At 72.1% G+C, this 57,671-nt stretch carries 48 protein-coding genes and 3 tRNA genes (2 of these 51 only partly in view); 22 read left to right on the forward strand and 29 right to left on the reverse strand.

The window, feature by feature from the left end; all coding sequences use genetic code 11:
* The 3 genes from AB0C22_RS11165 to AB0C22_RS11175 all read left to right on the forward strand — a co-directional run.
* Window positions 1-509 carry the end of a RiPP maturation radical SAM C-methyltransferase gene (locus AB0C22_RS11165; protein WP_357534880.1) on the forward strand. 1,426 nt of this gene lie to the left of the window's left edge, so the window shows 509 of its 1,935 coding nt (coding positions 1,427-1,935); its start codon lies beyond the left edge, outside the window; it ends in the stop codon at window positions 507-509.
* A gap of 11 nt (window positions 510-520) precedes the next feature.
* Window positions 521-1,204: a DUF5825 family protein gene (locus tag AB0C22_RS11170; RefSeq protein ID WP_219467941.1), complete on the forward strand. Its 684-nt coding sequence runs from the start codon at window positions 521-523 to the stop codon at window positions 1,202-1,204.
* Between the two features lie 481 nt (window positions 1,205-1,685).
* Window positions 1,686-2,723 (forward strand): glycoside hydrolase family 11 protein, encoded by a 1,038-nt coding sequence (locus AB0C22_RS11175; protein ID WP_219467937.1) that lies wholly within the window; start codon window positions 1,686-1,688, stop codon window positions 2,721-2,723.
* A gap of 84 nt (window positions 2,724-2,807) precedes the next feature.
* Here the strand turns inward: AB0C22_RS11175 and AB0C22_RS11180 are convergent, their stop codons facing one another.
* The 8 genes from AB0C22_RS11180 to AB0C22_RS11215 form a co-directional block, all read right to left on the reverse strand.
* Window positions 2,808-5,249: a ricin-type beta-trefoil lectin domain protein gene (locus tag AB0C22_RS11180; RefSeq protein WP_219467934.1), complete on the reverse strand. Its 2,442-nt coding sequence runs from the start codon at window positions 5,247-5,249 to the stop codon at window positions 2,808-2,810.
* Between the two features lie 328 nt (window positions 5,250-5,577).
* The gene (locus tag AB0C22_RS11185) at window positions 5,578-6,798 is read right to left on the reverse strand and encodes a hypothetical protein (RefSeq protein ID WP_357534712.1); all 1,221 of its coding nucleotides are present in this window, start codon (window positions 6,796-6,798) and stop codon (window positions 5,578-5,580) included.
* Window positions 6,799-6,974: 176 nt separating this feature from the next.
* A complete protein-coding gene (locus AB0C22_RS11190; RefSeq protein ID WP_219467931.1) occupies window positions 6,975-8,345 on the reverse strand; it encodes a ricin-type beta-trefoil lectin domain protein in 1,371 nt (456 codons plus the stop codon).
* Window positions 8,346-8,812: 467 nt separating this feature from the next.
* Window positions 8,813-11,506 (reverse strand): RICIN domain-containing protein, encoded by a 2,694-nt coding sequence (locus tag AB0C22_RS11195; protein WP_219467928.1) that lies wholly within the window; start codon window positions 11,504-11,506, stop codon window positions 8,813-8,815.
* 485 nt (window positions 11,507-11,991) lie between these two features.
* Window positions 11,992-13,254, reverse strand: coding sequence for a DUF6357 family protein (locus AB0C22_RS11200; protein ID WP_357534715.1), 1,263 nt, complete (start codon window positions 13,252-13,254; stop codon window positions 11,992-11,994).
* 84 nt (window positions 13,255-13,338) lie between these two features.
* The gene (locus AB0C22_RS11205) at window positions 13,339-13,992 is read right to left on the reverse strand and encodes a hypothetical protein (RefSeq protein WP_219467923.1); all 654 of its coding nucleotides are present in this window, start codon (window positions 13,990-13,992) and stop codon (window positions 13,339-13,341) included.
* A 140-nt stretch (window positions 13,993-14,132) separates the two neighbouring features.
* Entirely contained in the window at window positions 14,133-15,740 is a 1,608-nt protein-coding gene (locus AB0C22_RS11210; protein ID WP_308291039.1) for a glycoside hydrolase family 44 protein, read from the reverse strand.
* 283 nt (window positions 15,741-16,023) lie between these two features.
* Complete coding sequence (locus AB0C22_RS11215) at window positions 16,024-19,473, reverse strand: ATP-binding protein (protein WP_255599066.1); 3,450 nt, start codon at window positions 19,471-19,473, stop codon at window positions 16,024-16,026.
* 336 nt (window positions 19,474-19,809) lie between these two features.
* Here AB0C22_RS11215 and AB0C22_RS11220 point away from each other — a divergent pair, with 336 nt between their 5' ends.
* Complete coding sequence (locus tag AB0C22_RS11220; RefSeq protein ID WP_357534717.1) at window positions 19,810-20,562, forward strand: hypothetical protein; 753 nt, start codon at window positions 19,810-19,812, stop codon at window positions 20,560-20,562.
* Window positions 20,562-22,616 carry a hypothetical protein gene (locus tag AB0C22_RS11225; RefSeq protein WP_357534719.1) on the forward strand — a complete coding sequence of 685 codons (2,055 nt, stop codon included), beginning with the start codon at window positions 20,562-20,564 and terminating at the stop codon, window positions 22,614-22,616. Before AB0C22_RS11220 ends, AB0C22_RS11225 begins: the two co-directional genes overlap by 1 nt.
* 196 nt (window positions 22,617-22,812) lie before the next feature.
* Here the strand turns inward: AB0C22_RS11225 and AB0C22_RS11230 are convergent.
* Window positions 22,813-22,888: transfer RNA gene (locus AB0C22_RS11230), tRNA-Lys, on the reverse strand.
* Between the two features lie 187 nt (window positions 22,889-23,075).
* Here AB0C22_RS11230 and AB0C22_RS11235 point away from each other — a divergent pair.
* Both AB0C22_RS11235 and AB0C22_RS11240 read left to right on the forward strand, forming a co-directional pair.
* On the forward strand, window positions 23,076-24,350 hold the full coding sequence (locus tag AB0C22_RS11235) for an Ig-like domain-containing protein (protein ID WP_219467756.1): 1,275 nt from the start codon (window positions 23,076-23,078) through the stop codon (window positions 24,348-24,350).
* 172 nt (window positions 24,351-24,522) lie between these two features.
* On the forward strand, window positions 24,523-25,818 hold the full coding sequence (locus AB0C22_RS11240; RefSeq protein ID WP_219467753.1) for an Ig-like domain-containing protein: 1,296 nt from the start codon (window positions 24,523-24,525) through the stop codon (window positions 25,816-25,818).
* 196 nt (window positions 25,819-26,014) lie between these two features.
* Here the strand turns inward: AB0C22_RS11240 and AB0C22_RS11245 are convergent.
* Both AB0C22_RS11245 and orn read right to left on the reverse strand, forming a co-directional pair.
* A tRNA-His gene (locus AB0C22_RS11245) sits at window positions 26,015-26,087 on the reverse strand.
* 99 nt (window positions 26,088-26,186) lie between these two features.
* The gene (gene orn / locus AB0C22_RS11250) at window positions 26,187-26,777 is read right to left on the reverse strand and encodes an oligoribonuclease (protein ID WP_091251653.1); all 591 of its coding nucleotides are present in this window, start codon (window positions 26,775-26,777) and stop codon (window positions 26,187-26,189) included.
* 73 nt (window positions 26,778-26,850) lie between these two features.
* Between orn and AB0C22_RS11255 the strand changes: the two genes are divergently transcribed.
* On the forward strand, window positions 26,851-28,110 hold the full coding sequence (locus tag AB0C22_RS11255; protein ID WP_208567410.1) for a glycosyltransferase family 87 protein: 1,260 nt from the start codon (window positions 26,851-26,853) through the stop codon (window positions 28,108-28,110).
* Window positions 28,111-28,365: 255 nt separating this feature from the next.
* Here AB0C22_RS11255 and AB0C22_RS11260 read toward each other — a convergent pair whose 3' ends face one another.
* Together AB0C22_RS11260 and AB0C22_RS11265 are read right to left on the reverse strand one after the other, a co-directional pair.
* Window positions 28,366-29,097, reverse strand: coding sequence for a YcnI family protein (locus AB0C22_RS11260; RefSeq protein WP_357534722.1), 732 nt, complete (start codon window positions 29,095-29,097; stop codon window positions 28,366-28,368).
* A gap of 17 nt (window positions 29,098-29,114) precedes the next feature.
* Window positions 29,115-30,770 (reverse strand): copper resistance protein CopC, encoded by a 1,656-nt coding sequence (locus AB0C22_RS11265; RefSeq protein ID WP_357015899.1) that lies wholly within the window; start codon window positions 30,768-30,770, stop codon window positions 29,115-29,117.
* A gap of 337 nt (window positions 30,771-31,107) precedes the next feature.
* Here AB0C22_RS11265 and AB0C22_RS11270 point away from each other — a divergent pair, with 337 nt between their 5' ends.
* From AB0C22_RS11270 to AB0C22_RS11280, 3 genes are read left to right on the forward strand one after another with little or no spacing between them, the layout of a single operon-like run.
* On the forward strand, window positions 31,108-31,635 hold the full coding sequence (locus AB0C22_RS11270) for a MauE/DoxX family redox-associated membrane protein (RefSeq protein WP_219467745.1): 528 nt from the start codon (window positions 31,108-31,110) through the stop codon (window positions 31,633-31,635).
* Window positions 31,628-32,344, forward strand: a complete 717-nt coding sequence (locus AB0C22_RS11275) for a thioredoxin domain-containing protein (RefSeq protein WP_357534725.1) — start codon at window positions 31,628-31,630, stop codon at window positions 32,342-32,344. Before AB0C22_RS11270 ends, AB0C22_RS11275 begins: the two co-directional genes overlap by 8 nt.
* Complete coding sequence (locus AB0C22_RS11280; RefSeq protein WP_357534727.1) at window positions 32,341-33,435, forward strand: hypothetical protein; 1,095 nt, start codon at window positions 32,341-32,343, stop codon at window positions 33,433-33,435. Before AB0C22_RS11275 ends, AB0C22_RS11280 begins: the two co-directional genes overlap by 4 nt.
* 122 nt (window positions 33,436-33,557) lie before the next feature.
* Here AB0C22_RS11280 and AB0C22_RS11285 read toward each other — a convergent pair whose 3' ends face one another.
* From AB0C22_RS11285 to AB0C22_RS11300, 4 genes are read right to left on the reverse strand one after another with little or no spacing between them, the layout of a single operon-like run.
* Complete coding sequence (locus AB0C22_RS11285; RefSeq protein ID WP_357534729.1) at window positions 33,558-34,322, reverse strand: ATP-binding cassette domain-containing protein; 765 nt, start codon at window positions 34,320-34,322, stop codon at window positions 33,558-33,560.
* Complete coding sequence (gene cbiQ, locus AB0C22_RS11290; protein ID WP_219467737.1) at window positions 34,319-35,089, reverse strand: cobalt ECF transporter T component CbiQ; 771 nt, start codon at window positions 35,087-35,089, stop codon at window positions 34,319-34,321. Before cbiQ ends, AB0C22_RS11285 begins: the two co-directional genes overlap by 4 nt.
* 14 nt (window positions 35,090-35,103) lie before the next feature.
* The gene (locus tag AB0C22_RS11295) at window positions 35,104-35,517 is read right to left on the reverse strand and encodes a PDGLE domain-containing protein (RefSeq protein WP_208567418.1); all 414 of its coding nucleotides are present in this window, start codon (window positions 35,515-35,517) and stop codon (window positions 35,104-35,106) included.
* Window positions 35,514-36,233 carry an energy-coupling factor ABC transporter permease gene (locus AB0C22_RS11300; protein WP_219467734.1) on the reverse strand — a complete coding sequence of 240 codons (720 nt, stop codon included), beginning with the start codon at window positions 36,231-36,233 and terminating at the stop codon, window positions 35,514-35,516. Before AB0C22_RS11300 ends, AB0C22_RS11295 begins: the two co-directional genes overlap by 4 nt.
* Before the next feature lie 303 nt (window positions 36,234-36,536).
* On the opposite strand from AB0C22_RS11300, the gene bcp reads away from it, so the two are divergent.
* From bcp to AB0C22_RS11320, 4 genes are all read left to right on the forward strand, one after another.
* Window positions 36,537-37,013 (forward strand): thioredoxin-dependent thiol peroxidase, encoded by a 477-nt coding sequence (gene bcp / locus AB0C22_RS11305; RefSeq protein ID WP_219467731.1) that lies wholly within the window; start codon window positions 36,537-36,539, stop codon window positions 37,011-37,013.
* 31 nt (window positions 37,014-37,044) lie between these two features.
* Window positions 37,045-37,947 (forward strand): helix-turn-helix domain-containing protein, encoded by a 903-nt coding sequence (locus AB0C22_RS11310; RefSeq protein ID WP_219467729.1) that lies wholly within the window; start codon window positions 37,045-37,047, stop codon window positions 37,945-37,947.
* 5 nt (window positions 37,948-37,952) lie between these two features.
* Window positions 37,953-38,038: transfer RNA gene (locus tag AB0C22_RS11315), tRNA-Leu, on the forward strand.
* 65 nt (window positions 38,039-38,103) lie between these two features.
* Window positions 38,104-38,631: a GNAT family N-acetyltransferase gene (locus tag AB0C22_RS11320; RefSeq protein WP_219467728.1), complete on the forward strand. Its 528-nt coding sequence runs from the start codon at window positions 38,104-38,106 to the stop codon at window positions 38,629-38,631.
* A gap of 153 nt (window positions 38,632-38,784) precedes the next feature.
* On the opposite strand, the gene AB0C22_RS11325 is transcribed toward AB0C22_RS11320, so the two are convergent.
* The 3 genes from AB0C22_RS11325 to AB0C22_RS11335 all read right to left on the reverse strand — a co-directional run bounded on the left by AB0C22_RS11325 (window position 38,785) and on the right by AB0C22_RS11335 (window position 41,247).
* Window positions 38,785-39,864 (reverse strand): expansin EXLX1 family cellulose-binding protein, encoded by a 1,080-nt coding sequence (locus AB0C22_RS11325; RefSeq protein ID WP_357534732.1) that lies wholly within the window; start codon window positions 39,862-39,864, stop codon window positions 38,785-38,787.
* A 63-nt stretch (window positions 39,865-39,927) separates the two neighbouring features.
* Window positions 39,928-40,245, reverse strand: coding sequence for a hypothetical protein (locus AB0C22_RS11330; protein ID WP_219467725.1), 318 nt, complete (start codon window positions 40,243-40,245; stop codon window positions 39,928-39,930).
* A 168-nt stretch (window positions 40,246-40,413) separates the two neighbouring features.
* Window positions 40,414-41,247: a class I SAM-dependent methyltransferase gene (locus tag AB0C22_RS11335; RefSeq protein WP_357534735.1), complete on the reverse strand. Its 834-nt coding sequence runs from the start codon at window positions 41,245-41,247 to the stop codon at window positions 40,414-40,416.
* A 126-nt stretch (window positions 41,248-41,373) separates the two neighbouring features.
* Here AB0C22_RS11335 and AB0C22_RS11340 point away from each other — a divergent pair, with 126 nt between their 5' ends.
* The 7 genes from AB0C22_RS11340 (at window position 41,374) to hutH (ending at window position 50,561) form a co-directional block, all read left to right on the forward strand.
* Entirely contained in the window at window positions 41,374-42,414 is a 1,041-nt protein-coding gene (locus AB0C22_RS11340; protein ID WP_357534737.1) for an LCP family protein, read from the forward strand.
* Window positions 42,415-42,582: 168 nt separating this feature from the next.
* Window positions 42,583-43,434, forward strand: a complete 852-nt coding sequence (locus AB0C22_RS11345; protein WP_208567425.1) for a MurR/RpiR family transcriptional regulator — start codon at window positions 42,583-42,585, stop codon at window positions 43,432-43,434.
* A gap of 12 nt (window positions 43,435-43,446) precedes the next feature.
* Complete coding sequence (gene hutU / locus AB0C22_RS11350; protein WP_357534739.1) at window positions 43,447-45,099, forward strand: urocanate hydratase; 1,653 nt, start codon at window positions 43,447-43,449, stop codon at window positions 45,097-45,099.
* Window positions 45,100-45,154: 55 nt separating this feature from the next.
* Window positions 45,155-46,414, forward strand: coding sequence for an allantoate amidohydrolase (locus AB0C22_RS11355; protein WP_357534741.1), 1,260 nt, complete (start codon window positions 45,155-45,157; stop codon window positions 46,412-46,414).
* Window positions 46,411-47,766 carry a formimidoylglutamate deiminase gene (locus AB0C22_RS11360; RefSeq protein ID WP_219470720.1) on the forward strand — a complete coding sequence of 452 codons (1,356 nt, stop codon included), beginning with the start codon at window positions 46,411-46,413 and terminating at the stop codon, window positions 47,764-47,766. The genes AB0C22_RS11355 and AB0C22_RS11360 overlap by 4 nt, the downstream gene beginning before the upstream one ends.
* A gap of 75 nt (window positions 47,767-47,841) precedes the next feature.
* The gene (hutI, locus tag AB0C22_RS11365; RefSeq protein ID WP_357534743.1) at window positions 47,842-49,035 is read left to right on the forward strand and encodes an imidazolonepropionase; all 1,194 of its coding nucleotides are present in this window, start codon (window positions 47,842-47,844) and stop codon (window positions 49,033-49,035) included.
* Window positions 49,023-50,561: a histidine ammonia-lyase gene (hutH, locus tag AB0C22_RS11370; protein WP_219467710.1), complete on the forward strand. Its 1,539-nt coding sequence runs from the start codon at window positions 49,023-49,025 to the stop codon at window positions 50,559-50,561. Before hutI ends, hutH begins: the two co-directional genes overlap by 13 nt.
* Window positions 50,562-51,307: 746 nt before the next feature.
* Here hutH and rdgB read toward each other — a convergent pair.
* The 9 genes from rdgB to AB0C22_RS11415 all read right to left on the reverse strand — a co-directional run.
* The gene (rdgB, locus tag AB0C22_RS11375) at window positions 51,308-51,922 is read right to left on the reverse strand and encodes an RdgB/HAM1 family non-canonical purine NTP pyrophosphatase (RefSeq protein ID WP_208567430.1); all 615 of its coding nucleotides are present in this window, start codon (window positions 51,920-51,922) and stop codon (window positions 51,308-51,310) included.
* Window positions 51,919-52,647, reverse strand: a complete 729-nt coding sequence (rph, locus tag AB0C22_RS11380) for a ribonuclease PH (RefSeq protein ID WP_204927210.1) — start codon at window positions 52,645-52,647, stop codon at window positions 51,919-51,921. The genes rdgB and rph overlap by 4 nt, the downstream gene beginning before the upstream one ends.
* 53 nt (window positions 52,648-52,700) lie before the next feature.
* Window positions 52,701-53,447 carry an MBL fold metallo-hydrolase gene (locus tag AB0C22_RS11385; RefSeq protein WP_208567431.1) on the reverse strand — a complete coding sequence of 249 codons (747 nt, stop codon included), beginning with the start codon at window positions 53,445-53,447 and terminating at the stop codon, window positions 52,701-52,703.
* Window positions 53,448-53,641: 194 nt separating this feature from the next.
* On the reverse strand, window positions 53,642-54,607 hold the full coding sequence (locus AB0C22_RS11390; RefSeq protein WP_208567432.1) for a cysteine synthase: 966 nt from the start codon (window positions 54,605-54,607) through the stop codon (window positions 53,642-53,644).
* A gap of 11 nt (window positions 54,608-54,618) precedes the next feature.
* Complete coding sequence (locus tag AB0C22_RS11395) at window positions 54,619-54,984, reverse strand: MoaD/ThiS family protein (RefSeq protein WP_219467707.1); 366 nt, start codon at window positions 54,982-54,984, stop codon at window positions 54,619-54,621.
* 61 nt (window positions 54,985-55,045) lie between these two features.
* Entirely contained in the window at window positions 55,046-55,534 is a 489-nt protein-coding gene (locus AB0C22_RS11400) for a M67 family metallopeptidase (RefSeq protein ID WP_219467705.1), read from the reverse strand.
* Between the two features lie 55 nt (window positions 55,535-55,589).
* Window positions 55,590-56,084 (reverse strand): DUF2017 domain-containing protein, encoded by a 495-nt coding sequence (locus AB0C22_RS11405; protein WP_357534882.1) that lies wholly within the window; start codon window positions 56,082-56,084, stop codon window positions 55,590-55,592.
* A 61-nt stretch (window positions 56,085-56,145) separates the two neighbouring features.
* On the reverse strand, window positions 56,146-56,436 hold the full coding sequence (gene clpS, locus AB0C22_RS11410) for an ATP-dependent Clp protease adapter ClpS (protein ID WP_091251593.1): 291 nt from the start codon (window positions 56,434-56,436) through the stop codon (window positions 56,146-56,148).
* Window positions 56,437-56,569: 133 nt separating this feature from the next.
* A protein-coding gene (locus tag AB0C22_RS11415; RefSeq protein ID WP_219467702.1) for a hypothetical protein crosses the window boundary here: on the reverse strand, window positions 56,570-57,671 show its 3' portion. It continues 440 nt past the right edge of the window; the window shows 1,102 of its 1,542 coding nt (coding positions 441-1,542); the start codon falls outside the window, past its right edge; it ends in the stop codon at window positions 56,570-56,572.

The following is a 57,671-nucleotide window of genomic DNA, read 5'->3' on the forward strand; positions in this document are numbered from 1 at the left end:
ACCGGCTGATCTACGACCTGCCCGAGTCGGAGCTGATGGACCTGGCGTACCTGTTCGACGTACCCCCGCAGGGCATCGGCGGCGAGACGGCCGACCGGCTCGACCGGGCGGTCACGCAGTGGCAGCACGAGTACGCCCGCAGCCGGCTCACCCACCACGACCTCGGCGACGAGATCGTGCTGGTCAGCCGACGCAGGCACTTCGACTGGCACGTCCTGCGGCTGACCGACCCGGTGGAGGTGGCCGTGTTCCGGCAGCTCGACCAGCCGCACAGCGTCAGCGCGCTGGCCCGGCGGCTGTCGGTCGACGAGCCGGTCCTTACGGCGTTGCTGTGGCGCTGGCGCGGTCTCGGCCTGGTCTACGAGGACGCCGGGCAGTTCATCCAGATCGCCCCGCAGGCCATGAACCAGGATCTCCTGCGCATCGACCACCTGCACCTGGAACGCGAAGCCGCCGAGACCAGGGCCGCCGCCGAGGCGGGCGAGCCGGCCGCGCTCAGCGCGGTCTGAGGGGAGGGAACGTGTCCACCACCGACGCCGGTCTGCGGCCCATCCTGGTCGGTCTCGCCCGGGACCACGACCCGGCCGTCCTGTCCATCCCCGGCATGACCATCGGTCCGGCCGAGCTGCGTGAGCCGGCCGCCGACGCGGTCGCCCGCTGGCGTTCTGCGGGGGTCCGTCGGGTCGACCTTCCCGACGCGGTGGACCTGACGGTCACCGGGGACGACGCGACGGCCGTCGACACGGTCCGCCGGCTGGTGCTGGTCCGGGAGCTGACCAGCCACGGTATCGCCGTGGACTGGCGGCTGCGGCTGCCCGGCGTCGAGGCCGACGAGTGGCTCCCGTACAGCCACCTGCGGGCGCCGGTCGAGCTGCTCCCCGCGCCGGGGGGCGAGGGCGACCCGGTCGCACAGCTCGACGCCTGGGTAAAGGGTTTCTACTTCGACAAGTGCACCTACCGTCGGGGCCCGGGGTTCGTCCAGGTGCGGGACCGCCGCTCCGGTCGGTTGAACCTGCTGACCATCGACGATCCGGCCTACCTGACGGTGCTCGACCAGTTGCTGGACGGTGCCGCCGTCACCGGGGTCGACCTCTCCATCGCCCGGGACTTCGGCGGGGAGGGCCTGGTCACGAAGATCGGCGAGCTGCTGGTGTGGCTGCCGCACCGGCTGCGCCGCTGGCCCCTGCCGTCGATGGTGATCTGACCGCCCGGCGCCGGCCGCGTCACCGACCGCCCGTCCACCCGCCCGCGACCCCGGGCCGGGTGGGCGGGCGGTCTCGCGTTCGCCCCGGCTGGTGGTTCCCGAAAGTTTCGGGTATACAGGGGAGGTGGCCCCGTTGAGGTCGAATTAATACCTGCCCTCCGCGGGCCCATCTCGGTGACAGCCGACGTCAACCCGTCGAAATCCGCCCCGCGTCCGGCCGCCGCCCGGAACGATGTTTCGGGAAGATTTCCGAAACTTGTTGACAGGTGGAGCATCGACACCCTACCGTCGCCATCGACGGCACTCGATGCTGTCGACACCACCCACCGCGACCCGTCCCCCCCGGTTCTGCTGGACGACCGGCCCACCACCGCGTGGTGACACCCACCGCATGGCCGGCTGCCGTACCTGGCCACGGACAGTCCACCGGGTCGTACCGCGTCGCTGGCGTCCGCCAGCTGTCACGAGGAGGAACACGTACATGAGCGACACCTCGACCCGACCGCGAAGGAGCGGTCGCCTGCGGCTGCTGCTCAGCGCCGCGTGCGCCGCGGCGCTCGCCGTCACCGGCACGTTCATCGCCTCGCCCAACGCGTACGCGGAGAACGACCGGACCCTCACCTCCAACCTCACCGGCACGCACAACGGCTACTTCTTCTCGTTCTGGAAGGACAGCGGCAACGCCAGCATGACGCTGCGCGCCGACGGCCGCTACAGCAGCAGTTGGGACCGCAGCACCAACAACTGGGTCGGCGGAAAGGGCTGGGCCACCGGCACCCGGCGGACGGTCAGCTACTCGGGCAGCTACAACCCGGGCAACAACAACACCTACCTGGCCCTGTACGGCTGGACCCGCAACCCGCTCATCGAGTACTACGTGGTGGAGAACTTCGGCAGCTACAACCCGAGCAGCGGCGCCACCCGGATGGGCACGGTGACCACCGACGGCGGCACCTACGACATCCTGCGCAGCCTGCGGGTCAACGCCCCGTCGATCGACGGCAACCAGACGTTCTACCAGTACTGGAGCGTCCGGCAGCAGAAGCGCAGCAGCGGCACCATCACCACCGCCAACCACTTCGACGCCTGGGCCCGCGCCGGCCTGAACCTCGGCACCAACCACAGCTACCAGATCATGGCGACCGAGGGTTACCAGAGCCAGGGCAGCTCCGACATCACCGTCCGCGAGGGTGGCGGCAGCAACCCCACCCCCACCAGCGGGCCGACCGGCAACCCGACCACCCCGCCCGCCGGCGGCAACTGCACCGCGGTGCTCTCGGCCGCCGAGCAGTGGGGTGACCGGTTCAACCTCAACGTCGCGGTCAGCGGCACCAGCAACTGGGTGGTCAGCCTCGGGCTGAACGGCGGCCAGAGCATCCAGAACAGTTGGAACGCCTCGGTCAGCGGCACCACCGGCACCGTCACCGCCAGGCCGAACGGCAACGGCAACAACTTCGGCATCACCATCATGGCGAACGGCAACTGGACCTGGCCCACGGTCAGCTGTCGAACGGCCTGACCCCGACCAGTTCCTGAGCGCACGCGACGGCGGGCGGTCCCGGTGCCACCGGGGCCGCCCGCCTGGTGCGTCGGGTGTGGCTGGTCAGCCGCGTATCCACTGCTGGTTGGTGCCGCCGTTGCAGGTCCAGAGCTGGACGGCGGAGCCGTTGGCGGTGGCCCCGCCGTTGATGTCCAGGCACAGCCCCGAGGCGACCCCGACGATGGTGCCGTCGGCGTTGAGCCGCCACTGCTGGTTGGTGCCACCGGTGCAGCTCCAGATCCGGGCCCGGGTCCCGGATGCGGCGCTCGGCACGTCGAGGCACTTGTTGCCGTAGATGGTGAGCTGGTTGGTGGAGCTGAGCGACCAGCGCTGGTTGGCGCCGCCGTTGCAGTCCCAGATCTGCACCACCGCGCCGTCGGTCTGGCTGGCCCCGTTGACGTCCAGGCACCGGTTCGAACCCGCGCCCCGGATCTCACCCGTCGGGGTTCCGGGGCTGCCGACGGCGGTCACCGAGAGGTTGTCGAACTGGGCGGTGACGCCCTGGCCGGTGCCGTACCCGATCTGGCCGGCGACCCAGGTGGAGTCGGTGGCCGTGCCGACGGTGGTGCCGTCGATGGCGGCGGTCAGGGTGCTGCCGTTGAGCGTGAACGACAGGTTGTGCCACCGCCCGGTGCCCAGCGCCGAGGTGTTTCCGCTGGCCAGGGTGCGCCAGTTGCCGCTGGTGTTGTTGCTGCGGATCGACCAGGCCCCGCCGTCGGTGACCCGGAAGTAGTACCCGTTCATGTTCTGCGGGCCCTGGTGGTTGTAGGTGTTGCCGCGCCCGATGAGCTGCGCGTAGCCGGACTTCTCCAGCAGCACGTCGGAGGAGACCGTGTAGTTGCGCCAGGTCAGGTCGCCCAGCAGGGTGTACGGCTCGGCCTGCCCGGAGGTCCAGTAGATCGGGGCCTGCTCGGACATCTGGCGCACGCACTGCCCGGTGCGGCCGGCGGCACACCCGACGACCTCGAACGAGCCCTGCTGGTCCATCAGGTACCGCGCCTCGCGGCCGGTGGCGTACGAGTCGAAGGTGTCGGCGTACGGCAGCTTCAGGTTGCCCTGCGCCGGGCTGGTCGCGGTGCCCTTGCCCTGCCCGTTGGTGGTGGTGATGCTGTAGACGTAGCCGGGCTGGACGGTGAGCGAGAAGCGCCCGCCGTTCGGGGTGATGTCGCTGCCCCGCACGAAGTGGTCGGCGGTGTTGTTGGAGCGCACGTTCGTCGACCAGACCCGTACCGTGCCGGTGGACAGGCCGCCGGCGACGGTGAAGTCGAGGGTCTGCGCGCCACCGGCGTCCATCGTCTCGACGATGGTGCTGTAGTCGCTGTTGTTGGTGGACTTCAGCGAGACGTAGCTGCCGTTGTTGCGGTTGCCGCCGATGTACCCGCTCGACGCGTCGAGGTAGCGCCAGCCCGGTGCGGTGAACTGGGTGGTCTGCGCCATCACCCAGGCGTTCTTGCCGATCGAGTAGGCGCCGGACCAGGGCTGCTGGGCCACCGCCACGCCCGTCGTCGCCCACGGGATGTTCGGGGTGATGGCGGCGATGACCGGCCAGTTGATGTAGCCGGTCATCTTGCCGTCGAGGTAGCCCCGGTTGATGCCGCGGGCGAGCGCCTGCGCACCCGCGTTGTAGTCGTCGGAGCCGTTCTCGCTGGCCCACAGGGACTTGCCGGTGGACACGGCGTTGTTGGAGCTGGGGCAGTTGGTCTGGGCGCTGCGGTAGCCGCAGACGTAGTGGCTGCCGAAGACCTGCACGGCGTTGCCGAAGGCCGGGTCGCGCAGCGAGTCGTCGGCCGCGCCCCAGCCGAAGTCGTCCGAGGCGACGATCTTGACGCTGCTGTAGCCACGGGCGTTGAGGGTGGAGCGCAGGTTCTTGTACCAGGTGGTGTTGTAGCCCTTCTCGTTCCACCCGCCCAGGTAGTTGATGGTCAGCCCGTGGGTGCCCGCGCAGTCCAGCCAGGCCACCAGGTAGTCGATGGAGTCGGTGGACCAGAAGTTGCCGTTGCCGATCCAGCCCGGCGCACCCCAGGCCAGGCCGACCAGGGCGATGTTGGGGTTACGGGTACGAGCCTGCTCCATCAGCCACCACTCGTAGCCCCGGTTGCAGTTGATGCTGCCCCGGGTGTGCTCGTGGCTGGGCTCGGCGCCGGAGGTGGAGTTGGTGTCGCCGCCGATCTCCACCTTCATCAGCTGCATCGCCGCGCCGTAGCCCGGCTTGAACAGGTAGTCCAGGATGTCGCTGCGCTGCGGCTCGGGGTAGTCGACCAGCAGCCGGCTGTTGCCACCGCCGCCGCTGACCGCGCCGATGCCGTCCAGCGCCCGCCCGCCGGACCCGCCGTTGATCGTGATGGCGGTCGCCGCCTGTGCGGGTGCGGCGAAGCCGGTCAGCACCGCCGCCGCCGTCACCACCACTCCCAGCACCGATGCGGTCAACCGACGCGGACGCCACGCGCTGCGCCCCGGTCTGCGGCGTGGCTCGCCGTCGTGTCGACGGCTGCGTGCACTGAACATGTGACTCGCCTCCCCAGCCGGTCTCCGACCTCGAAGCGGTACGGCACACGTCGAACTGTCGCACCCCGCGCAGCACGGAAATCGGCGAACATCAATGATAAAGACGTCGTATGTTAGGCACCGCAGCGCTTACCGGTCAACGTCCTGTTCGGAGGGAAATAGTCCATACTCACCCGCACCGCACCCACCTGGGAATCCCGAATAGATCAGATGTATGGACTCTGCTGTGACGGGTGGGAAAACGGGACACGCCGCCGACCCGGACGCCACCGGATCGACGGCGGTACGGGTCGGCGGCGCGGCATCGGCGCTTCCGGTTCAGCCGGTCCTACAGGACCAGCTGCGCCGGGGTCGACCGGTGGGTGGTGGTGCCGTCACCCAACTGCCCGGACATGTTGTTGCCCCAGCACCACAGGCCACCGTCGGTGCGGACGCCGCAGCTGTGGTAGCTGACGCCCAGGTTCTGCGTCCAGGTGGTCGCGGTGCCGACCCGGACCGGGGCGGACCGGTGGGTGGTGGTGCCGTCACCCAACTGCCCGAACCCGTTGTTGCCCCAGCACCACAGGCCACCGTCGGTACGCAGCGCGCACGACGAGTCGACGCTCGCCACGACCCCGGTCCAGGTGGTGGCGGTGCCGACCTGGATCGGACTGGTCTGGACACCGGTGCCGCCACCCACCTGGCCGTACCCGTTCTCGCCCCAGCACCACAGCGTGCCACCGGACTGCACCGCGCAGGTGTGCGCGTGGCCGGCCGTCACGCCGGTCCACGTGCTCGCGGTGCCCACCTGCGCCGGGGTCGCCCGGTAACCCAGGATGCCGACACCGAGCTGCCCGTCCGTGCTGTCACCCCAGCACCACAGCGTGCCGCCGGTCTGCACGGCACAGCTGTGCGCGTAGCCGGTGGTGACGCTGGCCCAGGTGGTCCCCGTACCCACCTGCACCGGGCTGGTGGCCCGCGACGGGGAGGTGCCGACGCCCAGCTGCGCGTTGCGGTTCAGGCCCCAGCACCACAGGGTGCCGGTGGTCTGGACGGCACAGGTGTGGTTGGCACCGGCGCTGACGCCGGCCCAGGTGGTGGCGGTGCCGACCTGCACCGGGGTGCTCCGGCTCGTGGTGGTCCCGTCACCGAGCTGCCCGCTGTAGTTGCCGCCCCAGCACCACAGCGTGCCGTCGGTGCGGATCGCGCAGTTGTGGCTGGTGCCCGCGTCGACCCGCGACCAGGTGGTGGCGGTGCCGACCTGCACCGGGCCGGTCCGGTTGGTGGTGGTCCCGTCACCGAGCTTGCCACCGTAGTTGTCACCCCAGCACCAGAGCGTCCCGTCGGTACGGATCGCACAGGTGTGCAGGTCACCCGCAGTGACCTGGGCGACCGGCGCGGCGGCGAACGCCGCGTTCGTCGCGACCCCCCCGACGCCCGCGACGGCGGCACCCGCCGAGAATCCCACCGCGAGCGCGGCCACCCCGAGGGACACCGCCGCCGCGGTGACCGTGCTGCGGGCCGCTCGCCGCCATCGGGCCCACAGACGACTGTTCTGTCGTTGCTCCATGCTCTGTTCTCCCCAGAAAAACGTCGATTCGTGCACGATGAGGGCAGCGTCGCCCCGGCGGGCCTCCATCGGCCCACCGCGTACAGCAGTGACCCTATGCATTGAATGCGATCAATGCGAGATCCCACCGGGGTTACGCTCGGTCTACCGCCGCCCTCCGTCGACGTCCGCCGGGCTCAGCTCCGGCTCCACCGCTGGCCGGCGGCGCCGTTGCAGTCCCAGATCTGGGTACGCGTGCCGTTGGCCGTACCGTTGCCGACCACGTCCAGGCAGCGGCCCGAGCCGACGGCGGTGATCGTGCCGTCGGCGTTGAACCGCCAGCGCTGGTTGGCCTGGCCGTTGCAGTCCCAGATGATCACCGAGCTGCCGTTGGCGGTGGCCGCGCCGTTGACGTCCAGGCACTTGCCGCCGAAGACCCGCAGCTCCTGGGCGGCCGTCGAGGTCCAGCTCTGGTTGGCCTGCCCGTGGCAGTCCCAGATGATCGCCGCCGCGCCGTTGGTCTGCGTACCACCGTTGACGTCCAGGCAGCGCCCGGAGGACGAGTTGCGCACCGCGCCCGTGCCGGACGGCGGCGGGGTGGTCGGGTTGCCGGTCGGCGTCACCGTCGGGGTCGGCGTCGGGGTGGTGCTGTCGAACTGGGTGAAGAACCGCCACACCTCACCCTTGGTCCAGGTCCGGGCACCGCTGTCGCCGCCACCGTCGACCGGGCCGGGGGTGTGCCCGCCGTCGAACGCCGCCCACACCACCGGGTAGCCGGAGCGGCAGCCCGAGTAGGTGGTGGTGATGTGGGTCAGGCTCCCGGCGCGCGGCTCGGGCGGGCTCTGCGCCGTACACCCGTTGTTGCGCACGAAGGTGTCCCGCAGGGACCGGCCGGCCGAGACGTTGAGCACCGGGTCCCCGATGCCGTGGATGCCCATGTAGGCGATCGGCTGGCCGCCGCCGCTGCACCCGCTGAGCTGCCCGCCGGAGTAGACCGCGACGGCCCGGAAGACGTTCGCCCGGGAGCAGGCCAGCGAGTAGCTCATCCCGCCGCCGTAGCTGAAGCCCAGCGCGAACAACTGCGTCGTGTCGACGCACAGGTCGTTCTCGATCAGCCGGACCATGTCGTCGACGAAGGTGACGTCCTGGCCGCCGGGGTTGGCCCAGCCGTTGCCGTTGCCCTGGGGGGCCACGAAGATGGTGCTGTTGTTCGCCTGCTGGCGCAGCCCGTAGTAGGACCAGGCGGCCCCGTCCGACCCGCCCCCGTCGACGTCGTTGGCGGTGCCGCCGTTCCAGTGGAAGCCGAAGATCAACCGGTACTGGTGGTTGCGGTCGTAGTTGTCGGGGATCCGGAGGATGAAGCTGCGGTTCTGGCCGCTGCTCTGGATCGACCGTTGGCCGCTGGTCAGGGTGGGGGCCTTGCCGCACCCGGCGGTCGCCGCCGCCGCCGAGACGTCGGCGGCGGCGGCCGTGGTGGTGAGGCCACCGGCGAGTGCCGTCGCGCCGACGGTCACGACGAGGGCCGCCGCCGCCGCTAGGGAACCAAGGATGGGTCTGCGCCTGGTCATGATGGGGCTCCTGCCACTCAGCCTGCACTGCTTCAGGTATGTAGTCGACGGCGATCCCGACGTGTCGCGCCCGACCGATCCCGCTGACCGCACCCGCCAAGGACGGAACACCGGAAGACACTCGATGCGCTCACCGCGCCGGCTGGCTCATCGCCGCGGCTGCCAGCCGCTGGTTCCGCTGCCCAGGCAGGACCGACTGGTCGTCGAACCGATCGGTGGCCACATCGCGCCCGCCCGGACGCCACCCGGTCGACCGCCGGTGCCGGAGCACCGGGCTCGACGTCGAATCGATTCGGCAAGACCCTAGGTCGGAAAGTGAAATATGTCAATGCTGTGTCGAGCGGGTTGCCACCCGGGAACGTCCACCCGACGGCGACGAACCGCAGGCCACACGCACAGTTCCCCGACGCCCACGACGGGTCCGGTGCCCCCGGGGCCGGCGTCACCCGGCCCCGGGGAACGCCCGGTCAGTTGCGCAGGCTCCACTGCTGGTTGGTGCCGCCGTTGCACGACCAGAGGATGATCTTCGTGCCGTTGGCGGTGGCCGCGCCGTTCGCGTCGAGGCACAACCCCGACTGGCCGTTGGTCAGGGTGCCGTTGGCGTTGAGGTTCCACTGCTGGTTGGCCCCGCCGTGGCAGTCCCAGATGATGACGGCGGTGCCGTTGGACGTGCCCGCACCGCTCGCGTCCAGGCACTTGTTGCCGTACACGGTCAGCTGCCTGCCGGCGGAGTAGGTCCACTGCTGGCCGACGCCACCCGCGCAGTCCCACAACTGCACCTGCGTGCCGTTGGTGGTGCTGGCGTTGGGTACGTCCACGCAGCGGCCGGACTGGCCGCCCACCAGACGCCCACCCTGCTGGCCACTGCCGGTGCCCTGCTGCCGGACCAGCGAGCTGGACTCGGCCGACCGGTTGCCCTGCGCGTCCACCACGAACAGCCGGTACTCACCCTGGTTGGCGGGCACCGCGATGGACGTGGCGGTGCCCGTCGCCCGGGTCATCGTCGGACCGGCGGTGAAGGTGGTCGTGCCGGCAGGGGCGAGCCAGACCGTCCTGGCGGCGTCACCGGTGCTGCGGATCGGGATCGACGCCGTCGAGCTGGTGACGAAGGTGCTGGCCGGCAGGACGTGGTTCGGCAGGGAGAGGTTGCCCGCCGGGACGATGTCACGGTACGCGTCCTCCAGCCCCGAGGCGGCGGCGATGCCGTACGCCTGCGCCGGCCAGACATAGTCGGAGGAGACCAGGATGTCGCTGACCGTGCTGTTGGGCAGGTTCTTGTTGGACACCTTGTTGATCGGGCCGTAGATCTGGGTGATGCTCAGGTCGTGCTTGCGCCCGAAGTCGTCTGAGTTGATCATCCAGGTGATGTTCTTGTCCACGCTCAGCACGTTGTCGCGGAAGGTGATGTACGCCGAACCCTCGTCCGGGTGCAGGCCGTACTTGTGCCCGGACGGCACACCCTGGAGATAGTTGTTGGTGATCGTCGTCCCCGGCTGCGCGCCCAACGTGTAGATGGGTGCGGTGTCGCTGAGCCGCTGCACCGTGTCGATGATGTGGTTGTAGCTGATGGTGTTGTTCCGGGCCGTCGTGGTGGGCCGGTTCGGCGCGATCGAGCCCGATGACCCGTCGAAGTTCCACCAGCCCCAGCCGAGCGTGATACCCGACCACGGCGACTTCTCGATCCGGTTGCGCTGGATCGTCAGGGTGTCCACGAAGTACGCCGAGATGGGGCTGTGCCCGTTGAACAGCACCGCGCTGTCGTACAGGTAGTTGTTCTTGATGTCGATGTTCTTCGGCAGCCCCTCGACCTGCGGCAGCCACTTCTCCCGGTTGGTCGACGTCCCGTCGCCGATGTAGACGTGCTGGGGATGTCCGACGGTGATCGCGGAACCCGCGATGTCGTTGGTGAAGTTCCCGGTCAACTGGGTGCCCTGCACGTCGTTGACCATGTTGACGCCGTCCGCGCCGCTGTGCTGGATGCGGTTACGGTTGAGCAGGATGCCGTCGGCGTTCTCCACCTGGATCATGCCCGGGGTGACGTCGACGTTGCGGTAGTAGTAGTCGTGGAAGTTCCGCTTCGCGTACGCCTGCGCGCCGAGGTTGCCCTGCTGCGCCTGCTTGTACGACGAGCCGGCGACGGTGAACAGGTTCCAGTCGGAGTGCTGCACGGTGAGCCCGGCGAACGTGAGGTTGCGGGCGTGGTTGCTCGTCGACGTGCCGGCGACCCGCAGCAGGGTGGTCACATTGTTCGGCGCGAACACCGACGCGGTCGTCATGTTCTCGGCGCTGCTCTTGTAGTAGTAGAGGGTCCTGCTGCCCTTGTCGAAGAAGAACTCACCCGGCGCGTCCAGGAACTCGTAGGCGTTCATCAGTTTGTGGCTGCCGCCGGCCTGGGCGTTGCCGTTGAACGCGCCCTGGGCGATGGCGGCACCCGGCTGCTGGAACAGCGCCACCCGGTTCGCCCCGTCGGAGGTGACCTGGCGTACCCCGACGATGGCGGTGGTCCAGGTGGTCGCCGTCTCGATCTCGATGTCGTCGGCGTTGCGGGCGACGGCCGGAAAGTCGTTGAGGTTGTACTTCGCGCCGTCGCACTGCGAGCCCGACTCCCAGGCCCACGCCGCCTGCCCGGCCGTGATGTTGTAAGTCCCGTAGCAGCCCGCCGAGCCGACCGTCTTCGACGCCATGAACGCCCGCTTGTCGTTGACGTAGAGCGCGCGCAGCTTGTTGGCCCGGTCCAGCGGGGCCTTCCAGATGTTCCCGCTGTGCTGGGTCCACCCGGTCACCGGCACACCGCCGTCGAGCACCGGGGTCTCGCCGGGGTAGGCGGAATAGCTGACCCGGTAGCCGTTGCTGCCGGAGTCGGCCGCGCCGAACTCGATGGTGCTGGTCACCGGATACCGGCCACCCCGCAGGTAGACCTGGATGTCGCCGGTCATGTTCGCGTTCACTGTCCGCACGACGTCCCGGGCGCGTTGCATCGTCCGGAACGGCGACTGCATCGTGCCGGGATTGGCATCGCTGCCGTCCGGCGCGACGTAGTAGGTCTCCTGGACTGCCGCCGACGCCGGCAGTTGATTCGCGATCACGGCCGGGAACGCGGCGGCGACGAGCAACACGCCCGCCAGCAGCGACCTTCGGGCGGTGGAGAGGGCTGGTTTCACGTACCGTTCCTTTCGCAGGCCACCGACAGACATGTCCGCTGGACAGTCGTCCTGGGGGTGCGACAGTGAACCCGCCATGCGAACATGGGCCGCCGCGCCGGGAGACGGGGGCGCTCCGGGCGGGCTCGGCCGTTGGCGGGTTACTGGGAGACACCGTGACCGGCAGTGGCAAGGTGCACGTGTGAGCGACCGGCATCAACCGGCGACAGTCCCCCGCCACAGGGAACTCCCGCCGACCACCCGACCGCTCTTGCCCGTGGTCACGGAATTCTGCCCTGAAGCGTATGCGTCCGACCCATAGGCCGCAACCATCAATTGTCAACCACCTATGCGTAATCGTGACCGCAATGATCAGCCGAGAGACCGGGCGGCGGGTCGGCCCGCCAGCGGTGGCCCACCTGGCAGCCGGGTCGCGACCGCGTCAGGTCCGCTGGCCGGGCCAGGCGTCGCGGCCCTGTCGACGCGGGAGTGGACGTCCCCGGGAACTACCGGTCGTCGCGCCCACGACGCGACCGTTCGAACTCGGCGACATCCGACGTCCACGGGCCGTGCTGGTCGAGTGCGGCGCAGCCGCCACGGACGAAGGCACCCACCAGGGTCCGGTACCCGCCGATCCCGTCGACCAGGCGGTACTCGACCCGGTACTGCGGCGCCGACCCCGCCTCCCCGGGCCGCACCGTCGTGATCCGGGCGATGGAGTCCGCATAGAAGAGCAGCTGGATCCCCTCGCCCCGCTCCTCGTCCTCGATGGTGAACACCTCGTTGTCCCCGGCGGACCGATCGGCGACGAAGTCCCAGAACGCGGCGGAGGCGGTGCGGGGGCCGCCCCGCAGCCACGTCTGCTCGCCGCCCTTGTCGTCGGTGAACGACAGGGCGGTCTTCCGCGCGCTGTCGTCGCCCCCGGGGTGGTCGTCGGCAGCCTCGTCGTCGGCAGCCGGCGCGGTCCGGGAGCGGTCCGCAGCCTCCGAGCACATCAGGAAACTCACCGACCGCACCGCGTCAGCGACGAGTTCGGGGTACGCCCGGCGTACGGCCGCGTCGACCGTCGCCGTCATCCGCTCCCAGTCGCGCTTGTCCGTCGCCCGGTTCCCCCGACGCGGATCGAGGCCGATCCGCATCCCGGCGCACGCCTGCTCCGCAGTGGCGATCACGCCCATGACCTGGGGCAGCAGGGCGGGGTCGACGGCATCTGGCAGCCGCCGGGGCAACGTCGCGCCGTGCAGGTACTGGCCGGTGAACCGCAGGATCCCCGCATCGAGAGGCCCGAGGACCACCGCCCGCTCGGCGCGACGGCGGGCCGCCTGATGCTCCTGGGCGCGTCTCTCGTCCGGCTGCTCCGACGCCCCGCGCATCGCCGCGCAGACCTGACCGCGCTCCAGGAGGTCGATGTCGGCACCATGGGCGACGAGTCGGCTCCGGTCCCACCGGATGCGCCGGAAGAGCGCGTCGACGTCCGTGGGCGCGGACAGCAGGACCGGGTCGAGCAGCGCGACGGCAGCCTCCTCGTCGAGCCCGCCCCCGATTCCGGCGGCGTCGCACAGCGGAAGGAGCGCACTCCACAGCAGCAGGTGTCTGGCCAGGTCCTCCCGGATCACCGCGAGATGGGCCTCGCCGATCGGGACCGTGAACGTCCGCGGCTCGTGGTTGGCGTCGGCCCCGGCGGCGAGCGTCAGCTCCAGCGCACCGTTCGCACGGATCACCTGCGGAAGCCAGCCGCTGCCACGGCGCGCGAAGACGACCTCACGCACCGCTCGCACCCCCTCGGAACCGTACCGGCTGGACCCGACCGGGTGAGGTCCCCAGCGTCTGGCGACCCACCCGGCACCCGGTGCTCACGACCACCTGGCGCACTCGGCGTCGAGGCGTGGTTCGGTCCGCACCCAGACCTCGCCCCCGGCGGCCCCGGCCGGGGCGTCGACCCGTTCGAGACCGAGGAACCCGATCAGCTGGAGCAGTTCGGCCCGCTCGGCCCGGTCGTCGTCGACACCGTGCGATTCGAAGAAGACGTGGTACTCGCCGCTCGGGTCGACGCAGCCCGAGTCCGCCCAGATCCGGGCGACCTCCACGATCGCCGCCGCTTCCGTCGCGAACGTGGCGGCGCGGGCCACGCCCCGGGCCTCCGGTGACGCGTCGAGGTCGGCGCGGTCGGGGAACCACTGGCCGAAGCGGTCGAGGCCGCCGTACCCGTTCTCGAAGAACAGCATCGCGCCCGGCAGGTAGCGGTTGGCCCGGTCGGTCCGAAGGTGTTCCGACCGGGGCTGGTCCCCGCGCCTGATCCGGGAGATCACCCCCGCCCGGGGCATGAGCACCACGCGCTGCCCCGCCGCCTCGTCCTCGATGGTGTAGGTGTCGCAGTCCCGCCCCCGGAAGAATGCCGAGAACGCCAGGTACGCCTCCTGCGGGTCACCCACCGAGACGTGTTCGTCACTGCCGTCCCCGGCGGTGAAGACGAACCGCTTCGGTCCGGGCTCGTAAGGGCGGGCCATGCGCGTCCTTCGTTCGCGGGTGACAGCTCCACCGGGCGGTGGACCAGGGCAGACATGCCTGCGGCCTTGATCATAGGCATGCCTGGCCCGGTGGTCCTGTGCTGGCGGTCAGCCGCCGGCCCGCGCAGGGCGGCGGGCGCTCAGTGCCGGCGCTGCGGCAGGACGAGCAGCGTCACGGAGTTCGCCGGGTATGTCGCGCTGACGCCGCCCCGGGTCACCCGGAGATCCGCACCCCGGACGATCGAGGTGAGGTCGGCCGGGCCGTAGGTGAACCGCTGCGCCCGGTCCCCGCCGCGGAGGCCGGGGAGCGCCAACCGGGACGTCAGGTCACCGCCCGTCTTGTTGACCACCATCACGGTCAGTGCCCGGTCGGACGAGCGCTGCGCGGCATAGACCGCGAGCTGCCCCTGGTCGCTGCTGACCGCCGAGACACTCACGTCGCCGAACCTGCTGCCGACGCCGTCGTAGTTCCGGTACATCCGGAAGGCGTACGCGCCGGGGTCGGTCGGTTTCGGCTCGCCCCAGATCGTGGCCAGGTCCAGCCCCTCGCGGCCGAAGATGCCGAGGACGTCGGCCTGGGCGAGCGCGCCGTTGATGTCGTCCAGCGCACCCCAGTTGTATTCGGTGATGGCGACCTTCGTGCCCGGGTAGTGCTGGGCGACCCACGCCTTCATCTGCCGGATGAACTGCAACGGCGGCGCGTTGACCCCGCCCGGCCCGATCCACGACTCGTCGACGTACGTCGGGTCCCACAGCGACCGGGTGGACCGCAGCCGCAGCGCGTTGGCATCCGGGTCCTTACCGCCGCTGATCTGCGGGTAGTAGTGCTGGTCGAAGTAGTCGAGGAAGCGCTTCCCGCCATGGGCGTCGCTGAAGTCCTTCATGTTCTTCAGGTACCACTGGGAGAGGTTGAGCCCGCCGTGCGCCGCCGCGTCCGCACCCGGCGCGCAGCCGTCCACACCGGACGCCACCCACTCGCAGTATCCCCAGCCGGACGGGCCGAGCACCGCCGCATGCGGGTCGGCGGCCTTGATGGCAGCGGCGGTCGCGGTGCCCTTGCCACCCAACTCGTCGTAGCTCACCGGCTCGGGATGCACGTCACGGTGGGTGGAATTCCACAGGACCGGCTCGTTGTCGAGTTCGTAGATCTTCACGCCCCCGCGTGCCGCCGGGCCGAACTGGCTCACGAGATGGGACACCATCTCCCCGGCGAACGACGCGCCGGCCGGGATGGAGGTGTCCGTGGGAACCGCGCCGGTCAGGTTCGCGTCGGCACGCCGACCGTTGCCGCAGTTGGGGTCCCACTGGTCGAACGAGTCCTGCTCCGGGAAGCGGGTGGCAGGGAAGCCGCAGGCGAACGGGTGCGACGAGGGCGAGTCCTTCGCCACCCAGCCGATCAACGGCACGGCGACCACCTGTTTCGTCCCGTGGTCCCGGTTGCGCTGGACGAACGCCTCGACCGTGTTGTCGGGCCCGGCGACGATGTTCTCGAAGTACCAGTCGCTACCCGTGTTGTAGGTGTGGTTCTTGAAGTTGTAGCGGCTGCTCGCGTTACCGCCCCAGCGGGCCACCGGCGTGTCGAGCTCGGCGACGAGGGCGGGGTCTCCGCCGTTCATGCCGTAGATGTCGGGGCTGATCCGGTGCCGGGCGGCGGACACGTCCACGGTCAGGGTGAGATCAGCGGCGGCGGCCGCCGGGCCGACGCCCGCCTGGGTGGTCAACAACCCCACCACGAGAGAGCCGGCCACCCCGATCACCGTGGCCGGTCGTGGCCTGCGCCGTCGTCGCACACCCATCAGAGTCTCCTGCCGCCGATCGGCCCAGAGTGGCCGAACCGTCACCCACATTACGTGTCGTCCAGATCAAGTCAATCGATTCATTCAATTGACATGCGACGATCTTAATTGCTGCCGCCATCGCCATGCGGACGGCAATCAGGGAGGCGGAAAAGGCCGACGGCTACCGTGCCCGGCTCCGTCCCCGGTCACCGGGCAACGGCATTTCGGCCGTCCGGGTGCCGGCTGTGGGCAGCTAGGGCCGAACCGGGTCCTGGCGCGGCAGCTCGGCTGACAGGACCTTGAAGTAGCGCAACGGCGACCATGCCTGCCGGTCGCCGATGACATAGAGCCGGCGCTTGGCCCGGCTCACCGCGACGTTGAGCAGGTTGGGCCTGCTCGACGCCCACCGGCGGGCACCCACCCGGTCCGGCGCACCGCCGAGCACCAACACGACGATGTCGGCCTGCTTGCCCTGTGCCGTGTGGACGGTGCCGGCGACCAGACCGGGATAGCGCCGGGCCCGCCTGCCGACCTCGCGGGCGACGTCCCGGAACGGCCCGATCACCATGACCTCGGACATGTCGAAGTCCAGCTCGGCGAGGGTGGCGAGGATACGGTCGAGCTGCCGGCCCTGGTCGGGAATCCAGTGGCCCTGCGCGCCGGTACCCGCGACGTCGATCCACTTCGACGGGGGCAGCGTCGGGTAGACGAGCTGGAAGCGGTCCGCTGCCCCGGTGCCGGTGCCATCGATCATCAGACCGCCGTAGGCGACCTGGTTGACGATGTTGAACATCGGCTGGTCGCAGCGCCGGTGCACGGTCAGCGGCACACCCACCCAGGTCGGGTCGTCGTCACCGTCCAGCCAGGTGCCCAACGGCGTGAGCCGGTCGGCGAGACGCTGGACGGAGGTACGGCTGGTCAGCCACTGCTCGTCCACCGCCTGCTCGGTCCGGATCGCCTGTTCGGTGCGGAACGGCAGGGTGGTGATCGGCTCCAGTTGCAACGGGTCGCCGACGACCACCGCACGCCTGGTGCGCCAGAGCGCCCCGACCGCGTTCTGTGGTGTCGCCTGCCCGGCCTCGTCGATGAGCAACCAACCGAGCGCTTCCCTGCCGAGGTGACCGAACACCCGGGCGTACGAGGCGAAGGTGGTGGACACCACCGGCACCACGAAGAAGAGGCTCTGCCAGGCCGCCAGCGCCGCATCGGGGGCCAGATCGGTGGGGGCGTCGCCGCCTACGAGATCCATCGCGGCCTGCAGGTTGCGTCGCAGCCGGGTGGCGTTGTGTCGCAGGAACGCTTTGTGCAGCGCCAGGGCCGCCAGGAACAGGTCGCTACGCGCCTCGTTCCACTCCCGGTCGGTCCAGAGCGCCGCCAACTCCCGGCGCTGGCGGTCGGCGTGCCATTCGGGGTCGGGAAAGTGCCGGCCGAGCGCGCCCGCAGCCCGCCTCAGCCGCGCCTGGAGGGTGGAGAGGTCGGCCTCGGCCGCCCGGATCGCGTCCTCGGCCGCGCGGTGGGCCTGGACGGCCGTGGAGAGTTCCTGTTCCGCCGACGCCACCGTCCGCCTGGCCGCGGTCAGCGGCGCGTGATCGACCCGTGGCTTGGGTATGCCCGCCGCCAGCATGCGTCGGATCTCGTCCGCCTGCCGCCGGGCGGTGTCCACCGCCCGCTGCACCACGTCGATCTCCACCTGCACGGCAGCCCGCTCCGCCCGGGCCGCGTCCAGCGCGACCTGGGCCTGCCGGACCCCGGCCAGGAGCTGACCGTCGTGGTACGACCAGCGCCGTCGTGCCTCGCCGAGGGTACGCAACCACTCCCACGGGCCGGGCCGCACCCGTTGGTGCGCCGCCTGCGCGGTCAACCACCGGCTCAGCTCCGCCTCACTCGACCACAGGGCCCGCTCGGCGGTGGCCCTGCGGCCGGTGCTCAGGTGCTCGACCTGACGCTCGGCCGTCGCGAGGGTCTGGTCGGCAGCCGCCGCGCGACGGCGGGCGTCCCGTTCGGCCTCGGCCTGGAGGGCCGACGCGATCCGGTCGGCCTCGGCCACCCGCTCGCGCTCGGTGTCCAACGCCACCCCGTGGCGACGCCGTGCCGACTCGACCGAACCCGCCGCCACCTTCACGGCGTGCCGCAGCTCGGCAAGGTGGAGCTCGGGATGCTCCCGGCGCTCGACGTCGCGGTACACCTCGGCCCGCTTCGTACGCACCGCCTCGACCCGTGCCTGCGCGGCACGGAACCGCGACACCGCAGTCGACCACGGGACCTCCGGGCCCGTCTGCTCGTACCCTTTCAGCACCGACAGCAGGCCGGACCAGATGTGGCCCTCGTCGCTGGCGCCCTTCCGGGGCTCGTCCGGGGTGTGGTACCAGAACGTGTTGACGAACCGGCTCCGGTTGGCCTTGTTCCCCAGCCGCGCCGCGACCAGGGCCCATGCCCGCTCGCCGACCTGCGGTTGCTCGGCATCCGGCTGACCGGCCAACAGTGCCGTGGCGATGTCGGGAAAATAGTCGGCCGCCGCCGCCCGTTCCCGCCACGAGTCATCGATCGCGTCAGCGGCGGGAATCTCGTCGGTGACGTTCTGCACGGCACCGTTGTTGGCCGAGGCGACAACCATCTCGAAGCCCGTGAGGTCGGGCTGCCACACGTCGACGACCCGCGTACGTTGTCCTGTGCTCCAGCGGAGCTGCCGTCCGGTGAACGCCCGGGCCGGATCGGTCAGCGCGGCCAGCCGCCGGGCCCGCTCGACGACGAGCGCCGCGACGAGGTCGCGCAGCATCGTGGTCTTGCCGGTGCCCGGCGGGCCGTTGACGCCGAGAATCCCGGCGGTCATGCCCAGCGCGGTGCAGACGGCCACCTGCTGGTTGAGCGCGAGCGCGTGCTCGGGATGGCTGGGCCACCGCCCCGCCGGCACCACCGCTGGTGCCGTCGCCGCCAACACGGCGTCGACACGGTCGCACACGTCCACCCGGCCGGCGGTGGCGAGATCGGCCTCGGGCTGCAGATAGTCGCGCAGTGCGACGCCGACCTCACCCTTGGCGATCTTTCCTGCGACCCGCTCCAGGTCGTACATGATGAAGCTGTTGAGAAACGCGTGGCCCGCGGCGCTGTCCGGGTTGCGACGGGCCACGATCTGGCTCTTGATCCGGATGTCGGTACAGGGTAGGGCTGCGCCGATCCCGGCCACCCCCAGGGCCAGACGCAGGCAGTCGGCGAGCAGGCCGTGGTCCACCACCCGCGGGACCATCTGCGGCGCACAGTCCTCCGTACCGTCGGTGGTCACGGTCACCAACTCCTGAAGCGACTCGTGGAGATCCGCGGTGGCGGACTCGAACCGCGCGAGCCAGTCGCCTCTGGCACGCCTGTCCCGCACCAACCGGCCGGTCGCCCAGGCGCAGCTCGACAGCACCAGCGAGTCGAGCAACACGTGCCCCTGCTCGTCGACCGTCAGAGCGACGACGGCGCTCTCCCCCGCCGGCCTTTCGTCGTAGCTGTCCGGGTCCGGTTCGAATATCCGGGACAGCACCCCGAACAGTTCGTCGAGACGGTGGATGCCCAGATACACGACGTGTCGCCACGTCTGGTTCGGGCGCAGCTTCCACCGCGAGAGCTCGTGACCCGCCTCCCACGGCAACGGCTGTCCCGGCTGGACCGCGAAGACCAACCGGTCCCGGCTGACCCGCTCGACGCTCTGCGGACTGAACATCTCCACGGTTCGCCAGAACCTGACAACCTCTGCCTGTGCGGCCTGCGCGCTCCGTCGCAACACCACTCCGATCGTCGATCAGATCGTGCCCGGGCGGAGGATCGTATCGTTCGCAGAACGCCGACGGGCACCCGATGAGGCTCGTACGGGGGCACCGGATCTCGGTCGACTCCGTCCTTGTCGTCAAGTCCCGAGTCCTGTGTGGACACCAGTTTTCCTCCGCGCCCATCGTGACCGGGCCCGGCACGATGAAAGCCTCGTTGTTGGGGGATTCGCTTTCGCCTCGGGATGGTAGAAACGAACCGACCGACCGGTGTGCCAGCGGAGGGTGAATGGGTGTCTGACATCGCGGACCCGAGCCGGCATCTCGTCCTCACCGTGGACGTGGAGCGGTACAGCGGGCGGGACAACGTGCTCCAGTGGCGTGTCCAGCAGGCCCTGCCGAGGATCATGCAGCGGGCCCGGGAGGAGCTGGGCCTACGCCCGGATGGCTGGCTGGTCCAGCCGAGCGGCGACGGGCAGCTCGCGATCCTGCCGCAGGGCACCAGTGAGCGGACGATCGTGACCCGACTGGCACCGACCGTGGACCGGCTGCTCCGCGAGCACAACCATGGACTGGCCCCCGAGGCCCGCATCCGACTACGGATCGGCGTCCACGAGGGCCTGGTCCACCTCGACGGCGACAACGGCTTTCCCGGCGAGGCCGTCGTCACGGCCTGCCGACTGGTCGACTCTCCACAGCTCAAGGCCACCCTGCGACGGTTTCCCGAGGCGCAGGTCGCACTGATCGTGTCGGACCGGCTCTACCAGGATGTCGTCCGGCACTACGGTGACCTGCGGCCAGAGCACTTCCTGCGGGTGACCGCCAGCCTGCCGGAAAAGAGCTTCGACGCCGTCGCCTGGATCCACCTGCCTGGCGAGAACGCCGCCGCAGAACAGCCCTCCCCCGCCACCACCCCGGTCCAGCCCTCCGCCGGCGGTCAGACCTTCCAGCACATCACGGCGCACGGGCCGACGGCGTTCGGCAACGGCAACGTGATCACCACGTACGGTTCCGCCGGCAGCGCGACCCCGCACCGGCCCTGGTGATGGCGCAGGACCGTCCCCGCACCGACCAGGTGGCACCGTCACCCGGGCCGGGCACCGGCATCCACCAGGCCAGCTACTCCGGGATCACCACCCACGGGCCGGCCGCCTTCGGTGACCACAACATCGTCAACCAGGTCAGCTACCGGAGCGCCCCGCCCACGCACGCCGACGACGTGCTGGTGTCGAAGGCCCTGGAGGCCCTGGCGGGACAGGTGGAGACCGAGCGACGGCGGGACGAGGAGCGCAGCCAGGTGCTGCGACGCCCGCTGCCCGTCCGCTGGGCGGTGACCGCCGCCGCCGGCTCGGCGATGGCCGACGTCGACTGGTCGTCCATCGGGGTCACCGACGACCAGCTCCCGGCTGGCGGGTTGGACGACCTCGCCGGTCTTCTCGCCCGGCGGCTACCGCACCGCCGGCTGGTGATCCTGGGTACGGCCGGGGCGGGCAAGACCGTGCTGGCCACCCGGCTCGTGCGCGGTCTGCTCCGGGAACGCCTGGCCGGCCAGCCGGTCCCGGTGCTGCTGCCCGCCGACACCTGGCACCCGGGCGAGCAGCACCTGCGGGAGTGGATGGCGCAGCGGCTGACCCAGGACCATCCCCACCTGGGGACACCGGCCCCGGGCCGCTCGCGCACCCGTCGGACGATGGCCACCCACCTGATCGAGAGTCGGCTGGTGCTGCCGGTCCTTGACGGGTTGGACATGATCGGCGACGGGCTGCTCGGCACAGCGCTCAGCGAGCTGAACAGCCTCGGCACGGGAGAACCGCTGGTGGTGACCAGCCGCATCGAGCCGTACGAGGGCGCGGTCCGGATCGCCGGCTGCGGGTTGTCCGGGGCTGCGGTGGTGGAGGTGCTGCCCCTCAGGCTGACCGAGGTCCGGGACTACCTCGCCCCCGCAGGCGGAACCGGGCGGTGGCACCGGGCCTTCGCCGAGTTGGCCAACGAACCGGACGCCCCGCTCGCCCAGGCCCTGCGGACGCCGCTGATGGCCTGGCTGGCCCGCACCAGCTACCCGACAGCGACACCCACGACCGTCACCGCCGACCCGGCCACCACCGTCGCCGATCCGCACGAGCTGGGCGACCGGGCCCGTTTTCCGGGCCGGGACGCCATCGCCGACCATCTCATCGACGGTCTGCTGCCGGCGGTCTATCCGGCCGAGCCGACCCCGACCAGCCGCCGGGACTCCGACGAACGGTGGCACCGTCAGGAGGTGGAACGGGCGCTGGTCTTCCTGGCCCGGCATCTGCGCCAGAACGGCACCCACGAGATCGCCTGGTGGCGACTCGACCGGGCGATCCAGCACCAACGAACCCTGTGGACCCCGCTGCTCATCGCGCTCTACGGACTGTTCTTCGGGCTCGGACACAGCCTGACCGCCGGCCTGGCGATGGGGACGCTCCTGGGCCTGATCGGGGCGAGCCGGCGGGCCCGCACCAGGCTGGGCTGGGTCGCCAGCGAGACCCCGTACCGCACGAAGATGAGCTTCCGCCGGCTCCGGGCCACCCTCTGGTACGTCCTCGTCTCCACCACCAAGCTGGCCGTGCCGCTGCTGGCGGGGCTGGTCCTGCTGACCGTGCCGGGGGCCGGTCCGCTGGTCATCACGGCGGGCGTGCTCCTGCTGCTGACGGCAGCCGCCCTACTCGTCCGGCAGACCCGGCGGCGCAGAGAACGCGACCTGACCCGGGAACTCGTGGTACCTGCCGACCCGTCCCGCGCCGTCAGTCCGACCTCGACGTTGCGCGGCGACCGGGCGGCGGGGCTGATGGTCGTGCCGCCGGCGATCCTGCTCGGCGCGACGCCGGCGATCCTGCTCGGCACCGTCCGCCCGATGCTGGCCGCGACCGCGTTCATCATCGGTTGGATCGGCGCTGGCGCCTGGGCCAGGTACACGGTCGCCCGGGCCGTCCTCGCGACCCGGGGGCACCTGCCGTGGCGGACCATGGCCTTCCTCGACGACGCGGTCGACCGGGGCGTGCTGCGGCGGGTCGGTGCCACGTACCAGTTCCGGCACCCCCGGCTCCGCGACCGGCTGGCCGAGCATCCCCGGTGACCGCCCCACCTGGTGCGAAGCCAGCAATCGAAGACGCCCGCCCGGCCGGAGCGCCAGGTGCGCCGATGTAGGCCCCGGTCCACGCGGGCACGGAACGGTCCAACGGCTCCCGAGCACCCACCGAGACACCGCGCCACCGGCAGAAACGCCAAAAGGCTCCAACCCAGGGTGAAACCCCAGGTCAGAGCCTTTTTGGTGGTGCGCCGCCAGGGACTCGAACCCCGAACCCGCGGATTAAGAGTCCGCTGCTCTGCCAGTTGAGCTAGCGGCGCTCGTTGGCAACGGAGAGAACACTAGCACGGGCCATGAGCGGGGTTCCAATCCGATACCCGGCTCCACTCTTCGGGCGAGCTTAACGGGCAAAAGGCTTCAGATCCCCCCACCGGAGAGCTTCCGGCATCGAGCTGGTGGCCGACATGGGGCACGATGTCCGCCAGGTACGCGAGAACAGAGGTGGGGATGGGCAGGTTCACGCGGGGCGGGGCGATGGCGGGCGCTCTCGTCCTGGCGGCGTCGCTGGCTCTGGCCGGCTGCGGCGGCGACCAGAAGAAGGAAGCCGAGTTCGTCGGCGGCACCGGGGCTTCGCCCAGCGCCGAGGCGGTGACCCCGGCGCAGTCCGGCGGAGCGTCGCCGTCGGCACCGGTGGCGGACGGCCTGGCGGTCAGTCCGGCCGACGGGGCGAAGGGCAGACCGGTCAGCACCGAGATCAGCGCCGACCTCCCGGGCGGCGGGAAGGTCTCCTCGGTCACCCTGACGACGGGTGACGGCAAGCAGGTCGGCGGGAAGCTGCGGCTGGACGGCAGTTCCTGGGTGCCGTCGTCGGCACTGAAGTACGGCACGAAGTACAAGGCCACGGTGATCGGCACCGGTGCCGACGGCCAGCCCCGGCAGGGGGTGAGCACGTTCACCACGATGGCCAAGCCGAGTTCGATGATCGGCTCCGGCCTCTACCTCTTCGACGACCGGACCTACGGCGTGGCCATGCCGGTGGTGGCCGAGTTCAGTCCGGGCATTCCGCAGAAGGACCGGGCAGCCGTCCAGAAGCGGATGTTCGTCAAGACTGATCCGCCGCAGCCGGGTGCCTGGCACTGGGTGTCCAGCGGCACCCAGGCGTACTACCGGGGGCCGGAGTACTGGCAGCCGGGGACGACGCTGAGCGTCCGGATCGCGCTGGCCGGGATTCCGCTGAGCAACGGCCGGTACGGCAACGTGGACCGGTCGGCGACCGCCAAGATCGGGCGGGCCTTCGAGATGAAGGTGGACAACGCCACCAAGCAGATGGAGGTGTTCCAGGGCGGCCAGTTGATCAAGACGTTGCCGGTCAGCCTGGGCAAGAAGAGCACTCCCTCCTCCAGCGGCACCATGGTGGTGATGGAGAAGAAGGAGAAGACCGTCTTCGACACGATGGACGAGCCGGACCCCGCCAACCAGTACCGCACCGAGATCGATTTCGCCCAACGGCTGACCTGGGGCGGCGAGTACATCCACGCGGCACCGTGGTCCGAGGGGGTGCAGGGTCGGCGCAACGTCTCGCACGGCTGCGTCAACGTGTCGATGGCGATGGGCAGGTGGCTCTTCTCCCAGACGAAGGTGGGCGACCCGATCACGGTCAAGGGCACCCCACGCAAGCTCGAAGCGGGCAACGGGTGGACGGCGTGGAGCCTGACCTGGGCGGAGTTCGTCAAGGGCAGCGCGCTGCCGGTTCCACAGGGCGGCTCGGGTCCGCTGGTCTGACCTCCGCTCCGGGTCGACGCAGGTCGCCGACCCGGAGCGGCACGGGCCGGTGACCCATCGTCATCGCACCCCGCTCGGCGGCGTGTTTCAGTTCACCCTTCGCAACCGACGGGCGTGCCGCCGCGTCTGTGAGGGACGATGGGACATCGGGGACCACGACTGTGAGGGAATCATGCGAGTTGTCCAGGACCACCTGACCGGGCGTACCGGTCGCCGCCGGGTGCTCGCGGCGGGGGTCCTCGCCGCGGCGCTGGCCCTCACCTCCGCCTGCACCGGCTCGGGCGGCGACAAGCCGTCGAGCTGGCAGGGCGGCGGCGAGGAGGCCGCGCCGAAGGCCAGCGCGACGATCACCGAACCGAAGGCCGACGCCACCGACGTCCCGGCCTCCACCGGCATCGTCTTCACCGCCAAGGATGCCAAGGACACCACCGTCGCGCTCACCGACGCCGCCGGCAAGGCCGTCGAGGGCAAGCTCGCCGCGGACGGCGCGAGCTGGCTCCCCGACGGCACCCTGGAGTACGGGGAGAAGTACACCGCCACGGTGACGGCGACCGGTGAGGACGGCAAGCCGGCGACGGCCACCAGTGCCTTCACGGTGATGGCCAAGCCGGACAAGCAGGTGCGGGTCACCAGCTTCCTCGGTGACAACCAGGTGGTCGGCGTGGCCATGCCGCTGATCGTGAAGTTCGGTCGGGCCGTGCCGGAGGACTACCGCGACGACGTGCAGCGCCGGATGACGGTCACCAGCACCCCGGCCCAGGAGGGCGTCTGGCACTGGGTCAGCCCCACCGAGGTCCGCTACCGGCCCAAGGAGTTCTGGCAGTCGGGCACCACGGTGTCGTACCAGGTGCGGGCCGGCGGGCTGCCGATGGGCGGCGGCTGGTACGGCCGGTCCGACCTGACGGTGGACGTCAAGGTCGGCCCGTCGGTGGTGATGCAGGTCGACAACAAAACCAAGCGGATGACCGTCACCAAGGACGGCAAGGTCGTCAAGACGATCCCGGTCAGCCTGGGCAAGAAGAGCACCCCGTCGTCCAGCGGGACGATGGTGGTGATCGAGAAGCTCCGCAAGACGGTCTTCGACACGATGGAGGAGCTGGGCCCGGAGGAGGGCTACCGCACCAAGATCGACTATGCCCAACGGCTCACCTGGGGTGGCGAGTTCATCCACGCCGCCCCCTGGTCGGAGGGTCAGCAGGGCACCACGAACGTGTCGCACGGCTGCGTCAACGTGTCGATGAAGGACGGTGCCTGGCTGTTCGCCAACACCAAGATCGGTGACCCGATCACGGTCAAGGGCACCGAACGCAAGCTCCAGAACGGCAACGGCTGGACCGACTGGAACATGAGCTGGGACCAGTACGTCAAGGGCAGCGCCCTGCCGTACGACCCGGACGCCGGGCAGCCGGACACCGACGCCTCCCCCGACGGGGCCACCGCCACGCCGAGCGCCGAGCCGACGCCCTGACCGACCGCAGCCGGCCAGCCGGGTCCTGACCGACCGGCCCACGCCGATCTTCCACGACCGGCCCCCGTCATCAGGCGGGGGCCGGTCCGCGTGCGGGGTGTGCTGCCCGCCGGGCCAGCCCCCGGCCCCCCCTATAACGACTCAGGCCCCCTCGATTGAGGGGGCCTGAGCTGCGGTGGAGCAGATCCACCAACCGGGTGACTGATGGGAATTGAACCCACGACAACCGGGACCACAACCCGGTGCTCTGCCAACTGAGCTACAGCCACCATGCCGTCCGCGCCGGTTTCCCGGGCGGGTGCGGACTAATAATAGCCACACCCGGACGGGGGCCGTCCAGCGGGTTCCGCCGGCCGGCCGGCACCGGCCTAGAGCTGTGCCGCGATCGCCTTCGCCGTCTCGACGTCCGGGCCGGGCAGCGGCACGAACAGGGTACGCCGGTAGTACTCCAGCTCCCGGATGCTCTCCTGGATGTCGGCCAGGGCCCGGTGCGCCAGCCCCTTGCGCGGCTGGCCGAAGTACACCCGGGGGTACCAGCGCCGGCACAGTTCCTTGATCGACGACACATCGATCATGCGGTAGTGCAGGTGGGCGTCGAGCCGGGTCATGTCCCGGGCGATGAAGCCCCGGTCGGTGGCGATCGAGTTGCCGCACAGCGGCGCGGTACGCGGGTCCTTCACGTGGCTGGTGACGTACTCCAGGACCAGGTCCTCAGCCTCGGCGAGGGTGACGGTGGAGCGGCGCACCTCCTCGGTGAGACCCGATTTGGCGTGCATGGTGCGGACGACCTCCGGCATCGCCTCCAGGGCCGCCTCGTCGGCGTGGATGACCACGTCCACACCCTCACCCAGCACGTTGAGGTCGGGGTCGGTGACCAGTGCGGCCACCTCGATCAGCTTGTCGCTACCGAGGTCGAGCCCGGTCATCTCACAGTCGATCCAGACGAGAAGGTCAGCCACCGGGACAGACTACGCGCAGCCCAGGTGCCCGCGCCTCGGCACTGTCGCGGGGTGGGACCGCTAGGGTTTCCCCGTGCCCGCCGAATCCGTCGCTTCCCCCGTCAACGCCCCGGAGGACCAGCGGAGCCGTACGGCCCGCCGGGTCGTCACGGTGGTGGCGTTGGCGGCCGTGCTGCCGGCGCTCTACCTGCCGGGCCTGGTGCACGACTTCTTCGACCTGAAGATCTACATGCGGGCGATGGACTGGTGGGCGTCCGGGCATCCGCTCTACGACTACGTGCAGCCCGACCGGGTGCAGGGTGAGCTGTACTTCACGTACCCGCCGTTCAGTGCCCTGCTGTTGCGGCCGTTCGGGGTGCTGCCGCTGGGCCTGACGATCGTCATCTTCACCGCGCTGACCTGCGTCGCCGTCGTGGTCACCACCCGCTGGCTGGTGCTGCCGGTGATCGAGCGGCACGGTCTGCACCGGACGTTCGCGCTCACCGTGGCGGTGCTGCTGGTCTTCGCGGTGGAGAGCACCCGGGAGACGATCACCTTCGGTCAGATCAACATGCTGCTGGTGGTGCTGATCCTGGCCGACCTGCTCTTCGCCGTACCGCAGGCGCGACGGTGGGCCGGGGTGGGCGTCGGGCTGGCCACGGCGCTCAAGCTCTTTCCGGGCATCTTCATCGTCTACCTGCTGGTGACCCGGCGCTGGCGGGCGGCCGTGGTGGCGAGTGTCACGGCGGCGGCGGCGACGCTGCTGGCCGCCGCGGTGGCCCCCCGCGACTCGTGGCGGTTCTGGACCCACGAGTTGTGGGCCACCGACCGGGTCGGGCGCACCGACTACACCGGCAACCAGTCGCTGTTCGGGCTGCTCAGCCGGATCGACGCGCCGCAGGAGCCGAACCGGCTGCTCTGGCTGGTGCTGGTCGTGGCGATCCTCGGGTACGGGCTGTGGCGGGCGGCCCGGGCCGCCGCGGCCGGCGACTGGTTGACCGGGCTCACCCTCACCGGACTGGTCGGCGGACTGGTCAGCCCGATCACCTGGACCCACCACATCTACTGGTTCATTCCGGCGGTGGTGGTGCTGGTGGACGCCGCGCTCGACGCCGACCGGGAGACCGAGGCGGGGGCGCGACGCCGTCGCCGGCTGCTCACCCTCGCCACCGGCACCGGCCTGGTGATCGTCTACGGGGTGGTCTCGTTCTACGACTGGGGGGTGGCGCCGGCCCGCACGGACACCCCCTGGGAGTTCCTGCTGCGCAACGCGTACGTGCTGCTGGCGCTGCTGCTGCTGGTGCTGCTGCCGGTCCGACGGGAGCGGCGGTCGACCGGTCGACCGACCCCATAAAGGGACAGATATTCCACTATCCGACTTTTAGCGGTAATCTGGTGTCAGCCAGTCATGGCTCGCAGCGCACCGATCCCCCGGTGAAGACGGCCCTCCGCGTCGGCAGCGCGGAGGGCCGTCACCGCGTCCACGCCCGTCCGACGCCACCGCGTCCACGCCCGTCCGACGCCACCGCGTCCACGCCCGTCCGACGCCACCGCACGACGCGTCCGGCCCGCCGGACAGGTCCGACGGGCCGGTGCGCGGTGGAACGGGTCAGGACTTCGGCGTCGGCTCCCGCCGGGTCCGGGCGAAGGCCAACCCGCCGAGGGCCAGCCCACCGAGCCCCGCCAGCAGACCGACGACACCCAGCACGACCGCGATCGAACCCGAGTCGTCGTCATCGTCGTCGTCCTTCGCGGCCGGCGCACCCGCCGCCGGGGCCGCCGAGGGCGACCCGGCCGCCGCGGTCAGGGTCAGCACCGGCGCCGGGTTCTCCGGCTCCTCCGCGCCCGGCGTGGGCTCCTCGATCCAGCGCGACACGTTGCCGTCGGAGTAGGTCTGGAGCGTCTTGAGGACCATCTTGTCCACCTGCGGCAGCGGACCCAACGAGATCGGGAACTCCTGGAACTCGCCAGGCTTGACGCCCCCACCGGCGGCAGCCGTCCAGGTCAGCTTGGACACCGCCTCGGTGAGCTGGCTGCCGTGCACCTCGATCGGCGGGTCCACCTTGCGCTTCTCCACCGCCACCGTCCACCCGGGCACCGGCATCGTGGAGACCGAGCCGACCGGGGCGTTCTCCGGCAGGTTCACCTCGATCTTGACGGTGGAGGCGGTGTCGCTCTCGTTGGGCACCCGGATGGCGAACCGGCCGTAGCCGCCCTGGGTCGCCTCCTTCGGGTTGACCGTGACGTGCGCCGCGGCCGGCCCGGTGAAGCCGAGCACCGTGGCGGTGACGGCGGCGAGGGTGAGCGCGGCGGCGGATACGGAGCGCCGGATACGGATCATCGGGGACGGGCCCTTCCTTACTTGATCGGCACGGTGGCGGTCACCGTGGCCTGGTCGATGTCGGACGTACGGACCGTGAAACGCAGTTGCCACTGGCCCGCCGACGGGAAGCTGAACTCCCCCGTCGCGTGGTTGTCGGTGAGCTTGAGCAGCGGAATGTCGATCGGTTCCACCCCGGCCGAGGGCAACGCGGCGGTGGCCTTCCACTCCACCACCGGCTGCGGGCGGTTGTCCGGCGTGTAGGCGTACAGGTGCATCGAGTTGTTGCCCCGCTCGGCCGGGTCCAGCTCCACCTGGAGCGAGAAGAGCGGGCTGGTCAGCGTGGTCGAGTAGTAGCCGGCGTCGGCGCCGGATCCACCGTCGACGGCGGTCCGGGCCGGCGGGGTCTGCACCAGGGTCGCCGTGACGCCGAGGATCACCGCGGTGATCGCCAACTCCACCCACACCGCGCGCCGCACCGGCACCGGCCGGGCCGCCGCGGTCCGCCGTCGCACCAACTGTCGGGAGTACGCGGCCACCCCCACCACCAGCGCGAACAGCCCGATCTTGGCGAGCAGCAGCCGGCCGTACGTGGTGCCGGTGAGGGCCGCGACGGTGCCCACCTCGATCAGCCCCTGCACGACGCCGGCCAGCAGCAACGCCGCCACCGCCAGCGCCGCCCAGCGGGACCAGATCGGCAGGATCGCCCCCAGCTCCCGCTCGTCGGCCCGGCGCAGCAGGAACCCGGCCAGCATCACCAGCCCGCCCAACCAGACCGCCATGCTGCCCAGGTGCACCGCGTCGACGAGCACCGACACCGCCGGTGCCGGGGAGGCAGCCGGGTGCCCGGCCAACGGCCAGGTGAACAACCCGGCCACCCCCAGCCCGGTCAGGATGATCCCGTCGGTACGCCCCACCGGCCCCCGGGTCAGCGGCCGGAGCAGGAACACCGCCGCCGCCAGCAGGCCCAGCCGGATCAGGTGTGCGGTGCCGTACCCGCTGCCCAGCACCTCGGACAGGCCCTCCCCGGTGACGTCGAACAACCCCCCACCGGCGGTGTACGGCACCTGCATCCACACCTCGGCCACCGTCGCGACGGCGAGCAGCCCCACCCCGGACCAGAGCAGCCGGGCAGGCCCCCGCCGGGACAGCCGCAGCGGCCAGAGCGCGGCCAGCACCAGCGCCGGACCCACCACCAGCAGCAGACCGGCGTACCCCAGGTATTTCGTCACCTTCACGCCGACCCCGACCACCGGGTCGGCCCGGCTGTCCGAGCCGGCGTCGGTCGGTGGCGTCGACGGCGCCCCCACCGAGTAGGTGAACGCACCGGACACCGGGTGGCTGTCGGCGGAGATCACCCGGTAGCTGACCAGGTAGGTGCCCTGCGGTCCGGCCGGGTCCACCCCGATCGTCACCACCGAGCCCTCGAAGCGGGGTTCGCCCCGATCCGCCCGGGAACCGTCCGGGGCGATGACCCGCACCTTGTCGGGCACCTTGCGGACCGACTCGCTGAACGTCAGCACCACCTCCGACGGGGCGCTCGGCACCACCGCCGAGGCCACCGGGCTGCTGCTGGACAACACGGCGTGGGCGCTCGCCGGCCCGGCCGGGGCGAGCAACAGGGCGACGAGGGTGATCAGCAGGCCGGCGGCGGCACCCGCGCGGGCCAACCAGCGACGATCGACGGCGTTCATCCCGCCATGCTCGCTGACCGGAGGCCGATACGCCCACCCGGCCACCCCACGACGGCACGGCGCGTCCACGGCGGCCGGGGCGCCTGCCGTAGGTGGTGGGACGTCATGAACGGGTAGTCGTTCGGCGGTGGGGAAAAGTTCCCGGCGTGAGCGGGACCATTCAAAGGGTCGAAGGACCCTGCCCCTCCCCGCCACGCCGCGTAGCGTGGCTAGTCGTGATCCCCGCCCACCGCGCCCCCTCCACCACCACCGGTGACGGCCCGCTGACCGGCCACTGGCCACCGGCGACCCGGCGACCACCCACCCCGGGGAACCCACCGACCGGGCGGTACGACCAATGGGCGTGACCGCAGCGCGTACCCCCGCCGGCCGTTGGCCCGTCGTCCGGCCCTGGCTCGGCCTCGCCGCCCGGCTCGGCCTGGCCGCCGTCTGGCTGTTCGCCGGTGGGGCCAAGGTCGGTGACCTGGCCGCCTCCGGACGGGCCGTCAACGCATACCAGGTGATGCCCTACCAGGTGGCGACGGCGATCGGGGCCGCGCTGCCGTTCGTGGAGCTGGCGCTGGGCCTGCTCCTGCTCGCCGGGCTGGCGACCCGGCTGAGCGCCGGGATCTCCGCCGCGCTGCTGGTGGTCTTCATCGCCGGCATCGCCTCGGCCTGGGCGCGCGGCCTGGCCATCGACTGCGGGTGCTTCGGCAGCGGCGGGCAGCTCGCCGCCGGCCAGGCCCCGAGCTACCTCCCGGAGATCCTCCGGGACCTGGGATTCCTGGCGCTGGCCGGATTCCTGCTGATCTGGCCCCGTAGCCCGTACTCGGTGGACGGCTGGCTCGCGGGCGACCCACCCGTGGAGGAGGACGACGATGAGTAGTCGCAAGGAACGCAACCAGGCCGCGCGGGTCGTCCGCGAGCAGCTCGCCCGCGAGAAGCGCCGCAAGCGGACCCTCTGGACCTCCGCCGGCGCGGTGGTGCTGCTGGTCATCGCCGGCCTGATCGGGTGGAGCGTCTACTCCAGCCAGAAGTCGGACACCTTCACCGCACCGCCCGGGGCGAACGACGCCGGCACCGGCGTCGTGCTCGGCACCGGGCCCGTCACCATCGACCTCTACGAGGACTACCTCTGCCCGGTCTGCAAGGAGTTCCAGCAGACCAGCGGGGAGACCATCAACCAGTTGGTCTCCTCCGGCAAGGCCAAGGTGGTCTTCCACCCGGTCGCCTACCTCAACCGGTTCTCCACCACCGAATACTCCACCCGCTCCTCGGCCGCGTCCGGCTGCGCCGCCAAGGGCGGCAAGTTCAAGGAGTTCACCGACGCGCTCTTCGCCCAGCAGCCGCCGGAGGGCAGCGCCGGGCTGAGCAACGACCAGTTGATCGACATCGGCGCGGGCGTCGGGCTCGACAAGGACGACTTCGGTTCCTGCGTCAAGGACGGCACGTACACGGCGTGGACCGAACACGTCACCGAAGACGCCAGCAAGGACGGGGTCACCGGCACCCCGACCCTCAAGGTGAACGGCACCGCCGTGTCCGACCGCAGCCCGGCCGGCATCACCGCAGCGGTGGAGGCGGCCGGCAAGTGACCCCGGCACCCCTGCGGCGGGCCGTCCTGCTGCTCGCCGCCGTACTGTTCGGCCTGCTCGGCTGCGCCGCACCGGCGTACGCGCACGGGGCGGACGCCCCCGACGGCACCGACTACCGCACCACGGTGACGGGGATCACCCCGGCCCGGTCGGGGCTGACCGCGCGGGCCGTCGAGGCGGGTGCCCGGCTGGAACTGGTCAACCACTCCGACCGGGACGTCGAGGTGATCGGCTACTCCGGGGAGCCGTACCTGCGGGTCGGGCCCGGCGGGGTGTACGAGAACGTCCGCTCCCCCGCCACGTACCTCAACCGCACCCTGGCCGGGGACACCGCGCTGCCCGCCACCGCCGACCCGGCCGCCGCCCCGCAGTGGCGTCGGATCGGCGACGACAGGCGGGTCCGCTGGCACGACCAGCGGGCCCTGTGGCGGGAGACCGGGGTGCCCGCCCCGGTGGCCGCCGACCCGGGCCGGAAGCACCGGGTCCGCGACTGGACGGTGCCGTTGCGCGACGGCGACGAACCGGTCGAGCTGCGCGGCACCCTCGACTGGGTGCCGCCGCCGGACCCGTACCCGTGGTGGGTGGCCGCCACCCTCGGCGTCCTGCTGGTCGGCGCGGCGGGGCTGCTGCCGGCCGGCACCGGCGCGGGGACCCGGGCGCTGCGCGGCGTCGGCGCGGTGCTCGCCCTCGGTGGTGCCGCCGCCGTCGCCCTGGTGCTGGGCCGGGAGCTGGACGCCGGGGCGCAGGGCGTCGGCGGGGTGCTGCTCGGGCTGGCCGCCGGGCAGCTCTGGCCGCTGCTGACCGGGCTGGGTGCGGTGGCCGCCGGGGGGTGGGCGTTGGCCCGCCGGCCCGCCGCCGACTTCGTGCTCGCGCTGGCCGGGGCGTGCCTCACCCTTGTCGTCGGCGTCGCCAACCTGACCGTGCTGTCCCGCGCCGTCGCCCCCGCGCCCTGGTCCGGCGGCGTCGCGCGGGTGCTGCTGACCGGGGTGCTGGTAGCCGGGGTCGGCGCGGTCGCCGCCGGCCTGCTCCGGCTGCACGCCGCCACCCGCGCCGCCGCGCCCCGACCCGCCGCCGACCCGGCCCGGACCTGACCGGCGACCCGGGGTGCCCCGTCGCCGTCCGGCCCGGGACCCGAGCCGCCGCCGGTGGGCCCCGCCGGCCGGCACCGAACCCGCCCCCACCGCAGCGCGGGGGGGTCGCCTGTCGGCGCTGGTCAGCCGATCGGTCGGGGGTGGAAGCCGTAGGGCAGTTCCAGGCGGTGGCGGGAGAGCAGCTCCGCGTCGGCGAGCAGGTCGGCGGTGGGGGCGTCGGCGACGATCCGGCCGGCGTCCAGGATGACCGCCCGCTCGCACAGCTGGGCCGCGTAGGGCAGGTCGTGGGTGACCATCAGCAGGGTCACCGGCAGGGCACGCAGGATCCCGGCCAGCTCCCGGCGGGCCGCCGGATCCAGGTTGGACGACGGCTCGTCGAGGACCAGGATCTCCGGGCGCATCGCCAGCACGGTGGCCACCGCCACCCGACGACGCTGCCCGAACGACAGGTGGTGCGGTGCCCGGTCCCGGTGCTCGGCCATCCCCACCGCGGTCAGCGCCTCATCCACCCGCGCGGCCAGCTCGGCCCCGCGCAACCCCAGGTTGGCCGGGCCGAACGCCACGTCCTCGGCCACCGTGGGCAGGAAGAGCTGATCGTCCGGGTCCTGGAAGACGATGCCCACCCGGCGACGGATCTCGGCCAGGGTGTCCCGGTCCCGGGACACCGTCAGCCCACCCACGCTCACCACCCCCTCGGTCGGGGTGAGGATGCCGTTGAGGTGCAGCACCAGCGTGGTCTTGCCGGCGCCGTTCGGGCCGAGCAGGGCCACCCGCCCACCGCGCGGCACGGCCAGGTCCACCCCGGCCAGGGCGACGTGACCGTCCGGGTACGCGTACCGGACGCCACGGACGTCGAGGGAGACAGCGGTCTGCACGTACCCGATCATGTCAGGACGACGGCGGTGGCGGCGATCGTCACCGCCACCAGCGGCACCGTGGCCGCCGCCACCCACTGCCCGGCGGTCGCCGCGCCGGACCCCTGCCAGACCGCCGGCATCCGCCCCGTGTAGCCCCGGGAGAGCATCGCCAGGTAGACCCGCTCACCACGTTCGAAGGCCCGCAGGAACAACGCGCCCACCCCGGCGGCGAAGCCGCGCAACTGCCACAGGAAACGCGGGTCGTCGCCCCGGGAGATCCGGGCCACCCGCATCCGGCGGGCCTCACCGACCAGCACGTCGAGGTAGCGCAGCATGAACGTGGCGATCTGGGTGATGATCTGCGGGCAGCGCAGCCGGTCCAGGCCGACGATCAGGTCCCGGGTGGTGGTCGTGGCGGCCAGCAGCAGCGACGCGAGCACCCCCAGGGTGCCCTTGGCGACGATGTTCCACGCCCCGTGCAGGCCGTCCACCGACAGGCTCAACCCGACGAACTCCGTGCGCGCGCCCGCCCCGAGGAACGGCAGGGCGACCGCGAACAGCACGAACGGCACCTCGATCGTGGCGCGCAGCAGCAGCCAGCGCGGGCCGACCCGGGCCAGTGCGGCGACGACGGCGACCAGCACGGCGTACCCGCCGAAGGCCCAGAACGCCTCGCGCGGGGTGGCCACCACGGCGATGGTGAACAGCACCATCGCGGCGATCTTCACCTCGGGCGCCAGCCGGTGCACCGGGGAGGGGGTGTCCCGGTAGAGCACGTGCGCGTGTCCGGCACCCACGTCGTACCGCCCGGTCAGCCGGCGGTGCCGGCGGGCTGCCGGTCGTCACGCGCGCCGCCGTCGGTGCCGGCCGGCTGACCGTCACCGCCGGCCGGGCGGCGACCACGCAGCAGCCAGAACAGGCCACCACCGACGGCGAAGGTGAGCAGCACCCCGACCACCCCGGACAGGCCCGTGGAGAGGAAGCCGTTGTCCACGCCCCGGATGCCGTAGTCGGCCAGCGGGCTGTCGGCCAGCTCATGGTCCTTCGCCTGCCGGGCCGGGCAGGAACCGCCGGTGATCTCGTCGTCGGCGTTCACCGTGCAGCCCTTGAGCAGCGACGAGTCCAGACCGTCGGGGTGCGACGAGGCGTAGTTGCTGACCACCCCGGCCAACACCAGGGCGACCAGCAGGCCGACCGCCACGAAACCCCAGGAACGCTTCCTCACCGGGCACCTCCGACAGCCGGGACAGGGGCCGGCACGGTCGCCGGCTTCAGCGCGCGCAACGCGTACACCAGATCGGGTCGGACCTTGGCCACGGTGGCGACCGTGGTCGCGGTGATCAGCCCCTCGCCGATGCCGATCAGCAGGTGGACCCCGGCCATCGTGCCGGCCAGGCCGGTCAGGTTGCCGCCCAGGTCGGTGGTGCCGCCGAGCCAGTACTGCACGACGAACCCCTGGGAGGCGACGACCACGCTGACCAACGCCGAGACGAAGGCGGTCACCGCCAGGCCGGTGGGGGTGCGGGGCAGCACCCGCAGCAGGCCGGCGATCAGCAGGTACGCCGCCGCGGTGCCGAGCAGCGCCATGTTGGTGATGTTCAGGCCGAGCATCGCGACGCCGCCGTCGCCGAAGACCAGGGCCTGCACGATCAGCACCACCGACACGCAGAGCGCGCCGACCCAGGGGCCGACCAGCAGGGCGGCGAGCGCGCCGCCGAGCAGGTGACCGGAGACCCCGGCCGTGAAGATCGGGAAGTTGAGCATCTGCACGGCGAAGATGAACGCGGCGACCAGGCCGGCCATCGGCGCGAGCCGGTCGTCCAGGTCACGTCGGCCGCGCAGCACGCAGAAGGTCAGGGCGGCCAGCGCGACGGCCGCGAAGACGCCCGCGACGGGACCGTTGATGATCCCGTTCGAGATGTGCATCGCCAGGGTTTCCACATGACCTCCAGTCGGCCGGCGTGCCCAGCCTATTTCCCGCTGGCTGTTGTTGCCAAGATGCGGCAACAAGGCACTGCGTCGTTCACCACCGGGCCATCGCCCGGCCGCCCGGGCCCCGCCCACGCGGGTGGAACACCGGACCATGCGGGTCGTCCCGAAGAACCGGCTTCCGCACGCCCGCCGGGTGCACCGGCCGGCCCGGAGCACCAGCCGGCCCGAACGGCCCAGGGGACCGCCACCACGTCCCGGGCGCCCCGGCGGGGATCAGCCGGCACGTCACCCCCCGACGGTAGGGTCGTCGCCATGACCGCGCCCGACCGGCTCGCCCCCGGCGACCCCGCCCCCGACTTCACCCTCCCCACCGACACCGGGGAGACGCTCGCCCTGGCCGCGCTGCGCGGTCGCCGGGTCATCCTGTACGCCTACCCGGCCGCGATGACCCCCGGCTGCACCAAACAGGCCTGTGACTTCCGTGACTCGCTCGCCTCGCTCCAGGCCGCCGGTTACGAGGTGGTCGGCATCTCCCCCGACCAGCCCGCCAAGCTGGCGAAGTTCCGCGAGCGCGACGCCATCACCTTCCCGCTGGTCGCCGACGTCGACAAGGCGGTGCTCACCGCGTACGGCGCCTTCGGCGAGAAGCAGTCCTACGGCCGTACGGTGACCGGGGTGATCCGGTCCACCTTCGTCATCGACCCGGACGGAAAGATCGAGCACGCGTTCTACAACGTCAAGGCGACCGGCCACGTCGCCAAGCTGCGCCGCGACCTCGGCCTCGACTGAACGCGTCACACCTCGTCGCTACTGTGCGCGCATGACCCGATACAGGTACACGCCGGAGATGCTCGCCCAGGCGGCGGCGCAGTCCCGCAGCATCGCCGACGTCCTGCGCGTTCTCGGGGTCCGGTTCAGCGGTGGTTCACACGCGCACATCAGTCGTCAGCTCAAGCGGCTGGGCATCGACACCTCGCACTTCACCCGCCGTCCGGGCGGGGGTGGCCGACCGTCCGGGCGGCGTACCCCGTCGGTCCAGGTGTTGCGGCCACTGCCGGCGGGTTCCCGACGGGTGCCGGGCGCCCGCCTGAAGGCTGCGCTGCGTGACATCGGCGTTCCCGACGAGTGCGAGGGGTGCGGCACCAACCCCGTCTGGCAGGGGCGGCCGCTGACCCTGCACGTCGACCACCTCAGCGGCGACTTCCTCGACAACCGGCCGCCGAACCTACGGCTGCTCTGCCCGAACTGTCACAGCCAGACCCCGACCTACGCCGGGCGTCACCGGTCCGGCGGCGGAGCCCGCCAGTCCGGTGCGGTGCCCGACGTCGCCGTCCCGCCGCCGGCCGCGTACCGTCCACCAGCCCCGGCACCTGTCGACGCGGAGCGGGTCGCGGAGGTGATCCGACAGGTCGAGGCGGGTGTCATCGGGCCGAGCGAGGCGGCCCGGCGGATCGGCTGCCACCGCAACCACGTCACCCGGCTCCGCCACCGGCTCGCCACCACCGGCACCGCCGCCGCCCCGCTCCGACCGCGCAGCGGCTCGCCGCACCAGGAAACCGTCCTCCGGTACGCACTGGCCCGTCCCGATCTGGGACCACGGAAACTCGCCGCGTTCATCCGCGAGGCGACCGGCGACACCTACGTCGTCAGTCACGGGACGGTATCGAACATCCTGCGCCGGGCCGGGCTCTCCACCGTTTCCGCGCGACGCTCTAAACTCTGACGCGAGCGGGAGTGGCGGAATGGCAGACGCGGTAGGTTTAGGTCCTATTGTCCGAAAGGACGTGGGGGTTCAAGTCCCCCCTCCCGCACCACACGACCCTGTCGGGAGGGTCACGATCGCGGGCGCACGACGCGTCGGCGCAGCAGGATCGACAGGGTGAGCCTGCGTTTCGTCCTCGACCCCGATCTCACCCCCGCCCTGCGCGAGCAGATCGTCGACCTGTGGGTCGAGGTCACCAACGCCGGCGGTGCGGTCGGCTTCGTCGCCCCGGTCACCACTGCCGACGTACGCCCCGTCGCCGAGGCGACCTTCGCCGCCGTCACCGACGGTCCGGACCGGATGCTGGTCGGCTACGAGAGTGACCGACCGGTCGCGGTGTTGTTCCTCGCCGACAACCGGTTCGGGTTGAAGGCGCACTGGGGCATCCTCAAGCGGGTGATGGTGCACCCGGCCACCCAGGGGCGCGGCCACGGGCAGGCCCTGATGCGGGAGGCCGCCCGGCGCGCGCCCGAGCTGGGTTGGCGGGCGCTGCACGTGACGGTGCGCGGCGGGCTGGGCCTGGAGAGGTTCTACGACCGGCTCGGTTACCGCGAGGTGGGCCGGCTGCCGGGCGCGCTGCGGGTGGCAGCCGACGACGACCGGGACGAGATCCTCATGTGGCGGGACCTGGACACCCCGGACTGACCGTCCGACGGACCGCGCTCGACCGCCGCCGGGTCGACCCGGCGGCGTCCGGCCGGCCCCGCTCCCGACGGACGGGCCGCTCCGGCGACCGGGCGACGCGCGGCTGGTCCCGCCGAGCCGAGGCGGGCAGCGGCGGTGGAGGACCGGCGGGAGTCAGCCCCGGGACGTGCAGTCGACCGGCCGGCCCGCGCCCGGCTCCGCCTTCGACGCGGCGAGCGCGGGCGGGTCGCTGACCTGCGGTGCACCTGGTGAACTGGCGGAGGCGACCGCCGACGGGCTGGCGGTGGCCCGGGTCGGGCTGGCGGCGGGGCTCGGGGAGGACGGCCGGCTGGTCGGGTTCTTCCGCGCGGCGGGGGCGCTGCCGCCGTACATCTTCACGGTGCTGCGCTGGACCCGGCCGGGGGACATGGTGACGCCGCTGGCGGTGACGCGGTGGCCGTACACGTCGGTGACCCGGACGGCGTACGGGCCGGGACCGGCACCCGAGTCGATCTGCCAGTAGTTGTAGTCCTGCCGGGCGGCGGTACGCCAGGCGCCGGAGCCCTGGCGTACCTCGACGGCGCGCAGCGGGTTGCCGTGCTCGGCGACCAGCACCGCGAACCAGTACTGCGACGCGCCCTCCTTGATCCGGAAGGTCAGCGGGCCGGACAGTGGCGGGTCGACGGCCGCGCGGTAGCTGACGTTGACGATGCCCTGCACCGGGTCGGCGATCCGGGCGAACGCCTCGCGGGAGAGGTCGACGTGCCCGGGGGCGCACTCCGGGCACTGGTCCATGATCAGGACCCGGACGGTGCCCCGCGGGCCGGTGACGTCGAGGTACCCGCCGCAGGCCGCGCCGGAGCTGTACTCGGTGGGGCCGAGGGCCACGTACATCCGGTCGGCCGGGGCGGACGGGTAGGAGCAGTTCCCGCCGGCCCCCTTCGAGTCGTAGAAGGTGGCTTTCCCCTTGTGGACCGTACTACCGGTGGGTGGGGCCGCCAGTGCCAGCCGCCCGGCGGCCACCGGCCCGGCACCGGCCAGCGCGACCGGCGGGGCGGCGCAGGCGGGGGCGGCGCCGGAGCGCAGCGCGAGGCTCAGCCCGAGCACGGTGGCGAGCGCGGCGACGCCACCGGCGGCCAGCCAGCGGCGGCGTCCGCCACCCTGGGCGCGGCGACGCCCCGGCCCGGGACGCGCGGCGGGGGCGCGACCGCCCGGCCCGGGGTCGGGTTGCTGGGACACGCTGCCATCGGTCACGCCGACCGATGCTGCCGCAGGCGACGACCCGGGGACAAGCGGGCTAAGCGAAAGCTAAGCCGGTCAGCCGATCCGGTTACGGTGGAGGCCCGACGCGATCACGGTGAGCGACTGCAGCGGTTCGGCGGTCTCCGGCCGGGTACGCAGCAGGTCCTCCAGGCGGACCCGCCAGCGGCCGGCTTCGACGGCGGCGGCCTCGGGCGTGGTCCGGGCCCATGGCAGCAGCCGCCGCCGGGTGTCCTGGAGGGAGCCGGCGTGGTCGGGGCCGAGCAGTTCACCGAGTTCGGCGCGCAGCCAGTCGAAGAGTTCGTCGTCGGGGACGCTCGCGACGATCAGGCGGGCCATGTCCCAGGCCACGCGGGGGTGGTGGAGAACCTGCATGCCGACTCCTCCGTCGATGGTGGCGATTCGGCAATCATCGATCCGGCACCGTGCCGGGGGCAACACCCGGCCGGCGGAGTACGGCTCGGCCGTCCGGCACCGGTCGGGCACGGCGGCCCGCCCCACCCGGGTCCACGGCGGTCGCCCCGGCTCCGCGGGGCGGGCCGCTCACCAGGCGACACCGATGCCGTCGCCGGGGTACCAGTGGTCGAGCGGGGTCTCGCGGTAGGCGAGGAACCGGCGGCCGGTGCGTTCGGCGTGTTCGGCGAGCACCCCGGTGGTGGTGACGTTGTCGGTGAGCAGGATCGCGCCGGGGGCCAGCTTCGGCTCGACGGCGTCGAACTCGCGGCGTTCGTGGTCGTGGCTGTGGTCGCTGTCGTGCAGGAACAGGTCGACCGGCCGCTCCAGGGCGGCGATCGCGGTGACCGAGTCGCCGACCACCAGGTCGATCACGTCGGCCCAGGGTGCGCTGCGGGCCAGGTAGCCGGCCTCCGGGTTGACGTCCAGCGAGGTGAGCCGGCCGGGGTGCCCCTCGGCGGCGTTGCGCAGCAGGGCGGCGGCGAGGACGCAGCTACCCAACCCCTTGTCGGTGCCGGTCTCGACGACGTGGGTGGGCCGGGTGGCCCGGACGATCGCGTACCAGCCGACCCGGCGCGCGTAGCGGACCCGCCGGTCGGCCAGGCCGCGCCGGGCGGACCGGGCGGTGGCCTGTTCGATGTGCCGGCGCAGCGTCGCGTCGCCGGTGATCTCGGCGAGGTGGCCCCGGACCCGGGCCACCGGGACGTCGCAGACCACGCTGACGAACCAGGTCAGGTGCTCCCGGCTGAGCCGGGTCAGTTCGTAGGTGTAGTTGTGGTGCTCCCGGGAGGTGGCCAGCCAGCGGGCCGAGGTGCGCAGCACCTTCGCGTCGTACCTGGCGACCCTGGCGAGCCGCCCGGGGAAGGCGGCCACCGGTGCCAGCGGGGTGCGGGCGATGGCCCGGCGCAGTCTCGTCGCATCCACGGCGCGGTTTCTATCAGCCGCAGGTGACGGGCGGCTGAACGTCCAGCGTACGGCGGCTTTTCGGGCCTCGGGCCGTCGGGCGAACGTGGGCTGCCGTACTGGGTGGCGGCTCAGTAACATGCGGCCGTGCCAGCAGGTGAGAACGTTTCGGAACCCGCTCCGACCCGGTCCGACGACGCCCCGGGGTCGCCGCCGAAGCGCCGACGGGGCTGGCGGATCGCACTGATCGTGCTGCTGGCCCTGGCCCTGCTGGGGGCGGGTGGCGTCGGCGCGGGCGCGCTCTATCTGCGCTCGGTCGACAAGGACGTCGAGCGGGTGGACGCCTTCACCGGGGTGCCGACGCAGAACCGACCGCCGGTGGTGGCCCGGGACGCCATGAACATCATGATCCTGGGCAGCGACTCCCGGGACCCGGAACGGACCGAGGGGTCCCGCACCGACACGATCATCCTGGCCCACCTGCCGAAGGACCGGAAGAGCGCCCAGCTCGTCTCGATCCCCCGGGACACCTGGGTCCGCGTACCCCGGTCGGCGGACGGCCGGCACGGCGGCCGGACCGCGAAGATCAACGCGGCGTACGCCTGGGGTGGGATTCCGCTGATGGTGCAGACCGTCGAGGAGTTCACCCGGGTGCACGTCGACCACGTGGCGGTGGTCGACTTCGCCGGCTTCCAGGAGATCATCGACGCGCTGGGCGGGGTCGACATCACCGTCGACCACCGGTTCACCTCGATCCACCCGCCGCTGCGCACCTTCCCCGCCGGGCGGCAGACGATGGACGGGGCGACAGCGCTGGACTACTCCCGGCAGCGCAAGCAGTTCCCGGACGGCGACTTCGCCCGGATCCGGCACCAGCAGCAGGTGATCCGGGCGATCCTCGACAAGGCGGCCACCGGCGGCATCCTGACCAGTCCGGGGAAGCTCAACGACTTCGTCCGGGCCGCCTCGTCGTCGGTCTCCGTCGACCGGGAGATGTCGCTGCTGGACCTGGCGACCGAGCTGCGCGGCCTGCGCGGCGGCAACCTCACCTTCGTCACCAGCCCGTCGCGGGGCACCGGCCGGGTGGGCACCGAGAGCGTGGTCTTCGCCGACGAGCAGAAGTCCGAGGCGTTCTACGACGCGGTCCGCCGGGACGCCACCGCCGAGATCGTCCGCGCCGCCCGCTGAGGCGGACGGCGACCACCGGCCCCGACGGCAGGCACCCCGCGGCCCGGCGGCCCGGCGGCCCGGCGGCCCGGCGGCCCGGCGGCCCGGACGACGATCGCCTGTCCGGACGGCGTCGGGCCGGGGGGGGCGGTGGTTGCTCCTGAAATATTTCATGCATAGAGTCGCGGCATGAATGACGGAGCCGTCGCCGCGCCGCCGGACCGGCTGCTCGACCTGTTCCACGGGGTCCGGCTCACCCCCACCCAACGGCGCATCGCGCACTGCCTCGTGCAGCACGCCGCCACCGTGGCCTACCTGTCGGCGGCCGAGGTGGCGGAGCTTGCCGGGGTCAGCCAGCCGTCGGTGACCCGGTTCGCCGTGGCGCTGGGCCACGACGGCTACCCGGCGCTGCGCCGCCGGCTGCGCGAGCTGACCGCCGCCGGGCCCGACGGTCGCCCCGACGACGGCAACGAACTGCAACTCGCGGTACGCGCCGAGATGGCCAACCTGGACCGGCTGGCCGGCGAGCTGGCCGACCGGGACAGGATCGCCACCGCCGGTCGGCTGCTCGCGGCGAGCCGCCCACTGCCGGTGCTCGGCCTACGGGCCGCCGCGCCGCTGGCCGCCTACTTCGCGTACTTCGCCGCCAAGGTGCTGCCCGACGTCCGGGTCCTCGACGACGGAGGCAGCCTGCTCACCGACCGGCTCGAACAGGCCGCCTCGGCCGGGGCTGACGCGCTGCTCGCCTTCGTGCTGCCCCGCTACCCCCGGGAGACCCTCGACGCGCTGCGCGCCGCCCGCGACGCCGGCCTCACCGTCGTCGCGATCACCGACTCCCCGGTCAGCCCCGCCACCGAGTACGCCGAGCTGGTGCTCCCCGCCGCCGTCGGCACCGACCTCGTCTTCGACCTGCACACCGCCCCGATGACCCTGGCCATGGTGGTGCTCCAGGCGATCTGTGACGCCGCCCCGATCCAGACCCAGCGCCGCCTGGAGGCGTTCGAGTCGTCCGCCGCCCGTCGTCAGTTGTTCCTCGGCTGAGAGGAGTACGCCATGCACCAGCCCGTCCGTGCCGCCCGTGGCACCACCCGTACCGCGCAGGGGTGGCCGCAGGAGGCCGCCCTGCGGATGCTGATGAACAACCTCGACCCGGAGGTGGCCGAACGCCCCGACGACCTGGTGGTCTACGGCGGCACCGGGAAGGCGGCCCGGGACTGGCCGTCGTACCACGCGCTGGTGCGCACCCTCACCGGACTGCGCGACGACGAGACGATGCTGGTGCAGTCGGGCCGCCCGGTCGGGGTCATGCGCACCCACGAGTGGGCCCCCCGGGTGCTGCTGGCCAACTCCAACCTGGTCGGCGACTGGGCCACCTGGCCCGAATTCCGCCGGCTGGAATCCCTCGGCCTGACCATGTACGGGCAGATGACCGCCGGTTCGTGGATCTACATCGGCACCCAGGGCATCCTCCAGGGCACCTACGAGACGTTCGCCGCCGTCGCCGCGAAGTGCTTCGGCGGCAGCCTCGCCGGGACGCTGACCCTCACCGCCGGCTGCGGCGGGATGGGCGGGGCGCAACCCCTCGCGGTCACCATGAACGACGGCGTCTGCCTGATCGTGGACGTGGACCGCACCCGGCTCGACCGGCGGGTGCACGACCGCTACCTCGACGAGGTGGCCGACTCGCTCGACGACGCCGTCGCCTGGGTGCTGGCCGCGAAGCGGGACCGGCGGGCGTTGAGCGTCGGTGTGGTCGGCAACGCCGCCACCGTCTTCCCCGAGCTGCTGCGCCGGGGCGTCGCCGTCGACGTGGTCACCGACCAGACCAGCGCACACGACCCGCTGTCGTACCTGCCGGAGGGGGTGGAGTTGGCCGACGCGCGGGACTACGCGGCGGCCAAGCCGGCCGAGTTCACCGACCGGGCGCGGGCGTCGATGGCGAAGCACGTCGAGGCGATGGTCGGTTTCCTCGACGCGGGCGCGGAGGTCTTCGACTACGGCAACTCGATCCGGGGCGAGGCCCAGTCGGGCGGCTACGCGCGGGCGTTCGACTTCCCCGGTTTCGTGCCGGCGTACATCAGGCCGCTGTTCTGCGAGGGTAAGGGGCCGTTCCGCTGGGCGGCGCTCTCCGGCGACCCGGCCGACATCGCCGCCACCGACCGGGCCATCCTCGACCTGTTCCCCGAGAACGAGTCCCTCGCGCGGTGGATGCGGCTGGCCGGCGAACGGGTCGCCTTCCAGGGCCTGCCGGCCCGGATCTGCTGGCTGGGCTACGGCGAGCGGGACGTCGCCGGGGTGCGGTTCAACGACATGGTCGCCGCCGGGGAGCTGTCCGCGCCGGTCGTGATCGGCCGGGACCACCTGGACTGCGGCAGCGTCGCCAGCCCGTACCGGGAGACCGAGGCGATGGCCGACGGGTCCGACGCGATCGCCGACTGGCCGCTGCTCAACGCGCTGGTCAACACCGCCAGCGGCGCATCCTGGGTGTCGATCCACCACGGCGGTGGGGTGGGCATCGGCCGCTCCATCCACGCCGGTCAGGTCTGCGTCGCCGACGGCACCGCGCTGGCCGGGCAGAAGATCGAACGGGTGCTCACCAACGACCCGGCGATGGGCGTCATCCGGCACGTCGACGCCGGCTACGACACCGCCCGCGACATCGCCGAGCGCGACAACGTCCGCATCCCCATGGCCGAGCACCGGTGAGCGCGAGGAGCGCAGCGCAGCGGAGCCCCGCAGTCGCGAACGAAGGGGAAACCGCGTGAGCGGTCTTGCCGGGCGGTTCCGGGAGTTGTGGGACGAGATCGCGCCGGTCGGCCGGGACGCCGACAGCGGCGGCTATCTGCGGTACGCGCTGACCCCGCCGGAGCTGCGGCTGCGGGAGTGGTTCCGGGAGCAGGCCGACCTGCGGGGCATGCCGGTCAGCGGGGACGGCAACGGCAACCTGTTCGCCTGGTGGGGCGACCCGCCCACCGACGGGCCGAACACCGACGGGCCGAACACCGACGGGCCGAACACCGACGGGCCGGCCGGCACCGGGGCGGTGCTGACCGGCAGCCACTTCGACTCGGTGCCGCACGGCGGGGCGTACGACGGGCCGCTCGGCATCGTCAGCGCGTTCCTCGCCGTGGACGAGCTGCGGGCCGCAGGCGTCACCCCGGCCCGGCCGGTGGTGGTGGCCGCGTTCGTCGAGGAGGAGGGGGCCCGGTTCGGCGTACCGTGCCTGGGGTCGAGGCTGCTCACCGGCGAAATCGACGCCGACCGCGCGGCCGGGCTGCGCGACGCGGCCGGGGTGAGCTTCGCCGAGGCGCTGGGCCACCGGCCGGCGGGGGCCGACCCGGCGCTGCTCGGCCGGTTCGCCGCGTTCGTGGAACTGCACGTCGAGCAGGGGCGGGCGCTTGTCGACGCCGACGCGCCGGTCGCGGTGGCGAGCGCCATCTGGCCGCACGGCCGGTGGCGCTTCGAGCTGCGCGGCGAGGGCAACCACGCCGGTACGACCCGGATGGCCGACCGCCGCGACCCGATGCTCACCTTCGCGTTCACCGTGCTCGCGGCGAACAAGGAGGCCCGGCTGCGCGGCGCGCACGCCACCGTGGGCCGGATGTCGGTGGAACCCAACGCCACCAACGCGATCGCGTCGACGGTGACCGGCTGGCTGGACGCGCGCGCGGCCGAACCGGACACCCTGCACGACCTGGTCGAGGCGGTCCGGGCCAAGGCCGCCGAGCGGGCCCGCCGCGACGGCACCGAGCTGACCGTGACCCGGGAGTCGGCCACCCCGCTGGTCACCTTCGACGGCGGGCTGGCCGACCGGCTGGCGGGGCTGCTGGCCGCGCCGGTGCTGCCCACCGGGGCCGGCCACGACGCCGGGGTGCTCGCCGCGCACCTGCCCACCGCGATGCTGTTCGTGCGCAACCCGACCGGGGTGTCGCACTCCCCCGCCGAGTCGGCCGCCGACGACGACTGTGCGGCCGGGGTGGTCGCGCTGGCCCGGGTGCTGGAGGAGCTGGCATGCCACTGACCCGTTGGCTGGCCGAGCAGGCGTGGCTGCCCGATCATGCCGCACCGACCCCGGACGTACTGATCGAGGCCGAGGACGGCCGGTTCACCGCCGTCACGCCGCTGGCCCGGGGCACGTCGCCGCAGACCGGAGTCGAGGTGCTCGCCGAGGCGGTACGGCTGCCCGGCCTCACCCTGCCCGGCCTGGCCAACGCCCACTCGCACGCCTTCCACCGGGCGTTGCGCGGGCGTACCCACGGCGGGCGGGGTGACTTCTGGAGCTGGCGGGAGCAGATGTACGCCGTCGCCGGCCGGCTCGATCCCGACTCCTACCTGGCGCTGGCCCGGGCCGCGTACGCGGAGATGGCGCTGGCCGGGGTGACCTGCGTCGGCGAGTTCCACTACCTGCACCACGGCCCCGACAGCCGGCCGTACGACGACCCGAACGCGATGGGTGCGGCGCTTGTCGAGGCGGCGGCGCAGGCCGGTATCCGGATCACCCTGCTGGACGCCTGTTACCTGACCGCCTCGGTGGCCGGGGAGCCGTTGGTCGGGGTGCAGCGGCGCTTCGGTGACGGGGACGCGCTGCGCTGGGCGGAACGGGTCGACGGGTTCCGGCCAGCCGGGGCGCACGCGCTGCGCGGGGCGGCGATCCACTCGGTACGCGCGGTGCCGGCGGACCAGCTCGCCAGCGTCGCCGGGTGGGCGTACCGGCAGGGTGCCCCGCTGCACGTGCACCTGTCGGAGCAGCCCGCCGAGAACGACGCCTGCCGGACGGCACACGGGCGTACCCCGACCGGGCTGCTCGCCGACCGCGGGGTGCTCGGTCCGGACGTCACCGCCGTGCACGCCACCCACCCGACCGGTGCCGACCTGGCCCTGCTGGCCGAGCACCGGACCGGGGTGTGTCTGTGCCCCACCACGGAACGGGACCTGGCCGACGGGATCGGGCCGGCCCGGCTGATGGCCGACGCCGGCATCCCGCTGAGCCTGGGCAGCGACAGTCACGCCGTGGTCGACCTGTTCGAGGAGGCCCGCGCGGTGGAGCTGGACGAGCGGCTGCGTACCCGGCGACGCGGGCACTTCACCGCCGCCGCGCTGCGCGACGCGGCCACCGTCACCGGGCACGCCGCGCTGGGCTGGGCCGACGCCGGCCGGATCGCCGTCGGGGAACGCGCCGACCTGGTGACCGTACGGCTGGACAGCCCGCGTACCGCCGGGGTGCCGCCGGTGGGGGTGTTCTTCGCGGCCACCGCCGCCGACGTCGACCAGGTGGTGGTCGACGGGCGGCAGGTGGTGCGTGACGGCCGGCACCTGACCGTGGACGTGCCGGCTGAGCTGCGCGCGGCGATCGCGGCGGTGACCGGTGACTAGCCGGGTCCCGGCCGGGTCCGGGCAGCGGCCGGCGACTCACGGCGGGGGCGGCCGGTCCGGGACGGGAGGGGCGGCGTGAGCAGCCTGCTGGTCGACAACATCGGCGAGTTGGTCACCAACGTGCCGGCGGCCGGCGGGGACGGGCCGTTGGGTCTGCGGCGGGGGGTCGCCCTGCTGGTGGAGGCGGGTCGGGTCGTCTGGATCGGCCCGGCCCGCTATGCGCCGGCCGCCGACCGGCGGATCGACGCCGAGGGGGGCGCGGTGCTGCCCGGGTTCGTGGACAGCCATGCGCACCTGGTGTTCGCCGGGGACCGGGCGGCGGAGTTCGCGGCCCGGATGGCCGGTGAGCCGTACACCGGAGGGGGTATCCGGACCACGGTCGGTGCGACCCGGGCGGCCTCCGACGACGACCTGCGGGACACCGTGCACCGGCTGCGCGACGAGGCGATGCGGCAGGGCACCACCACCATGGAGATCAAGAGTGGGTACGGCCTGACCGTCGCCGACGAGGCCCGCTCGCTGCGGATCGCCGCCGAGGTGACCGCCGAGACCACCTTCCTCGGCGCGCACGTCGTCCCCGCCGAGTACGCGGGCCGCCCCGACGACTACGTGGGGCTGGTGTGCGGGCCGATGCTCACCGCCGCCGCGCCGTACGCCCGCTGGGTGGACGTGTTCTGTGAGCGGGGCGCCTTCGACGCCGACCACACCCGGGCGATCCTCACCGTCGGGCAGGCCGCCGGGCTGGGGCTGCGGTTGCACGCCAACCAGCTCGGCCCGGGGCCGGGGGTACGGCTGGGGGTGGAGCTGGGGGCGGCCAGCGTCGACCACTGCACCCACCTGTCCGACGCCGACGTCGACGCGCTGGCCGGCTCGGCCACCACCACCGATCCGACCGTGGCGACCCTGCTGCCGGGGGCCGAGTTCTCCACCAGGTCGCCGTACCCGGATGCCAGGCGGCTGCTCGACGCGGGGGTGACCGTGGCGCTGGCCACGGACTGCAACCCCGGGTCGTCGTACACCTCGTCGATGCCGTTCTGTGTCGCGCTGGCCGTCCGCGAGATGCGGATGACCCCGGCGGAGGCGGTCTGGGCCGCGACGGCGGGCGGCGCGCAGGCGTTGCGCCGCACCGACGTCGGGGTGCTGCGCCCCGGCGTACGGGCCGACCTGATGATCCTCGACGCCCCGTCCCACCTGCACCTGGCCTACCGGCCGGGTGTCCCACTGGTCCGCCAGGTCCTGCACAACGGAGTACCGCAATGTCGACTGTGACCGTCCAGCCCACCGGGATCACCCCCGCCGACGTGCTCGCCGTGGCCCGCGGCGACGCCCGGGTCGTCCTCGCTCCGGCCGCCGTCGAGGCGATGGTCGACAGTCGGTCCATCGTGGACGGCATCGAGGCCGCCGGCCGCCCGGTGTACGGCGTCTCCACCGGTTTCGGGGCCCTGGCCAACACCTTCGTCGCCCCGCAGCGCCGGGCCGAGTTGCAGCACGCGCTGATCCGTTCGCATGCGGCCGGGGTGGGTGCGCCGATGCCCCGCGAGGTGGTGCGGGCGATGATGCTGCTGCGGGTCCGCTCGTTGGCACTGGGCCGCTCCGGGGTCCGTCCGCTGCTCGCGCAGGGGCTGGTCGACCTGCTCAACGCCGACGTCACCCCGTGGGTGCCGGAGCACGGCTCGCTCGGTGCCTCCGGTGACCTGGCACCGCTGGCGCACTGCGCGCTGGTGCTGCTCGGCGAGGGGTGGGTGCTGGGACCGACCGGCGAACGGGTCGACGCCGCCGACGCGCTGCGCGCCGCCGGGCTGACCCCGGTCGCGTTGGCCGCCAAGGAGGGGCTGGCGCTGATCAACGGCACCGACGGGATGCTCGGGATGCTGCTGCTGGCCGTCGCGGACGCCCGGCACCTGTTCGCCATGGCCGACGTGACCGCCGCGCTGGCCATCGAGGCGATGCTCGGCTCGGAGCGCCCCTTCCTGCCCGAGCTGCACGCCATCCGGCCGCACCCGGGGCAGGCCGCCTCGGCGGCGAACATTCACCGGCTGCTCCAGGATTCCCGGGTGATGGACTCGCACCGTGACGACCTGGCGCACGCCGTGCAGGACGCGTACTCGATGCGGTGTGCTCCGCAGGTGGCCGGCGCGGCCCGGGACACCCTGGACTTCGTCGCGACGGTGGCCGGCCGGGAGCTGGTCTCGGTGGTGGACAACCCGGTGGTGTTGCCGGACGGCCGGGTCGAGTCGACAGGCAACTTCCACGGCGCTCCGCTCGGTTTCGCCGCCGACTACCTGGCCATCGCCGCCGCCGAGGTGGGGGCGATCGCGGAACGCCGGGTGGACCGGCTGCTCGACGTGACCCGCAACCGGGACCTGCCGGCGTTCCTGTCCCCCGACGCGGGGGTGAACTCCGGGCTGATGATCGCCCAGTACACGGCCGCCGGGATCGTCGCGGAGAACCGCCGGCTGGCCGCGCCCGCTTCGGTCGACTCGCTGCCCACCAGTGGCATGCAGGAGGACCACGTCTCGATGGGCTGGGCGGCGACCAAGAAGCTGCGCACCGTGCTGGACAACCTGACCAGCCTGCTCGCCGTGGAGCTGCTGGCGGCGGTACGGGGCCTGCAACTGCGCGCACCGCTGGAGCCGTCACCGGCCGGCCGGGCCGCCGTGGCCGCACTCGGGGGTGCGGCCGGCGAGCCCGGTCCCGATGTCTTCCTCGCCCCGGTGATGGAAGCGGCCCGCGCCGTGCTCGCCGGCCCCGACCTGCGTAGCGCCATCGAGCGGGAGATCGGCCCCCTGGGCTGACCGCCCGCCGCCCCGGCCTTCCCGGACCTCCCCACCCCACTCCGTCCTGGCAGGACCCGCTGCCCACGGCGGAGTCGTTCGCCCCCGGCGGAATCGGCCGCCCCCGGCGGAATCGGTCGGGGCCTGGGCACTCACCCCGGCAGGTTCACCGCCGTCGCGGGCTGGCCTCCGCCATCACACTCCACCGCGCCCCCTCAGCTGGACCACAATAGCCGCACCCCCGGAAACCATCCCATCCGCCACCACAATCCGTGATGTTTCTTCTTCCCCACTGCCGTTACCGAGAGTGGCGAAGCTCGTCACCCTCACCTATCCCCACTCGTATCCTTTGCTCTGCTGCCATAGACGCGACACCGCTCTCACCAGCAGAAACCGGAACCCGGTCGGAAAAGCCTCCGATAGAGGCAGTGACTCTCGGCATGCGTCGCTTCAAGGGCAGCAGAGCAAAGGATGCGGATGCCATTGGGTCTTGCCGGCCAGGCGGTCACTCTTGGTGAACAGGAGGGCTTGGCGTAGTGGGGCGGGACGGGACGAAGAGGAGCGTGTTTCGTCGGCCGGGCCCGCAGCGGAGGGGCGACGGGCATGCGGCACCGCAGACGGAAGAGCGCGCCACGGAACCGCGCCGGCCACTCCCCGGGCAGTGGCGACGCCTGGATGCCTACGGGATGCCGAGCCCGTCACGAGCCGAGCAGCGGAATGAGCCACCCCCGCCCGGAGAGGGCCACCCGAGGAGCAGGAACGGGGGGTCAGGTGGCGGGCAGCACCTTGGCGGCCAGCTTCGCCAACTCGCGCAACGCCTTGCCCCGGTGGCTGATCGCGTCCTTCTCCTGCGGGGTCAGCTCCGCGTTGGTGCGGTCCTGGCCGTCGCCGAGGAAGATCGGGTCGTACCCGAAACCGCCGTCGCCGCGCGGGGCGCGCAGCAGCCGGCCAGACTGGCGGCCGTCGACCAGGTGTTCCTTGCCGCCCGGCAGCACCAGCGCCACGGTGCACACGAAGGCCGCCCCCCGGTGCTCGTCAGGCAGGTCGGCGATCTGGTCCAGCACCAGTTGCAGGTTGGCCCGGTCGTCGCCGTGCCGCCCCGCCCAGCGGGCGCTGAAGACCCCCGGCATGCCGTTGAGCGCGTCCACCGCGATGCCGGAGTCGTCGGCGATGGTGGGCAGACCCGTACGCCGGCAGCCCTCCCGAGCCTTGATCAGGGCGTTCTCACCGAAGGTGAGGCCGGTCTCCGGCAGCTCGGGATACTCCTCGACGTCGTCGAGGCCGAGCAGGGCGATCCGGTGCGCGCCGAGCGCGCCGTCCAGGATGCGCTGCAACTCCACCAGCTTTTTGCGGTTCCGGGTGGCGAGCAGGACCTTGTTCATGATGCGAGCGCCTTCCGCTGGGCCTCGGCCAGTTCCAGACAACCCAACGACGCGACGTCCAACAACGCGTCGAGCTGCGCCCGGGAGAAGACACCGTCCTCGCCCGTGCCCTGCACCTCGACGAAGTCCCCCTCGCCGGTGCAGACGACGTTCATGTCCACCTCGGCGGCCACGTCCTCCACATAGCAGAGGTCGAGCAGCGGCTCGCCCGCGACGATCCCGACGCTGACCGCGGCCACCGAGCGATGCATCACCTTCTCCGGCTTGCCGGCCAACGACTTACGGCCGGCAAGCCAGCTCACCGCGTCATAGAGGGCCACGTACGCGCCGGTGATCGAGGCGGTACGGGTGCCGCCGTCGGCCTGGAGCACGTCGCAGTCGAGCACGATCGAGTTCTCGCCGAGCGCCTTGAGGTCGACGCAGGCGCGCAGGCTGCGGCCGATCAGCCGGGAGATCTCGTGGGTCCGCCCACCGATCTTGCCACGGACGCTCTCCCGGTCCGAGCGGGTGTTGGTGGCCCGGGGCAGCATCGCGTACTCGGCGGTGACCCAGCCGAGCCCGGAGCCCTTGCGCCAGCGGGGCACACCCTCGGTGACGCTTGCGGTGCAGAGCACCCGGGTGCCGCCGAACTCGACGAGCACCGAGCCCTCCGGGTGGGTGCTCCAGCCCCGGGTCAACGTCACCGGTCGGAGTTGGTCGGGTCGCCGCCCGTCAGGTCGTGCCATCCCTGCACCCTATGCGGTCGCATGATCGGCGCATGCCCGGGTGCCCGGTGTGCTCAGATGTCGTAGGTGGCGCCGGCCCGGACCACTTCCATCGGCCCCGTGAAGGCCCCGGCGGCCGAGGCGATGGTGTGCGACTCGCTGCCCCAGGCCACCACCAGATGGGTCAGCAGCAGTCGGCCCACCCCGGCCTTGGTAGCCGTTTCGCCGGCCTCCCGGCCGGTGAGGTGCAGGTCCGGTGGATTGTCCACCCCGTCGAGGTAGCTGGCTTCGCAGAGGAAGACGTCGGCATCCTGGGCGAGCCGCAGCAGCGCGTCGCAGGGGGCGGTGTCCGATGAGTAGCAGAGCACCCGGCCCTCGTGCTCCAACCGCACCCCGTAGGTCTCGACGGGATGGTTCACCCGGTCGACGGTGACGGTGAACGGGCCGATCGGGAAGGTGCCCGGCTGGAGCCCGTAGAACTGGTAGACGTCCTCGACGCCGCTGTCGTCCTGGCCGTAGGCGGTGGCGAGCCGGTCCGGGGCCCCCGGCGGCGCGTAGACCGGCAGCGGCGGGTACGGCCCGTCCGGGGCGTACCGCCGGACCACCACGTATGACGCGGCGTCGAGAATGTGGTCGCAGTGCAGGTGGGTCAGGAGGATGGCGTCCGGGGCGTGCAGCCCGGCGTACCGCTGGAGGGTGGACAGCGAGCCCGGCCCGAAGTCGACCAGCAGGCGGAAACCCTGCGCCTCGACAAGGTAGGCGGAGCAGGGGGACTCAGGGCCGGGGAAGCTCCCCGCGCAGCCCAGAACGGTCAGCCGCATCGGGTGGCCCCACGATTACTAGGCGTAGTCGACACGCCGGGGTCAGCACCGCTGATGATCTCAACCGACGCGTACGCCACGCTGGGCAGCCTACGCGCAGCGACGGCAGGGCAAGAATCATCTACTGGAAGTTGTCACCAACGTGACACCCACAGGGCCGGCCGACGGTCCCGTCGACCGGCCCACCCGGTGGGTCAGGCCCAGAGCTGCCCCTCCAGGGCGCCCTCGGCGTCGGCGAGCGTGCCGCCGTACGCCCCGGTGGAGAGGTACTTCCAGCCACCGTCGCAGACCACGAAGGCGACGTCGGCCCGTCGGCCGTCCCGCGCCGCCTCGTGCGCCACGGCCAGGGCGGCGTGCAGGATCGCCCCGGTGGAGAAGCCGGCGAAGATCCCCTCCACCTCCACCAACTGCCGGGTGCGCAGCACCGCGTCCCGGGTGCCGACCGAGAAGCGGCGGTTGAGCACCGTCGCGTCGTACAACTCGGGGACGTAGCCCTCGTCGATGTTGCGCAGGCCGTAGACCAGTTCGCCGTAGCGCGGCTCGGCCGCCACCACCTGGATGCCCTCGACCTTCTCCCGCAGGAACCGCCCGGTGCCCATCAGGGTGCCGGTGGTGCCCAGGCCCGCCACGAAGTGCGTGATGGTGGGCAGGTCGTGCAGCAGCTCGGGCCCGGTGGTCTCGTAGTGCGCCCGGGCGTTGGCCTCGTTGCCGTACTGGTAGAGCATGACCCAGTCCGGATGGTCGGCCGAGATCTGCTTCGCGGTGGCGACGGCCTGGTTGGAACCACCCGCCGCCGGCGAAAAGATGATCTCCGCGCCGTACATCCGGAGCAGCTGGACCCGCTCGGTGGAAACGTTCTCCGGCATCACGCAGACCAGCCGGTAGCCGCGCAGCTTGGCCACCATGGCCAACGCGATACCGGTGTTGCCGCTGGTCGGCTCGAGGATGGTGTCCCCCGGGCGGAGCCGGCCGGCCTGCTCTGCCGCGCGGACCATGAACAGGGCCGCGCGGTCCTTGATGCTGCCGGTGGGGTTCCGGTCCTCCAGCTTGGCCCAGAGCCGCACCGGCGGTGCCCCGTCGGGCACCGTCGGCGAGAGCCGGGGCAACCCCACCAGGGGGGTGCCGCCGCAGGCGTCGAGCAGGCTGTCGTACCGCGCCATGACGCCCGCCCTCAGCGGGGAGCGACGGCCGCGCGCCGTGCCGCCACCGCCGCGGTGGCCGCACGGTGCTGGCTGATCGCCGCCGCAGCGGCGAAGCCGAACGCCCCACCGGCCACGGCCGGCAGCACGGTCACGCTGTCGCCGTCGTTGAGCTTGGCGTCCAGCGCGCCCAGGAACCGGACGTCCTCGTCGTTGACGTAGACGTTGACGAAACGGTGCAGCACGCCCGCGTCGGTGACAAGCCGGGCCTTCAGGCCGGCGTGCCGGGTGTCCAGGTCGGTGAGCAGGTCGCCCAGGGTGTCCCCGGCGCCCTCGACGACCTTCGCGCCGCCGGTGTAGCTGCGCAGGATGGTGGGGATGCGAACCTCGATGGCCATGACGTACTCCTTGGTCGGGTGTGCCTCGGTGCCGGACGGAAAGGGTGTGCGGAGCTGAAGGTCAGCTGCCGGAACACTCGTAGTCGACCGTCGCCGGGCTCTGCCCGAACATGTAGGACTGGACCGCGTGCGGGTCCACCCCGGCGTCCACGATCCGCACCGGCTCCTCGGTCACCACGCCGTCGACGATCCGGAAGGACCGGATCTCCTCGGTGTCCGACTCGCGGGTGGAGACCAGCAGGTAGTGCGCGCCCGGCTCACCGGCGAAGGCGACGTCCGTCCGGGACGGGTACGCCTCGGTCGCGGTGTGCGAGTGGTAGATGACGACCGGTTCCTCGTCGCGGTCGTCCATCTCCCGCCACACCCGCAGGTGCTCCATCGAGTCGAACTCGTAGAACGTCATCGAGCGGGCCGCGTTGTCCATCGGAATGTGCCGGGTAGGGGTGTCGCCGCCGACGGGTCCGGCGACGACCCCACACGCCTCGTCCGGGTGGTCCCGGCGCGCGTGGGCGACGATCGCCTCGACGATCGATCGGTCGATGCTCAGCACGACGACCAGCCTAGCGCCCGTCCGGCGGACCCGGCGAGGCGGTGACCGTCACAGTTCAGTCGATCAAGGCATTGAGCAGGGATTCCTGGAGATAACCCAGATAGGCGTAGACCGACAGTTGGAACACCCGGGACGAGGTCGGGTCCTCGGCGACCGCGTCGTCGAGTTCCTCGCCCAGGTCCGTGCCGTCCTTGATCTCCAACCGGACACCCATCGCGAGCCGGGCGTCGTTGAGCGCCCGTAACCACGCCTCGGCCGCCTCCGCGTCCAGCCGCACCTCGCCGCCGGCGGAGTCGGGCAGCGCGGCCAGCACCGCGCCCGCCTGGTCGATCTTGGCGGTCTTCAGGTCGCCCTCGGTGTACCGACGGAACTCCGCCGTACCGGCCGGATCGTCCGGATAGGCGTCGGGAAAGAGCCGGCCGACGACCGGGTCGGCCGGGTCGAAGCCGTCGGTGAGCAGCCCGACCACCTCACTGGCGACCTTGCGCAGCACCCGGGCCTCGTCCACCGCGAAGGTCGCCACGTAACGGTCGCCCTGGCGACGGAACATGCTCACCGGATCATCTCCGTTCGCGACTGCGGGGCTCGCAACACCGGCTCACTCCTCGCGCTCACGAGCGGTCCACCGTCGCCCAGAGGCCGTACGCGTGCAGCTGCGACGCGTCGTGCTCCATCCGCTCCCGGGCGCCGCTGGACACCACGGCACGGCCCTTGTGGTGCACGTCCAGCATCAACTTCTCGGCCTTCTCCCGGCTGTAACCGAACAGCTTCTGGAAGACCCAGGTCACGTACGTCATGAGGTTGACCGGGTCGTCCCAGACGATCGTCACCCACTGCCGGTCCGCGACCGGCACCTCGTCGGTGTCCGGCGTCTCGACCGGTGCAACCTGTGGAGCCGCCATGCCCCCCATCGTGCCACCGGAAGCGGCGATCCGATGAACCGGAACGCCGGGGCGGCCTGGATCACCCTCCCGAGCTGCGGAAACCCGGCAAGGTACGGACACGGCGGGGATGCGCACGAAAACCCTCGGTGGCTCAGGCGAGCAGGATGCCGTGGTCGAGGGCGTCGGAGAGGACCCCGTCGAGCGAGAGCCGCAACGCCTCGAACCGCCGGGACACCTCGCGGGACAGGTCCAACTCGACCTCGCGCAGCGCCCGTTGCACCCAGGCGCGGGCCGCGTTCGGCTCGTCGTTGCCGGGGCTGCGCCAGTGTTGCCAGCACCCGCCGGAGAGGGCGACCCCGATCGGCGGCAGCACCTCGGTCCGCGGTGCGCCGGGATGACCGGCCAACGCGTCCAGCGCGCCGGCCCCGGACACCACCGCCACCCCTGCGGTGCTGGTTACCAGGAGCACCCGGTCCAGATCCTGGCCGGACGGGTGGTCGGCCAGCCCCCACCCGACGGCGGCGTCGATCCGCTGCCGCGCCCCCTCGGGCAACGATGCGCCGAAGACCCGGGCGGCAGCCTCGTCGACGATCTCCCGGGCGGCCCGGTCCTGCTGGCGGGTGGCGAGCAGGGAGAGGGCCTCCAGTTCCCGGTCGAGCAGTGTGGGTAGACCCGCGCAGCCCGCCCCGAAGACGATCTCCTGGACGGCACGCAGGTGGACGGCGGCCAGCTCGAGGGCGAGGTGCTGACGGATGGCACGGGCGCAGGACCGGCTCTGCCGCTGCAACCGGTCGCCCCAGTCGTCGCCGGGCGGGTCGGCGGCCACCGGCACCCGCCCGTGGCTGCCGGGCGGCAGCGGCGAACGCGAACTCGCCCGCCGCAGCCCTTCGACGGCCGACCAGCCGACCAGCGCCCGCCGCAGGCCCGGGTGCTCGGCCCGGTGCACGGGGAACCAGTCGGCCCCGGCCAGGTCCGGCACCGTGGCCAGCAGCGTGGCCCGGTGCGCCGCGACCGGATCGACCGCAGGGCCGGCCGGAGGCGGCGGGACGGACACCCCCGTGCCGTCGGTCGCCGCCGCCTCCGGTGGCACCCAGCCGCCCGCCCCCGGGGTGACCACGAAGAAGACCCGCGCCGAGGTACGGGCCACCTCGGCGAGCAGGTGCAGCTCGGCGGCGGTGAGGGTCTGGTCGGCGCCGATCACGAAGAGCAGCGCGCCGGAGCGGGTCACCGCGTCCAGCAGGACCCGCCCACCG

Source organism: Micromonospora sp. NPDC048894 (assembly GCF_040649765.1).
Taxonomy (GTDB): Bacteria; Actinomycetota; Actinomycetes; order Mycobacteriales; family Micromonosporaceae; genus Micromonospora; species Micromonospora antibiotica.

Excerpts from the sequence above, each read along its gene's own strand:
- AB0C22_RS11235 (WP_219467756.1), top strand. The coding sequence starts at position 23,076 with ATGGGCAGGTTCACGCGGGGCGGGGCGATGGCGGGCGCTCTCGTCCTG.
- bcp (WP_219467731.1), top strand. The coding sequence starts at position 36,537 with ATGACCGCGCCCGACCGGCTCGCCCCCGGCGACCCCGCCCCCGACTTC.
- AB0C22_RS11285 (WP_357534729.1), bottom strand. The coding sequence starts at position 34,322 with ATGATCGGGTACGTGCAGACCGCTGTCTCCCTCGACGTCCGTGGCGTC.
- clpS (WP_091251593.1), bottom strand. The coding sequence starts at position 56,436 with ATGGCGGCTCCACAGGTTGCACCGGTCGAGACGCCGGACACCGACGAG.
- AB0C22_RS11240 (WP_219467753.1), top strand. The coding sequence starts at position 24,523 with ATGCGAGTTGTCCAGGACCACCTGACCGGGCGTACCGGTCGCCGCCGG.
- AB0C22_RS11275 (WP_357534725.1), top strand. The coding sequence starts at position 31,628 with ATGAGTAGTCGCAAGGAACGCAACCAGGCCGCGCGGGTCGTCCGCGAG.
- AB0C22_RS11395 (WP_219467707.1), bottom strand. The coding sequence starts at position 54,984 with ATGGCCATCGAGGTTCGCATCCCCACCATCCTGCGCAGCTACACCGGC.
- AB0C22_RS11310 (WP_219467729.1), top strand. The coding sequence starts at position 37,045 with ATGACCCGATACAGGTACACGCCGGAGATGCTCGCCCAGGCGGCGGCG.
- AB0C22_RS11265 (WP_357015899.1), bottom strand. The coding sequence starts at position 30,770 with ATGAACGCCGTCGATCGTCGCTGGTTGGCCCGCGCGGGTGCCGCCGCC.
- AB0C22_RS11185 (WP_357534712.1), bottom strand. The coding sequence starts at position 6,798 with ATGGAGCAACGACAGAACAGTCGTCTGTGGGCCCGATGGCGGCGAGCG.
- AB0C22_RS11215 (WP_255599066.1), bottom strand. The coding sequence starts at position 19,473 with ATGTTCAGTCCGCAGAGCGTCGAGCGGGTCAGCCGGGACCGGTTGGTC.
- AB0C22_RS11345 (WP_208567425.1), top strand. The coding sequence starts at position 42,583 with ATGAATGACGGAGCCGTCGCCGCGCCGCCGGACCGGCTGCTCGACCTG.
- rdgB (WP_208567430.1), bottom strand. The coding sequence starts at position 51,922 with ATGAACAAGGTCCTGCTCGCCACCCGGAACCGCAAAAAGCTGGTGGAG.
- AB0C22_RS11180 (WP_219467934.1), bottom strand. The coding sequence starts at position 5,249 with ATGTTCAGTGCACGCAGCCGTCGACACGACGGCGAGCCACGCCGCAGA.
- AB0C22_RS11270 (WP_219467745.1), top strand. The coding sequence starts at position 31,108 with ATGGGCGTGACCGCAGCGCGTACCCCCGCCGGCCGTTGGCCCGTCGTC.
- hutU (WP_357534739.1), top strand. The coding sequence starts at position 43,447 with ATGCACCAGCCCGTCCGTGCCGCCCGTGGCACCACCCGTACCGCGCAG.
- AB0C22_RS11260 (WP_357534722.1), bottom strand. The coding sequence starts at position 29,097 with ATGATCCGTATCCGGCGCTCCGTATCCGCCGCCGCGCTCACCCTCGCC.
- AB0C22_RS11330 (WP_219467725.1), bottom strand. The coding sequence starts at position 40,245 with ATGCAGGTTCTCCACCACCCCCGCGTGGCCTGGGACATGGCCCGCCTG.
- AB0C22_RS11190 (WP_219467931.1), bottom strand. The coding sequence starts at position 8,345 with ATGACCAGGCGCAGACCCATCCTTGGTTCCCTAGCGGCGGCGGCGGCC.
- AB0C22_RS11175 (WP_219467937.1), top strand. The coding sequence starts at position 1,686 with ATGAGCGACACCTCGACCCGACCGCGAAGGAGCGGTCGCCTGCGGCTG.
- AB0C22_RS11405 (WP_357534882.1), bottom strand. The coding sequence starts at position 56,084 with ATGTTCCGTCGCCAGGGCGACCGTTACGTGGCGACCTTCGCGGTGGAC.
- rph (WP_204927210.1), bottom strand. The coding sequence starts at position 52,647 with ATGGCACGACCTGACGGGCGGCGACCCGACCAACTCCGACCGGTGACG.
- hutH (WP_219467710.1), top strand. The coding sequence starts at position 49,023 with ATGTCGACTGTGACCGTCCAGCCCACCGGGATCACCCCCGCCGACGTG.
- AB0C22_RS11205 (WP_219467923.1), bottom strand. The coding sequence starts at position 13,992 with ATGGCCCGCCCTTACGAGCCCGGACCGAAGCGGTTCGTCTTCACCGCC.
- AB0C22_RS11385 (WP_208567431.1), bottom strand. The coding sequence starts at position 53,447 with ATGCGGCTGACCGTTCTGGGCTGCGCGGGGAGCTTCCCCGGCCCTGAG.
- AB0C22_RS11225 (WP_357534719.1), top strand. The coding sequence starts at position 20,562 with ATGGCGCAGGACCGTCCCCGCACCGACCAGGTGGCACCGTCACCCGGG.
- AB0C22_RS11390 (WP_208567432.1), bottom strand. The coding sequence starts at position 54,607 with ATGGCGCGGTACGACAGCCTGCTCGACGCCTGCGGCGGCACCCCCCTG.